Source organism: Grimontia hollisae CIP 101886, assembly GCF_000176515.1.
GTDB lineage: Bacteria > Pseudomonadota > Gammaproteobacteria > Enterobacterales > Vibrionaceae > Enterovibrio > Enterovibrio hollisae.
Genome location: NZ_ADAQ01000013.1, coordinates 115,344 through 173,014, shown reverse-complemented (window position 1 = coordinate 173,014; position 57,671 = coordinate 115,344). Strand labels below are relative to the sequence as shown.

At 48.7% G+C, this 57,671-nt stretch carries 46 protein-coding genes and 4 pseudogenes (2 of these 50 cut by a window edge); 23 read left to right on the top strand and 27 right to left on the bottom strand.

The window, feature by feature from the left end; genetic code table 11:
• From VHA_RS13795 to VHA_RS13770, 6 genes are all read left to right on the top strand, one after another.
• Window positions 1-593 carry the 3' portion of a DUF3581 family protein gene (locus VHA_RS13795; RefSeq protein WP_040529244.1) on the top strand. The gene continues 127 nt to the left of window position 1, outside the view, so the window shows 593 of its 720 coding nt (coding positions 128-720); the start codon falls outside the window, past its left edge; the stop codon is at window positions 591-593.
• Between the two features lie 168 nt (window positions 594-761).
• Window positions 762-1,586: an HDOD domain-containing protein gene (locus VHA_RS13790; RefSeq protein WP_005505311.1), complete on the top strand. Its 825-nt coding sequence runs from the start codon at window positions 762-764 to the stop codon at window positions 1,584-1,586.
• A 214-nt stretch (window positions 1,587-1,800) separates the two neighbouring features.
• Window positions 1,801-2,571: a (Fe-S)-binding protein gene (locus VHA_RS13785; protein WP_005505310.1), complete on the top strand. Its 771-nt coding sequence runs from the start codon at window positions 1,801-1,803 to the stop codon at window positions 2,569-2,571.
• The gene (locus VHA_RS13780; protein ID WP_005505309.1) at window positions 2,568-3,998 is read left to right on the top strand and encodes a LutB/LldF family L-lactate oxidation iron-sulfur protein; all 1,431 of its coding nucleotides are present in this window, start codon (window positions 2,568-2,570) and stop codon (window positions 3,996-3,998) included. Before VHA_RS13785 ends, VHA_RS13780 begins: the two co-directional genes overlap by 4 nt.
• Window positions 3,995-4,669 (top strand): LutC/YkgG family protein, encoded by a 675-nt coding sequence (locus VHA_RS13775; protein ID WP_005505308.1) that lies wholly within the window; start codon window positions 3,995-3,997, stop codon window positions 4,667-4,669. Before VHA_RS13780 ends, VHA_RS13775 begins: the two co-directional genes overlap by 4 nt.
• Window positions 4,670-4,671: 2 nt before the next feature.
• Window positions 4,672-7,506: an FAD-binding and (Fe-S)-binding domain-containing protein gene (locus tag VHA_RS13770; protein ID WP_005505307.1), complete on the top strand. Its 2,835-nt coding sequence runs from the start codon at window positions 4,672-4,674 to the stop codon at window positions 7,504-7,506.
• Window positions 7,507-7,611: 105 nt separating this feature from the next.
• Here the strand turns inward: VHA_RS13770 and VHA_RS13765 are convergent, their stop codons facing one another.
• Complete coding sequence (locus VHA_RS13765) at window positions 7,612-7,878, bottom strand: DUF1289 domain-containing protein (protein ID WP_040529020.1); 267 nt, start codon at window positions 7,876-7,878, stop codon at window positions 7,612-7,614.
• 325 nt (window positions 7,879-8,203) lie between these two features.
• Here VHA_RS13765 and VHA_RS13760 point away from each other — a divergent pair, with 325 nt between their 5' ends.
• Window positions 8,204-8,515, top strand: a complete 312-nt coding sequence (locus VHA_RS13760) for a hypothetical protein (protein ID WP_005505297.1) — start codon at window positions 8,204-8,206, stop codon at window positions 8,513-8,515.
• A 67-nt stretch (window positions 8,516-8,582) separates the two neighbouring features.
• Here VHA_RS13760 and VHA_RS13755 read toward each other — a convergent pair whose 3' ends face one another.
• Window positions 8,583-10,940 carry a DNA polymerase II gene (locus VHA_RS13755; protein WP_005505295.1) on the bottom strand — a complete coding sequence of 786 codons (2,358 nt, stop codon included), beginning with the start codon at window positions 10,938-10,940 and terminating at the stop codon, window positions 8,583-8,585.
• A gap of 80 nt (window positions 10,941-11,020) precedes the next feature.
• Window positions 11,021-11,926, bottom strand: a complete 906-nt coding sequence (locus VHA_RS13750; RefSeq protein ID WP_005505293.1) for a DMT family transporter — start codon at window positions 11,924-11,926, stop codon at window positions 11,021-11,023.
• Window positions 11,927-12,122: 196 nt separating this feature from the next.
• On the opposite strand from VHA_RS13750, the gene VHA_RS13745 reads away from it, so the two are divergent.
• Complete coding sequence (locus VHA_RS13745; RefSeq protein ID WP_005505291.1) at window positions 12,123-12,812, top strand: DUF2786 domain-containing protein; 690 nt, start codon at window positions 12,123-12,125, stop codon at window positions 12,810-12,812.
• Window positions 12,813-13,146: 334 nt separating this feature from the next.
• On the top strand, window positions 13,147-14,142 hold the full coding sequence (locus VHA_RS13740) for an OmpA family protein (protein WP_005505290.1): 996 nt from the start codon (window positions 13,147-13,149) through the stop codon (window positions 14,140-14,142).
• 83 nt (window positions 14,143-14,225) lie between these two features.
• Here VHA_RS13740 and VHA_RS13735 read toward each other — a convergent pair whose 3' ends face one another.
• Window positions 14,226-14,792, bottom strand: coding sequence for a gamma-glutamylcyclotransferase family protein (locus tag VHA_RS13735; protein ID WP_040529017.1), 567 nt, complete (start codon window positions 14,790-14,792; stop codon window positions 14,226-14,228).
• A 394-nt stretch (window positions 14,793-15,186) separates the two neighbouring features.
• Here VHA_RS13735 and VHA_RS13730 point away from each other — a divergent pair.
• A pseudogene (locus VHA_RS13730) lies at window positions 15,187-15,474 on the top strand (family 43 glycosylhydrolase); the annotation flags it as partial.
• A gap of 134 nt (window positions 15,475-15,608) precedes the next feature.
• On the opposite strand, the gene araC reads toward VHA_RS13730, so the two are convergent.
• From araC to VHA_RS13705, 5 genes are all read right to left on the bottom strand, one after another.
• Entirely contained in the window at window positions 15,609-16,445 is an 837-nt protein-coding gene (gene araC, locus VHA_RS13725; protein ID WP_005505286.1) for an arabinose operon transcriptional regulator AraC, read from the bottom strand.
• 61 nt (window positions 16,446-16,506) lie between these two features.
• Window positions 16,507-17,331: a Cof-type HAD-IIB family hydrolase gene (locus VHA_RS13720; RefSeq protein ID WP_005505285.1), complete on the bottom strand. Its 825-nt coding sequence runs from the start codon at window positions 17,329-17,331 to the stop codon at window positions 16,507-16,509.
• A gap of 205 nt (window positions 17,332-17,536) precedes the next feature.
• A complete protein-coding gene (gene araA, locus VHA_RS13715) occupies window positions 17,537-19,039 on the bottom strand; it encodes an L-arabinose isomerase (RefSeq protein ID WP_005505284.1) in 1,503 nt (500 codons plus the stop codon).
• Window positions 19,040-19,101: 62 nt separating this feature from the next.
• The gene (locus VHA_RS13710) at window positions 19,102-19,818 is read right to left on the bottom strand and encodes an L-ribulose-5-phosphate 4-epimerase (RefSeq protein ID WP_005505283.1); all 717 of its coding nucleotides are present in this window, start codon (window positions 19,816-19,818) and stop codon (window positions 19,102-19,104) included.
• A gap of 2 nt (window positions 19,819-19,820) precedes the next feature.
• Window positions 19,821-21,497, bottom strand: a complete 1,677-nt coding sequence (locus VHA_RS13705) for a ribulokinase (protein WP_005505282.1) — start codon at window positions 21,495-21,497, stop codon at window positions 19,821-19,823.
• A 404-nt stretch (window positions 21,498-21,901) separates the two neighbouring features.
• On the opposite strand from VHA_RS13705, the gene VHA_RS13700 reads away from it, so the two are divergent.
• A complete protein-coding gene (locus VHA_RS13700; RefSeq protein ID WP_040529015.1) occupies window positions 21,902-23,284 on the top strand; it encodes an MFS transporter in 1,383 nt (460 codons plus the stop codon).
• Between the two features lie 12 nt (window positions 23,285-23,296).
• Window positions 23,297-25,279, top strand: coding sequence for a glycoside hydrolase family 127 protein (locus VHA_RS13695; RefSeq protein WP_005505280.1), 1,983 nt, complete (start codon window positions 23,297-23,299; stop codon window positions 25,277-25,279).
• 154 nt (window positions 25,280-25,433) lie between these two features.
• Here the strand turns inward: VHA_RS13695 and VHA_RS13690 are convergent, their stop codons facing one another.
• On the bottom strand, window positions 25,434-26,642 hold the full coding sequence (locus VHA_RS13690; RefSeq protein WP_040529012.1) for an MFS transporter: 1,209 nt from the start codon (window positions 26,640-26,642) through the stop codon (window positions 25,434-25,436).
• 119 nt (window positions 26,643-26,761) lie between these two features.
• Between VHA_RS13690 and VHA_RS13685 the strand changes: the two genes are divergently transcribed.
• The 9 genes from VHA_RS13685 (at window position 26,762) to VHA_RS13645 (ending at window position 39,542) form a co-directional block, all read left to right on the top strand.
• Complete coding sequence (locus VHA_RS13685) at window positions 26,762-27,529, top strand: ABC transporter ATP-binding protein (RefSeq protein WP_005505278.1); 768 nt, start codon at window positions 26,762-26,764, stop codon at window positions 27,527-27,529.
• A gap of 25 nt (window positions 27,530-27,554) precedes the next feature.
• A complete protein-coding gene (locus tag VHA_RS13680) occupies window positions 27,555-28,454 on the top strand; it encodes an ABC transporter substrate-binding protein (protein ID WP_005505277.1) in 900 nt (299 codons plus the stop codon).
• Window positions 28,451-30,442 (top strand): Fe(3+)-hydroxamate ABC transporter permease FhuB, encoded by a 1,992-nt coding sequence (gene fhuB / locus VHA_RS13675; RefSeq protein WP_005505276.1) that lies wholly within the window; start codon window positions 28,451-28,453, stop codon window positions 30,440-30,442. The genes VHA_RS13680 and fhuB overlap by 4 nt, the downstream gene beginning before the upstream one ends.
• 136 nt (window positions 30,443-30,578) lie before the next feature.
• Window positions 30,579-32,414: an IucA/IucC family protein gene (locus tag VHA_RS13670; protein ID WP_005505275.1), complete on the top strand. Its 1,836-nt coding sequence runs from the start codon at window positions 30,579-30,581 to the stop codon at window positions 32,412-32,414.
• Window positions 32,407-33,345, top strand: coding sequence for a GNAT family N-acetyltransferase (locus VHA_RS13665; protein ID WP_005505267.1), 939 nt, complete (start codon window positions 32,407-32,409; stop codon window positions 33,343-33,345). The genes VHA_RS13670 and VHA_RS13665 overlap by 8 nt, the downstream gene beginning before the upstream one ends.
• A complete protein-coding gene (locus VHA_RS13660; protein WP_005505265.1) occupies window positions 33,345-35,105 on the top strand; it encodes an IucA/IucC family protein in 1,761 nt (586 codons plus the stop codon). Before VHA_RS13665 ends, VHA_RS13660 begins: the two co-directional genes overlap by 1 nt.
• 13 nt (window positions 35,106-35,118) lie before the next feature.
• A complete protein-coding gene (locus VHA_RS13655) occupies window positions 35,119-36,429 on the top strand; it encodes a lysine N(6)-hydroxylase/L-ornithine N(5)-oxygenase family protein (protein WP_040529008.1) in 1,311 nt (436 codons plus the stop codon).
• Window positions 36,426-37,193 (top strand): hypothetical protein, encoded by a 768-nt coding sequence (locus tag VHA_RS13650; RefSeq protein ID WP_005505260.1) that lies wholly within the window; start codon window positions 36,426-36,428, stop codon window positions 37,191-37,193. The genes VHA_RS13655 and VHA_RS13650 overlap by 4 nt, the downstream gene beginning before the upstream one ends.
• Window positions 37,194-37,307: 114 nt before the next feature.
• Complete coding sequence (locus VHA_RS13645) at window positions 37,308-39,542, top strand: TonB-dependent receptor (protein WP_005505256.1); 2,235 nt, start codon at window positions 37,308-37,310, stop codon at window positions 39,540-39,542.
• A gap of 344 nt (window positions 39,543-39,886) precedes the next feature.
• Here VHA_RS13645 and VHA_RS13640 read toward each other — a convergent pair whose 3' ends face one another.
• The 5 genes and pseudogenes from VHA_RS13640 to dsrO all read right to left on the bottom strand — a co-directional run bounded on the left by VHA_RS13640 (window position 39,887) and on the right by dsrO (window position 44,072).
• Entirely contained in the window at window positions 39,887-40,483 is a 597-nt protein-coding gene (locus VHA_RS13640; protein ID WP_040529007.1) for a heme exporter protein CcmD, read from the bottom strand.
• 327 nt (window positions 40,484-40,810) lie between these two features.
• Window positions 40,811-41,584 (bottom strand): phosphotransferase enzyme family protein, encoded by a 774-nt coding sequence (locus VHA_RS13635; RefSeq protein WP_005505255.1) that lies wholly within the window; start codon window positions 41,582-41,584, stop codon window positions 40,811-40,813.
• 202 nt (window positions 41,585-41,786) lie between these two features.
• Window positions 41,787-42,191, bottom strand: a pseudogene (locus tag VHA_RS13630) (tetrathionate reductase subunit TtrA); the annotation flags it as partial.
• A 17-nt stretch (window positions 42,192-42,208) separates the two neighbouring features.
• Window positions 42,209-43,308: pseudogene (nrfD, locus tag VHA_RS13625) on the bottom strand (NrfD/PsrC family molybdoenzyme membrane anchor subunit).
• Entirely contained in the window at window positions 43,305-44,072 is a 768-nt protein-coding gene (gene dsrO / locus VHA_RS13620; RefSeq protein ID WP_005505253.1) for a sulfate reduction electron transfer complex DsrMKJOP subunit DsrO, read from the bottom strand. Before dsrO ends, nrfD begins: the two are co-directional and overlap by 4 nt.
• A 268-nt stretch (window positions 44,073-44,340) precedes the next feature.
• Between dsrO and VHA_RS13615 the strand changes: the two are divergent.
• Window positions 44,341-45,255 (top strand): annotated as a pseudogene (locus VHA_RS13615) (phosphate/phosphite/phosphonate ABC transporter substrate-binding protein); the annotation flags it as partial.
• On the opposite strand, the gene VHA_RS18910 reads toward VHA_RS13615, so the two are convergent.
• The 7 genes from VHA_RS18910 to VHA_RS13580 all read right to left on the bottom strand — a co-directional run bounded on the left by VHA_RS18910 (window position 45,182) and on the right by VHA_RS13580 (window position 51,848).
• Window positions 45,182-45,484 carry a hypothetical protein gene (locus VHA_RS18910; RefSeq protein WP_123912589.1) on the bottom strand — a complete coding sequence of 101 codons (303 nt, stop codon included), beginning with the start codon at window positions 45,482-45,484 and terminating at the stop codon, window positions 45,182-45,184. The pseudogene VHA_RS13615 and the gene VHA_RS18910 overlap by 74 nt on opposite strands.
• A complete protein-coding gene (locus VHA_RS13605) occupies window positions 45,484-46,392 on the bottom strand; it encodes an NAD(P)-dependent oxidoreductase (protein WP_005505246.1) in 909 nt (302 codons plus the stop codon). The genes VHA_RS18910 and VHA_RS13605 overlap by 1 nt, the downstream gene beginning before the upstream one ends.
• Window positions 46,393-46,419: 27 nt before the next feature.
• Complete coding sequence (locus tag VHA_RS13600; protein WP_005505244.1) at window positions 46,420-47,946, bottom strand: sugar ABC transporter ATP-binding protein; 1,527 nt, start codon at window positions 47,944-47,946, stop codon at window positions 46,420-46,422.
• The gene (locus VHA_RS13595; protein ID WP_005505242.1) at window positions 47,943-48,893 is read right to left on the bottom strand and encodes an ABC transporter permease; all 951 of its coding nucleotides are present in this window, start codon (window positions 48,891-48,893) and stop codon (window positions 47,943-47,945) included. Before VHA_RS13595 ends, VHA_RS13600 begins: the two co-directional genes overlap by 4 nt.
• A 23-nt stretch (window positions 48,894-48,916) precedes the next feature.
• Window positions 48,917-49,924 carry an ABC transporter permease gene (locus VHA_RS13590; RefSeq protein WP_005505240.1) on the bottom strand — a complete coding sequence of 336 codons (1,008 nt, stop codon included), beginning with the start codon at window positions 49,922-49,924 and terminating at the stop codon, window positions 48,917-48,919.
• A 112-nt stretch (window positions 49,925-50,036) separates the two neighbouring features.
• Window positions 50,037-50,972, bottom strand: coding sequence for a sugar ABC transporter substrate-binding protein (locus tag VHA_RS13585; RefSeq protein WP_005505238.1), 936 nt, complete (start codon window positions 50,970-50,972; stop codon window positions 50,037-50,039).
• A gap of 72 nt (window positions 50,973-51,044) precedes the next feature.
• Window positions 51,045-51,848, bottom strand: coding sequence for an SDR family NAD(P)-dependent oxidoreductase (locus tag VHA_RS13580; RefSeq protein ID WP_005505236.1), 804 nt, complete (start codon window positions 51,846-51,848; stop codon window positions 51,045-51,047).
• A 432-nt stretch (window positions 51,849-52,280) separates the two neighbouring features.
• On the opposite strand from VHA_RS13580, the gene groL reads away from it, so the two are divergent.
• Entirely contained in the window at window positions 52,281-53,891 is a 1,611-nt protein-coding gene (groL, locus tag VHA_RS13575) for a chaperonin GroEL (RefSeq protein WP_050778567.1), read from the top strand.
• A gap of 67 nt (window positions 53,892-53,958) precedes the next feature.
• Here the strand turns inward: groL and ehuA are convergent, their stop codons facing one another.
• The 5 genes from ehuA to VHA_RS13550 all read right to left on the bottom strand — a co-directional run.
• Window positions 53,959-54,723, bottom strand: coding sequence for an ectoine/hydroxyectoine ABC transporter ATP-binding protein EhuA (gene ehuA, locus VHA_RS13570; RefSeq protein ID WP_172465034.1), 765 nt, complete (start codon window positions 54,721-54,723; stop codon window positions 53,959-53,961).
• A gap of 50 nt (window positions 54,724-54,773) precedes the next feature.
• Entirely contained in the window at window positions 54,774-55,442 is a 669-nt protein-coding gene (gene ehuD, locus VHA_RS13565) for an ectoine/hydroxyectoine ABC transporter permease subunit EhuD (RefSeq protein WP_005505232.1), read from the bottom strand.
• A 3-nt stretch (window positions 55,443-55,445) separates the two neighbouring features.
• Window positions 55,446-56,111, bottom strand: coding sequence for an ectoine/hydroxyectoine ABC transporter permease subunit EhuC (gene ehuC, locus VHA_RS13560; RefSeq protein WP_005505231.1), 666 nt, complete (start codon window positions 56,109-56,111; stop codon window positions 55,446-55,448).
• A gap of 69 nt (window positions 56,112-56,180) precedes the next feature.
• Window positions 56,181-57,014, bottom strand: a complete 834-nt coding sequence (locus VHA_RS13555; protein ID WP_005505230.1) for a transporter substrate-binding domain-containing protein — start codon at window positions 57,012-57,014, stop codon at window positions 56,181-56,183.
• 398 nt (window positions 57,015-57,412) lie between these two features.
• Window positions 57,413-57,671, bottom strand: partial view of a dihydrolipoamide acetyltransferase family protein gene (locus VHA_RS13550; RefSeq protein WP_005505229.1) — the final stretch only. It continues 1,151 nt past the right edge of the window; only the last 259 of its 1,410 coding nucleotides appear in the window; its start codon lies off the right edge, out of view; the stop codon is at window positions 57,413-57,415.

Sequence of the window (57,671 nt, the reverse complement as noted above, 5' to 3'; positions counted from 1 at the left end):
TTTGTGTGCCTGGCGATCTCCTGTTCTCAGTGTTACTAGCAAAAGCAGGCATCAGCCAAAAAATGCAGGTCTCATTTACCGGCATGATCTCAGACAATGTCCCTTTAACCATCCGAGAAAACGCAAAGGGTCACCTCGACGTGGTTGATGTCAATGACAAATGCTACTTAACCATGCACCGTGAAGGCGAAAATCGGATAGATGAAAGGCTATCAGCAGTTGTTGCAGAAAACTATGTAAAATTTTCAGGTATGAATTTCCCACACATCATGGTGCCGCTAATGGAAGAAAGCGGCATGATGATCAACCCAGAACGTCCCCTGGTGATGTATGAAAGTATGGCGCTTAATTTTGAGCACCTGAATTTCACCAATCCTACCGTTGAATTAACCAATTCTCAGATGGAAGTTTCTGGCAAACGTGGCTCTGTGATCCTGGCATTTGCTTTTAAGGAGAATGGCGAGATTATTGGGGAAGGGAAAAAGAAAATGGTATGCAGTGGCCTCAGAGAATATGAGAGCACGGACGTAAACACATTGGTTGAGAAATTCAATAACCGCAAAGCTGAATTTCTCTCTGCTCAAACAACCTAAACGTCATACCCGATAACCGATCTGTTCCTGTGATTGATTACCCTCTGAATAGAAACCCTGGCTACGCCCGGGTTTCTTTGTGCCGTCAATGTCTTATAGATAATATTTAATCCCATCTTTTATACTTTGTTCTATATTTAACTTATCAATAGCGCGCTGGAGTTAAATATGGCTACTGAAGCACTTCTCTCTCATATCGATAGGCTCCCCAAAATTCCCAAAGTTGTGAAAGAACTTTTGGATTTAGTCAACAGCGAAAATTCGGACATGAATAAAATCTCCGAAAAAATCGCATTAGATCAGGTGATCAGTGCCCGCGTACTTCGCCTGTCCAACTCTGCCCATTTCGGAAGAGGACGGAGTGTTGCTTCTGTTGATGAAGCAGTGATCCGGCTCGGACTCGGACCTATCCGCACGCTGGTGACAGCATCTGCGCTGATGAGTACCTTCCCAAAAATCGAGGGGTTAGATCTCACTGCGTTTTGGGGAACCACATTCGAAGTCGCGACATTATGCAAAACGGTCGCCAAAGAACTGAAAACGGATCAGAACGAAGCCTTCACAGCAGGTATGCTCCATAACATCGGTGATCTGCTTATCTATACGGTATACCCTGACAAAGCCCAGAAAGTGGAACTACACATGGATGCTGGCAAAACAAAGCAGGAAGCGCAGCAAATCGTTCTCAACACCGATAATGCAGAACTCGGCGGTGAGCTCGCGAGAAGCTGGAAGTTTGCAGACACTCTGGCGGATGCCATCGCTCATCAGTATGGCTCCGTCCGGGGTGACAATTTCTCACAACTGGCTGCCATCATTAATTTCTGTGCAAAAATTGATGAAAACTGGGATACCCTGGCAGACGGTGAAGCCAAAGTAACATGGTTAAATCACCAATTGGAATACAGCATGCTTGGCTTGAGTGAAACGATCATTGAATCGATTGATGAAATGCGCGATGTTGGCCGGAATATGGCTGATTCCCTGCTCTGATTTTCAACAATCATCACGAAAAAAACGCCTATGCCTATGCATGGCGTTTTTTGTTTCTGTCATACCATTATTTATATCGATTTTGGAAACAATCAATTCATTTAATGCTATTTATTGAAAGATAAGACAAGCATATTCTGAAAACCTAATAAAAAATAATCGGTGACAAATCGATTTACTACATTATCTGAAAGCAATGTTGCGAGGAAGGCACATGCAACAACCTCGAGTTTATCCTGCTAAACCGAAAAAGGTTTATCTCTACGCCACCTGTCTGGTCGATGCGTTTGATCCTGACACCGGCCTCGATGCCATTACTTTGCTTGAGCACCAGGGCATACAGGTTGAATTTGTTCCTAAACAAACCTGTTGTGGGCAACCTGCCTACACATCCGGTTATACCGAAGAAGCCCGGGAAGTCGCTCAACACCAAATGTCCCTGTTTCCGGAAAACATTCCTGTCGTGATCCTTTCCGGTTCCTGTGGCGGAATGATGGTCCACCACTACCCCCGTTTGTTTGAAGGGCATGCGCTCGAGCAAACCGCAAAAGCGTTTTCCAGCCGTGTCTTTGAACTGACCGAGTTCCTGACCAATGTCTGTCGCGCACAATTTAAAGACAGTGGCGAACCCACCACAGTGGCTGTTCATACCTCTTGTGCTGCGCGGCGTGAAATGAACGTCCATATCTATACCGATCATCTGCTTGGGCAACTGGAAAATGTAGACGTGAAACATCCCGCCTATACCGAAGAGTGTTGCGGGTTTGGTGGCACATTTTCCGTTCGTCACCCCAATATCAGTGAAGCCATGGTGGAAGACAAATCCAGTAACCTGAGAAATACCGGCGCAGTAGAGTTTGTCAGTGCGGATTGGGGCTGTATGTTAAACATCAATGGTGCGCTCGAGTATCAGGGGCAAACCTTTAAGGGCAAACACATTGCCCGTTTCCTGGCAGAACGTACCGTACAGGGAGGTGAACAATGAGCCATAACAACCCTGAGCAATTTCATCAGCAAGCCAAGCAAGCCCTTGGTGATATCGAGCTTCGCCAGAATTTTCGCGGTGCGATGGATTACCTTCGTGGCAAACGCCGCGATGCATTTCCAGACAGCGATGAGGAAAAAGCGGTTCGTGATCGTGCAGAAGCCATTCGCCAGCGCTGTCTGAGTAAGCTGCCCGAGCTGCTTGAAAAACTGGAAACTCAGTTAACCCGCAACGGTATCCATGTTCACTGGGCGCTGGATGCTGACGAAGCAAATGCCATTTTTTCTGAACTGGCACAAAAGCACCAGGCGTCATTGATGGTAAAAGGCAAATCCATGGTGAGTGAAGAGATTGGCCTCAACCACCACATGGAAAAGCAAGGCGTCCGCTGTCTGGAAAGTGACATGGGCGAGTATATTGTCCAGTTGGACGGTGATACCCCTTCCCATATCATCATGCCTGCCATCCACAAAAACAAACAGCAGGTTTCTGATACCTTTACCCACAACCTGAAAGATTTCCAACCCACCACAGATGTGGACCAACTGATCCTGACAGGGCGAAACGCATTGCGACAAGCCTATCAGGAAGCGGAAATTGGCGTTTCAGGGGTTAACTTTGCCGTGGCAGAAACCGGCACACTTTGCCTTGTCGAAAACGAAGGTAATGGCAGAATGTGCACCACTATTCCCAAGGTTCACATTGCGATTACCGGCATCGAAAAAGTGGTTGAGTTCCTTTCGGATGTGCCGCCGCTTTATAGCGCACTGACCCGTTCAGCAACAGGCCAGAATATCTCAACCTACTTCAATATGATCAGCAGTCCACGTAAAGACGGTGAGCTGGATGGTCCTGAAGAAGTGCACCTGATCCTGCTGGATAACGGCCGAACACAGGCTTACCACGATGAAGAACTTCGCAAAACGCTTCAGTGTATTCGCTGTGGAGCCTGCATGAACCACTGCCCTGTGTATACCCGTATTGGTGGCCATGCCTATGGTACTGTTTACCCAGGTCCAATTGGCAAAATCATCTCGCCCCACCTGATGGGCGTAGACAGCACCAAAGATCTGATTACCGCTTCCAGCCTGTGTGGTGCCTGTGAAGAGGTTTGCCCGGTCCGTATTCCTATTCCGTCGCTGCTCCAGCGTCTGCGTCAGGAATCAAAAAACGCGCCACAGCCAAACCAACCTGCTTTAAAAGGCCAGAATGCTGCCAGTACCACACTGGAGAAAGCGGCGATGAAAGGCTTTGCTTATGCGGCCACCCATCCTTCGCTTTATCACTCTGGGCTCAATGCTGCCAGAAAAATGAATGGCCTGATCCCGAAACACCTTGGTAACTGGACGCAGTGTCGCGTGAAACCCAAACTCGCCGAAACGTCCCTGAAAGCTAAGCTGGCAAAGCGTAATGGAGGTCAATCATGAAGTCACAAAGCCAACAGGCACGTGCCGCGATTTTCGCCAAATTGAACGCCGCACCAAGACAAGTAAAAACAGACGCACTGCCTGAATGGCAAGCCTGGCAATCCAGTGAGCTGAGTGAACGTGTGGAAAGGTTCGTGGATTGCATGAAAGCAAGCCACACGGAAATTCACCAGGTTAATGCTGCCGATCTGGATTCATCGCTGGCGCAGTGTCTGAAAGACAATGATCTTCAGCGCGTGATTTTCGCCAAACACTGCCCCTGGGCCGATTCAGTGTCAGCAAACTGCCCTGATACGACAGTCATACGCTATGAAAAGCCGATTGAAACATTTAAAACGACACTGTTTGAAGAGGTGGATGCCAGCATCAATGTGATTAAAGGTGCGATAGCAGACACCGGCACACTGGCTATCGTCACGGGTGAAAACGAACCACGCGCACTATCGCTGGTTCCGCCGGTGCACATCGCGATTCTAAAAGAATCTGACATTGTCTCGAATTTTAGCGAGTTAATGACATCGCCCTTCTGGACAGAAGCCAGTTGGAATACCCAGCCTCCCACGAATCTGGTACTGATTTCCGGGCCGTCTAAAACGGCGGATATTCAACAGACACTTGCTTATGGCGCACACGGACCCAAGCGCCTGATCCTGTTTTTGGTTGAGGAGTAACCATGAGCCAGACGTTGGCTGATTCAATTTATGACACGCTGTTTGAGACGCTAAACCAAACCATACCGGAAGAGCGCCTTATCCGCGATGAAACCCGCCTTCTTGCTTACGGCACGGATGCCAGTTTCTACCGTCTTATTCCGAAAATTGTGGTTCAGGCTGATGATTTGGATGATGTTGTTTACATCATCCAAGCCTGTGGCGAACTGAACGTGCCTTTCACATTCCGAGCAGCGGGAACCAGCCTTTCCGGTCAGGCATTATCCGACTCAGTCCTGATCACCCTGACCGACAATTGGCGACATCACGACATCCTTGATGAAGGGAAAAAAATCCGCCTTCAACCCGGTGTGATAGGTGCTGATGCCAACCGCTATCTTGCTCCTTTCAACCGCAAGATAGGCCCGGACCCGGCATCAATAAACAGTTGCAAAATCGGTGGCATCGCCGCGAATAATGCCAGCGGTATGTGTTGTGGCACTGCCCAGAACACTTACAAAACCGTGGCATCGATGAAAGTTGTTTTTCACGACGGTACTCAGCTCGATACTGCAGATGAAGCCTCCGTCGCTGCGTTCAAAAATACCCACCATGCGCTTATCGAAGGCATTCAGTCGCTTTGTGACGATGTGAAAGCCAATGAAGCTCTCCGGGCACGCATCGCCCACAAATACCGGTTGAAAAACACTACAGGCTACGCCCTGAATGCTTTGATTGACTTCGATGATCCAATTGATGTCCTGACCCACCTGATGGTGGGTTCAGAAGGCACGCTGGGTTTTATTGCAGAAATCACCTACAACACCGTGGTGGAACATCCAAATAAAGCCTCCGCATTGCTGGTGTTCAGCGATATTGAATCGGCCTCCAACGCGGTAACCGCGATTGCCAAAACACCGGTTTCTGCCGTCGAAATGATGGACGGGCGGGCACTCCGTTCTGTTGCGGATAAACCAGGCATGCCAGCGTTTCTCTCTGAGCTGACATTGGAGCACTGTGCATTGCTGGTGGAATCCCGCGCCAGTGATGAAGAGACACTGACCCGTCAATGCGATACCGTTCTTTCCGCTGTTGCCGAGTATGATATTCCCCATCAGGTGGCTTTCACCTCAGACGCCGCGACAATTGCCACGCTGTGGGGAATTCGTAAAGGCATGTTCCCTGCCGTCGGCGCAGTGCGTGAAGCGGGCACAACCGTGATCATTGAAGATGTCGCCTTTCCGGTCGAGCAACTGGCAGCAGGTGTCCGCGAATTGCAAACCCTGTTTACTGAATACCAGTATCAGGACGCGATCATTTTCGGCCACGCCCTTGAAGGAAACCTGCACTTCGTCTTTCCGCAGGGTTTTGACAATGACGCAGAGGTAGAGCGTTACGGCAAGTTTATGGATGCTGTCGCCCAGCTAGTCGCCGTTAAATACGGTGGCTCACTGAAAGCCGAGCATGGTACAGGCCGCAATATGGCCCCTTATGTTGAGCTTGAATGGGGATCCGATGCTTACGCGCTGATGCAACGTATCAAGGCCCTTTTTGACCCAAGAGGCCTGCTGAATCCCGGCGTCATCATTAATGACGACCCCGATGCGCACGTCACCAACCTCAAGCCTATGCCCAAGGCAGATGATCTGGTGGATCGCTGCATTGAATGTGGTTTTTGTGAGGCAGTATGCCCTTCACGAGCTCTGTCCCTGTCGCCACGCCAGCGCATTGTTATCTACCGCGAACTCAGCCGTCTGGAGCGCGAAGGAATTGATGACAGGTATCACGAACTGAAAAAGGCGTTTGATTACCTTGGTGTTGATACCTGCGCGGCAACTGGCCTATGCGCAGAGCGCTGTCCTGTTGGCATTAATACCGGCGATTTAATCAAACAGATCCGTATCGACAAATACCAACGGTTTGAGCCTATCGCCCGCTGGACTGCCGATCACTTCTCCACTGTCACGGCACTCACCCGCGCCAGCCTGACGACCAATAAGGTGATGCAAAAAACGCTGGGGGAAAACGTTCTCGGTAAGTCCATTAACGGATTGCGCACATTGACGAAAGGGAAAACCCCTGCCTGGCATGAAAGCTTTCCGACGGCTAACAAGAGTAAACTTGAAAGCTCTGCCGTAGCGAAAGAAAAGAAAGTGGTTTACTTCCCCTCTTGCGCCAGCAGGAACATGGGCAATGAAGTTGGCAGCGACGAGGAAAGAAGCCTGACAGAAGTGACAATGTCACTTCTTGATCGAGCCGGTTATCAAGTCATTATTCCAAATATGCTCAATGGGTTATGCTGTGGTATGCCTTTTGACAGTAAAGGCATGAAGAGCGTCGCCAAGAGCAAAAGTACAGAACTCGAAGCAGCACTCTGGCATGCCAGTGAACATGGCAAACTGCCTGTATTGATGGACACCAGCCCTTGCACCAAACTCAGTAAAGAGCAGTTTGAAAAATCGATGGTGATTCAGGAACCTGCCGGGTTTATCACTGAGCATTTGCTGTCAGAGCTCGACATCACGCCTATTGACGAGCCCGTCATGCTGCATATCACCTGTAGCTCAAAACGCATGGGGTTGTCCGATACGCTGCTGAAAGCAGCACAAGCTTGCGCAAAAGAAGTGATTATCCCAGAACACATCGAATGTTGTGGTTTTGCCGGTGACAAAGGGTTCTTCACTCCTGAGCTCAATGAGTCTGCCCTATCACCACTCAAAGCGCAGATCCCTCAAAACTGCACCCGGGGATTCAGTAACAGCAGAACCTGTGAAATCGGATTGACGCACCATAGCGGGATCCCTTACCGCAGTATTTTGTACCTGTTAGACGAAGCATCACAACCGCGGACGTCTTAGATATATACCAAGGTTTATACGTCTTAACTTGCCCTTTACTCGCCAAGCCGGTTAAAGGGCTATAGCTTCTGTTGAGTATAGAGTCCGTTGATCTTTTAGGAATGATTACTCTTCATCGTCACCGAAAAGCGACTGTTGTGGATTCACCGGCTCTGTTTGACTTTCTGCGTCTTTGACTAATTTGGCACGCAGCAACCGGGCATAACGCTGTTTACACAAACGGATCACATTCCGCCTTTGCGCACTGGTCAAATCATTCCAATGAAATCGCTCATCCCTGCTCCTGAAACAGCCTTTGCAATACCCTTTGTTATTTGCCTGACAGACACCAATACACGGGCTGGGCACGGTAAAGAAATCAAGCTGTTCCATAGGCCCTCCAATATCAGTCGTTGTCTGTGTTTTCATTCAAGCGAGTTTTTTCATGAAAAGCAAATTTCGCGCCTAACCCATTGATATTCTGTTCTCAAAAATCAAGATTAGTTAGGGTCTGTTCAACTCAGTGAGTAAAAATCACATTGCGTTTAGTTGCCAAAATTTGCTAAGTTGACCAGATAACCTTTTGGGTTATCGCCTTTTTGTAGTACAGAGCACTATGTTAAAACCGATTGCATGCTCAAAACGTTTTAAAAATTAGGGCTGGTAAATACCTGCAAAGATAAGGCGCAAGGAAGATTTGTTCAATTTGGAGGAAGTTATGTCGTTTTTTGTTCCGTCCGCAGAGTCCCAAGAGCAAGCCGAGTCAATCTATCAGGCCATCGCCAAACATATCGATGCTCCTGTTAACGATACACGCATTGAAACCCTGACGTGGGAGCACGAAGGTCAGGAAGTGGTTGCCAAAGTGGGTGACAAGCTGCCAGATTGCTTTGGTGCTGACGATGAAGTGATTCTGGCTATTTTTGACTGTGGTGATGTTTTTAAAGTCTGCACCCCCAACCGTGGTGCGGTTTGTTTCGATCCGGTTGTCGCATCACGTCCATTCATTTCCAGTGTGGACTTTTTCTAAGTCTGAAGCGCATACAACAATGAAAAGAAGCCGGGGTCCCGGCTTCTGATCCTCTGGTATCCCAAAGTTAGAACAATCCTAACTGAGGCATCGCCAAATCATCAAAATGTTTACCAATAAAAGGCAATATCCCATCGGCAATGGGTTTTAGTTGTTTGTCGACATAATGTTGGTAGTCATACGGGCTTTCCAGTGCCTCAAGCGGTTCAGGCCCATTTACCGTGATAACATATTCTATCCAACCCCCGTGTTGATATTGCAATGCACGCCCCAGCCGTTTATTGACTTCATCGGCTTTACGTGCAGCTTTCACATGTGGTGGTACATTTTTTTCGTAATCAGAGAGTTTGCGGCGCAGTCTTTTTCGGTAAACCAATTTAGCATTGTTGTTACCACGTAACGTATCTTCTACCGTATTGCGAACGTAATCGTCAACGTCTTCCCCATCAAACACTTTCTGGTACAAGGTTTGTTGGAACGACTGCGCCAGCGGTGTCCAGTCGGTACGGACCGTTTCCAATCCTTTGTAAACAATGCGGCGCTCACCGTCTTTATCAACCAAACCGGCATACCGTTTTTTACTGCCAGTGTCCTGCCCCCGGATTGTTGGCATCAGGAATTTCTGGTAATGGGTTTCATATTCAATTTCCAGCGCCGATTCAATATCGTACTGCGTTTTAAGATGGTTAATCCACCATGCGTTAATGTGTGCCACCAATGCATTGCCAACTTCATCCGCTTCTTCATTGGTGTATTGGCGGCCTAACGAAACAAAGGTCGAATCCGTGTCGCCATAAATCACCTCATGCCCTTTCGCTTCTATCAATTCACGGGTGGTTTTCATGATTTCATGGCCACGCATGGTAATGGATGACGCCAGCCTATGATCAAAAAACCGGCACCCCGATGAGCCCAGAACACCGTAAAACGAGTTCATGATGATTTTAATCGCCTGTGAAAACGCCTTTTCTCCTTGTTGTTTGGCTTCATCACGTGCTTTCCAGAGGTTTTCTATCAAAGCTGGCAGGAAATGCTTCTCACGATGGAACACGCCACCACGAAACCCTGGAACACTTTCCTCTTTATTCTGTAACCCTTCAATGAGTCCAAGCGGGTCAATCAGGAAGGTGCGGATGATCGATGGATACAGGGATTTGAAATCCAGCACCAATACCGAATTATAGAGCCCCGGTTTGCTGTCCATCACATAGCCACCGGGGCTGGCAATCCAGTTTTCGCTAGCCAGCGTTGGGGCAACATAACCCGCCCGGTGAAGCCGGGGCATATAGAGATTGGTAAACGCCGCCACTGATCCGCCAATACGGTCAAGTTCTATGCCAGTCAGGCGGCTTCGCTGGATCAAGAACTCCATCAAGTGGGTATGTTCAAAAATACGGTTAACCAGCACACAGTCCTGCAGGTTGTATTTCGCCAGCGCCAGTTTGTCTTCACGAAACATCCGGTTGATGGCGTCCATCCGATCATACGGGTTGTCGATGGCCTTCCCTTCACCAAACATCTCCCTGGAAACAGATTCCAATGACCACGATCGGAAACTGTATGTTGCGGTTTTCAGCGCATCAATGCCGTCTATGACTACTCGCCCGGGTAGCGTGATAAATCCTTGCCGACTGTTGGAGGAATCACGCCAGTGGACTTTTTCCGCGCCTCTGCCAAGCCTTAAATCCAGCTTGTGGAAGGCAGCACGTTTCACCAACAAGCGGAAGTCAAAATCCACAACACTCCAGCCAACTATCACATCCGGATCAAAACGCTTAAACCAGTCATTGAGCGCATTCAGCAAATTCAGCTCTGAATCAACCCACTGTATCCAGGGCATGTCATTTGCATTTTCAGGTGTTGGTCCCACCATAATGACGCGGCTGTCCATATTGCTATCCAGACCAATCGAGTACAGCACACCTTTTTCTGAGCACTCAATATCCAGCGACACCCGGGATAGTGATGTGGAATAATCTGATGCCTTGGTTTTTACATCCCGGTACTCTGTATACCCCCGTTTGGCTATTGCTCGCCCGGCAAACGTCAATCCACCACAAATAAACCGTTCCATTAGATAGCGATCAGCCAGACGCACATCGGATTCAAGCGGATCTATCTCTTGCATTTGCAACAGGCGACTGGCCCGGTTAGCAGACTGAATGGTGTTGAAATAAAAACCGGAGACAGAATGAAGAGAAAAATCTTTTAATGTGAGTTCACGACAGGTGAAACCAACCCCTGCGGCATTGAGTACCGCTTTCGCCTGATTGACCTGCGGGGCTGCCACAAAAAACACCGGCTTTTCACCGGTAATGATCAGTTTAGCGGGCCCTTGGTCAGTTAAAACCCAGAGTGTCAGCTCAGTCTGTTCGCCAAGGTCACGGCTGTGGCGACTGATTAAAAAACCATCTTGATACTGCAAGTTAGCCTCAGTAATAGCAATCTCACTGGCAGTATACCCCAACCCTCAACAGAAGCGCGTTACTATCAGGTTCTTTAAATTCAAACAGGAGATGACTGTTTGATTTGTTTGCCAAGAAATGTCACGACAATCCCTGACAAGATGACTGTTGCAGAGATCACCATTCGCAACGTCAATGTTTCATCCATCAGCATATATCCCCCTAGCGCAGCGATAATAGGCACTGACAACTGCATCACCCCCGCTTGCGTCGCTTTAAAGCGTTGAACCACGCCATACCAGATTGCGTAACCAATGGCTGATGCCCCTGCACCAGATGCTACCGCCAACCAAATACCCTCCGACGTAATGCTGTTCATTGGGATGTTCAACAGAAAAAACGGCACAACAAAGAAAATACTCAACCGGAAATTGATACAGTTTGCAGGCAGTTGAGGAACCTTCATCTCTTTACCTAATACGCTGTAAATCCCCCAGGCTATGCCTGAAATTGCCATCAATCCTGCTCCCCATACATCCGGGGCATTCATGCCTGGAGACACCATGTAGCCCAAACCAGCAATAGCCACTAACGCACCGATATATTCCACGCCACTGGCTCCCCCTTCTTTGTAGTGGCTGTAGGCAAACATCGTCAACTGTACGAAAGCAAAGAGGATGAGAGCGCCCATACCAGTATCCAGATAGAGATAGGCAAAAGAAAACGTTGCGGCATACAGAAACAACATTGCGGCAGCCAACCAATGCTCTGTAGGCTGACGAAGGAGTGAACATGCATTGTGTTCACCCTCACGTTTATGAGCCAACCCCGCTAACACAAACAACACCACAGCCCCCGACACCAGCCTGATTGACGTAAATGAGGCGGGATCGATATCTCCTTCAGCCAACGCCATCCGACAAAGGATTGAATTAGCAGCAAAAAAAACCATTGCAATCACTGCCATCAATACATTTTTGGGGTTTACCTTTGTCAAGCGTGCCATTATCATCTTCCTTGTTTTTTTACATGCCTAATCTGACCGCTTCTTTGCTAAAGTGCTTTCATAACATTGAAAAAATCTGTTTTCGTTTGCGTTTTATCGAACTTTTTCCGTTTACGTAACCAGACAATTTTTTAAATTTGGTAAAACGTGGCATAGAGGGTAAAATACCGCTCCAGTTTTTTCAGTGGTGACGTGAATGTCTGAAGCAAAACGCAAAGCCCTCAAAAAAATTGCCAAGTGTCTCGAGTTGAGCAACTCCGCTAACATCAATGAAGCTGCACAAGCCATTAAAATGGCCCAGCGGTTAATGAAAAAATATGGACTTGACCAAGACGACATTGATTTCATTAGCATGGGTAAAACCACGTCTGACACCTTGCTACCCTCTTCCATCAGTGATGCTATTCTAAAAATCATTCGTGGTATTAATACGCGGTTTGGTGTTGAATGCGTACTGACAAATTATAAAGGCTTGAAAAAGGCCGAATTTATTGGCGATGCCGATCGTGCTATTTTCGCAGCTTTTGCATTTGATATTGTATACCGAGAAATGAATGAACACATTGGTCAATTCCGTAATAGCTTTCAGGGGACTGGCACGCCTCAAGCAGAGCTGGGACGCAGGGTTCAGTCTTTCACGATGGGATGGCTTGAAGGTGCCTTAGCCAAATTGCCAAATATTGCACCTGATGGCGATGTCGATAAGAAAATTAAAGATTATATTGACAAGCAATTTGAAAACATCGACCGCGAAACCTTCAAACAACAATTAAAAGAAGCAATGAAACATATTACCGACGACTATGAAAAAGGAATGCGAAAGGGGAAACAAATTTCCGTCAGTCGCCCGGTATCCGGAGCTCAAGAAGTAAAGCGCCTTTGTTAGGCGCTTTTTTTACGCTTTTTTATTTTTGAGAATACCTGTTCTATATTTAGAAATGTTGCGCATATTTATAATCGCCATCATATAACGTATTGACTTTATTAAACCCTACCTTAAAAGCACATTTTTTCGAACACTGTTGTATTAAAAAAGCCTGATTTTTCCGTTTCTCTATTGTATTGCAAGGCATCAATACCTAGCCTAGCTTATTAAATCATCACTTTTGTTGGTGATTGAGAAGATTTGCGAAAAGCAAACTCAAGGATGGTGACTCATTGAGAAATACCTAAGTCTACCTTCCAAACCCTCTCTATCTAGAAGGAATGGAGAAAGCAAAATGAAAAAAGCAGTGACAAGCCTTGGACTCATGGTGGCCTTAAGTCCAACGGCAAATGTATTCGCCCAAAATGATGCTAATTTCTACTTGGGTGGTCGTCTCGGTGTTTCAACGCTGAATGATGCCTGTACGACTGGTAATTGTGGCGACAATGACGACGTTGCCGGTGGTTTGATTCTTGGTTACGATCTCGGTAATAAATTTTCTATCGAATCTACCTATGATTATTTGGGACGCTTTAATACCGCATTCCAAGGTGCCAACGCGGGTGCTGGCGATCTGACCGCCCTGACACTGGCACCTAAGTTCAATGTCAGTGTAACAGAGCTTACCGATATCTACGGTAAGCTCGGTGTTGCATGGTGGGACTGGAGCAGCAAAGCCGGAACGGGTGATGTAGATGATTATTCCGTTATGGCAGCACTGGGGGTTGACCACCGTGCAAATGATCTGGTCAATGTTCGCCTTGAATACCAATACATCCCGGACATGAACAAAGAGTACTTTAATGCTGACAATCACTTGATCACCGCGGGTGTTACCTTCCACTTGGGTCGTCAAGCTAAGCCAAAGCCAAGACCAAGAGTCGTTGAAAAAGTGGTGATGGTTGAAGAAGTCATTGAAGAGCAGAAGAAGTACGTATTCTCTGAAGCGGACAACGTTGAACTGTTCGCATTTGGCAAGGCAGAACTGTCTCCAAACGCATCGCAACAGCTGGGACCAATGCTCAAACGTCTGCAAAACTTTGATGAGGCAACAGCAACTATTATTGGTCACACCGATAGCGTAGGCTCAGAAGCGTTCAACCAAAAACTGTCTGAACAGCGTGCTCAATCTGTGGCTAACTACTTCATCTCAAATGGCATTAGTGCTGAGCGACTGACTATTATTGGTAAAGGCGAAACCAGCCCAATTGCATCTAACAAGACCAAAGAAGGTCGTGCAAAAAATCGCCGCGTTGAAATTGAATCTCCAGAGTTTGTTTACGAAGAGTAATCAGCCCTGAATTCATGAACAAAGCCACGCGGTTGCGTGGCTTTTTGTTTCAGGCAAGAAAACCTGCTGATCTGAGAGCACTATTATCGTTTGAAGGGTCTGGGACAGCACTGCAGCATATTGTCAATCAGAACACGATCACTGTCCTCAATACCCGCTACACGCTGGTAAACCGGCTGGCGTCTGTCGTCAATACGCGGAAAGTGCCAACCTAATGTCGATGAAATAAAGCACTCTGCAAAATCAGCAGAATATCTCAGGCACCCAGCCAAAACCGTGTCGACATAGCTTTGGGCTATCGGATGCGTGTAGCAAGGCGCGACCACCTCATCGGTTACATAGACGTAAACCGGCCCTTCAACCACAAACCCATCTTCAAGCACCTGAATGCGTTTTGAATCCAGCGGCACACGCTGATAACCAGCTTCGCGGATATCAAAAACCTCCAACGCATCATCTTCAATGTGGATCAATACTCCATTGCACTGTCCTTCCCCTTCCCTGACAACCAAGTGGGACATCACCGGTGAGCCTGTGTGCCCCCAATGCCTTTGCAAACCGGAAACCACAGCAGGTACAGCCCTCCCCGTTTCACCAGTTAAACGCCGTGATGCGTCATTAATCAAACTTCCGTATCCGAATATATACATAGTAAATTAACTGAAATCTCTGGCTTCATACCCTTGCGATTAATCCAAACAAAACGTGCTACTGTCAACCTTGCTCCATTGAAAGTTGTGATCGTTCAGGGCCGGATGTCATGTTCATCGCGGTCACTTCCAAGACCCGTTGTATCTTCTTTACCCTTGTTGGATTTCTTTGTGTCACTCTGGGATTTTTATTTATATATCCTGAACAAAAATCAACCACCCATATAAACAAATTGGCTGAAGGTATGCACAGAATGGCTATCTCCATTTATCTATGAGAGTGATAACAGTCAAGCCCACTAATCCCTAAGTAGTATCTGCGCCATCGTGAGAACAAAGGATTAGTCCCTATGTACAAATATAAATTACCTGTCCTTGAGAAGCGACCGACGAAAACTACTGTATGGGACTGCTGTACGCGGATGAAAACAGTAATTTACTCGACCCGAAAAGCTGGGTGAAAGCCAAAGAGCCCGTGTTTAAAACCAACTGGGAGAAAAAAGTGTACGGGCCTGGTCACAACAGTTTTACCGTCGATGAAGAAGGCAATGACCTGCTGGTGTATCACGCGCGTGATTACACTGACATTGAGGGCGACCCGCTTTGGGACCCTAACCGTCATACTCGTATCAAACGTCTTACATGGAAAGACGGTTTTCCTATCTTCGGCGAAGCGATTTAACCCTGTGATCTCAGTACCTGCGATTTGCAGGTACTGAGTTTTTGAAAGGTGTCTCTATGCCTAACAGCATCACCCTACCCGATTAAAGCCGCTATCAAGCCCGATCTTTTTACGTAATCGTGTCCAGCGAGTGCTTACATCACTTTCTCACGAAAGAGCTTCGGACTTAAACCCGCTTTATTCTTGAACACACGCGAAAAGTAGAGAGGGTCTGAATACCCAATCAAACGAGATATTTGGTTAATGGAGTAGTTCGACGTTACCAGTAACTGCTTAGCACGGCTGATTCGTTGATCATCACGCCATTGGGTAATCGTCATGCCAACTTCATCCCGGAACAAATGCCCTAAACGAGATGGCGACAGACAGACCAGCTCCGCCAATTTTTCATTGCTGAAATCTTCGTTGAGGTGCTTGGCCATGTAGTTCAAAACATCAGTGATTCGCGGATCAACGCGCTTTTTAATCAGGTTGGGCTGGTTCATTTTGCATCGAAGCAACAACTGCTCTAACAAATTGAGCGTCAGCTCATCGCTGTAAGGTTCATCTTGTTTGCTCAGTACCTCTATCTGCTTAAACAACAGCTCGAGCTTTTCCTGATCGTCAATGTGCACACCTTTTGTGATGAAAACGCCGTTGATGCAGTTTTCCCACTTAAGACGATTGATCCAGTAAGCACGGGGGCGGAAATAGATCCAACGATGGTACCAATCTTCCGCCTCTTCTGAGCGGTGGTAATAGTGCGAAACGCCGGTAGGAAAGAGCAATAAATCGCCTTCATTGACTGTAAAGGAATCCTCACCGTGGAACACAGTGCCCTGCCCTTTAACCGTCAGGTTGATAATAAAACCCTTCATCCCATTCGGGCGGTCTATCACAAAGTCTAGATCGTTGCCTTTTGAGATCGGCGTTAAGCCCGCAACCAAATGAGCATTGAAGTCATATCCAGGTTTCAATGGATCGTTTTGCATTCTCTCTTCTGTATGACAGCATTAACAAGCGCCGCTAAAACCGGGCGGCGCAAAAAATAAATCAAAGTGGGAAGAGTTGTCTGAGTAATTGTGATAACCCTTCGCCGTGGTTGTCAGTCGTGGTGATTCTATCGGCATGACGCTTAACATCATCATCAGCGTGCAACATCGCCACTCCACAGCCTGCCATGCTCAGCATGGATATATCATTATAGTTGTCACCGACCGCAACCGCTTGTTCGATATCAAGTTGGCGTGTAGCGAGATAGTCTTTCAATGCCTGACCTTTACTGTGGCCTTTCATCGCCAAATCCACCCGATTTTCGCCGGATATTGAACCAGAAAAGTGCTCTAAAATCATAGGTTCCTGCATAAATGAGTGAAAGTTATCGTCGTTTCCCTGAACCACAAACTTCCAAACCTCAGTCGCTAACTCCAGTTCGTGGCGGAAATCTTCGATTTGGTAAATATTTGGCCGCTTTTCAATTGGGTAACGCATTGCCCATCGTTGTAGCGGGATCATATAAGGCATAGGATTCTGCTGTAAGTACGCCATGCCAGATTCGGTATACATCACCATCCTCAATGCGTGCTGATTGGCTACGTTCAAGAACTCTTTCGCCAGAGATTTAGGGATCGGCATGCTGGTTTCAACCGTATCCGATGCATAGTTGTAGCGATAAACGCCATTACAACAAATGATTGGTGTATCAATACCAAGTTCTTCGTAATAAGGTTTAGCCGCTGTATGATGACGCCCAGTCACCACCAGCACATGATACTTTTTCGATATTTGCTGCACACACTCGATGACCCAAGGGTTAAGTGTGTGGTCATCCTTGAGCGTGGTTCCGTCAAGGTCTAGTGCAAGCACTTGGTATGACATAATTACTCCTTTTGGCATCCGCATGAAGACCCAATTTTACTCGATTATTCTACACAAGAACGAAACAGGTAACGAAAGCGAGAGGGGAAGGGAATCGTTCAATTCATTGGGAAAGACAGAATGAAACACGGGAATTGGTTGTTCTACGATAGGAAAAAACGCCTATTTAACTGACCCTGTCAACCAAATAGGCGTTTGCGTGTTGTTAGATACCAGTATTAAAACGGTAGAACAGACTGTTGTGTTTCAGCTCCGTTTTGAAGTCACGAATGGTGGTATTCTTGTCAATCACAACCAGTTCGATACCTGCAAATTCAGCAAAGTCTTCCAACATATCTAAGGTCACGTTTTGCGTGTATACGCTGTGGTGCGCACCACCCGCATGAATCCATGCTGCCGCAGACACTTCAAGGTTTGGTTGCGGTTCCCAAAGCGCGTGAGCCACTGGCAAATTCGGTAGCTCTGATGGCGGTGTCACGGTATTAATTTCATTCACCAACAAGCGGTAGCGGTTACCCAAGTCAATCAAGGTCGCCACCAATGCAGGTCCCGCTTTAGCACTGAAGATCGCACGTGCCACGTCGTCAGTTTTACCAATAGTGTGACGATGAATCTCAATCGATGGCTTGCCCGCGGCAATCGTCGGACAGACTTCCAGCATGTGCGCGCCCAGCACTTGCCCTTCTCCAGTAAGGTTATAAGTGTAATCTTCCATAAAAGACGTGCCACCCGGTAAGCCTTGACCCATGGTTTTGATAATGCGTGTCAGCGCCGCTGTTTTCCAGTCGCCTTCACCACCGTAGCCGTAGCCTTTTTCCATTAAGCGTTGCGTCGCCAAACCGGGCAGATTAGTCAACCCCGTCAGGTTTTCAAACGTGTTCACAAACGCCATGCAGCCGCGTTCTTGCAGGAAAGTTTCCATACCGAGTTCAAGACGCGCTTCGTTCTTAAGAATGTCCAACTGTTCTGGCGTTTCAAAAATCTCAGGCGCGATGCGATACGTGGCGCGGTACTCTTCCAGCAGAGCGTTGATCGCACTGTCTTCCACTTGGTTAACGACTTCAGCCAGTTCACCTAAGCCATAAGCATGCACTTCAAAGCCGAATTCAATTTGTGCACTGACTTTGTTACCTTCGGTGACCGCGACTTGACGCATGTTGTCGCCAAAGCGTGCAACACGCAAAGTATGACTTTCATGCCAACCAATCGCCGCACGGCACCAGTGATCAAGCTGCTTGCGTACTGAAGGTTTCTGCCAATGCCCAACAATAACGCGGCGACCCAAACCAAGACGCGTACCAATAAAGCCAAATTCGCGGTCACCGTGCGCACTTTGGTTGAGGTTCATGTAGTTCATGTCGATGCTTTCCCAAGGCAGCGCTTCGCTAAACTGGGTATGCAAATGAACAAACGGTTTATTCAGTTGCTTAAGACCTGAAATCCACATTTTTGCTGGTGAGAAGGTGTGCATCCATAACACCACACCCAGACAGTTTTCGTCATTGTTCGCTTGTTGGCAAACATTAAGAATTTCCTCTGGCGATGTTACGGTCTTTTTACACACAATGGGCACACATACATCGTTACTCAGGTTAAAACCTGCAACGATTTCTTCGCTATTCTTTGCTACTTGCTCCAGTACTTTAGGACCGTAAAGATGCTGTGAACCCGTGATAAACCATACAGATTTGTTTGTTAAATCTTTCATAAGTGCCTCTGTTATTCTGTGTCGCATAGTGCCTTGCCAATTAGCCAAGCGACAATTGTTCGTTATTTTTGCCCGTAGTACGCGTCTTTACCGTGCTTGCGCAGGTAGTGTTTATCCAACAAGGTCTGTGGGATCGGTAAGGTACTCGGGTTGATGCTGATCGTGTGGAGCGCCATTTTGGCAACCTCTTCCACCACTACCGCGTTATGTACGGCGTTGTGCGGGTCGGTCCCCCAAGTAAATGGCGCGTGCTCGCGAACCAAGATTCCGGGAATCGCCATCGGGTCAGCGTCTCCGATTGTCTCGACGATCACTTTGCCAGTATTGAGTTCGTAGTTGCTTTCAATCTCTTGTTTAGTCAAAGCGCGGGTACACGGAATATGTCCGTAGAAATAGTCCGCATGCGTGGTGCCAAAGGCTGGAATAGCCGCGCCTGCTTGCGCCCATGAGGTTGCATAAGACGAATGGGTATGCACCACACCACTTAATTGAGGAAACGCACGGTACAACGCCAGATGCGTGGCAGTATCCGAAGACGGCTTTAGAGCGCCTTGAATCACGGTGCCATCCAGATCGACAACCACCATGTTTTCTGGGCAAAGATCTTCATACGCAACGCCGCTTGGCTTAATCACCACTAAGCCAGATTTGCGGTCGATACCAGAGACATTCCCCCAGGTAAACGTCACCAACTTATGAACCTGCAGGTCCATATTGGCGCGCCAAACTTGCTCTCTGAGTTCAGGAAGTAGCTGTGGATTTGAGATCACGTCTTGCATGCTTAATCTTCCTTCTGTTGGTCAGTGAAGGTTTCAATATGCTGACCTAGTTGTGAATACGCCTGATGGCGACCTTGATAAAAATCGGCACGGCATTGAACTGGGGTATACACATGGCGGATAGGGCTCGCCATCGCGGCCTGCGCTTCACTGACACTGACATGTGCACCCGCGGCAACAGCCGCGAAGATAGCCGCGCCCAACGCACAACACTGATCTGATTCAACCACTGCGATATCACGCCCCATCACGTCAGCACACGTCTGCATCACCAGAGGCGATTTCTGTGCGATGCCGCCAATCGCCAACACTCGGTTAACGTCAACGCCTTGGGTTGTCATGCAATCCATGATCGCTTTTGCACCGTGCGCGGTAGATTCAACCAAGCTGTAGAAAATATCCGGCGCTGAACTACCGAGGTTCAGTCCGCTCACCACGCCTTTTAAACGCTGGTTGGCATTCGGTGTTCTGCGACCGTTGTGCCAATCCAAGCTCAGTGGTGAATACTCGGTTTGTGGATGTTCGGTCGCTGCATCAGTCAACATTGGAATCAAAATATTATCGAGGTTGTCGAGCAGATGCTGATCTTCAGGGTGACTCGTCACCCATTGCTGAATTGGCCACATCAACAGGCGTTTGTACCAGGCGTAAACGTCACCAAACGCCGATTGACCCGCTTCGAGTGCCACCAGTTGAGGAAGCGCGCTGCCTTTCACTTGGCCGCAAATCCCTTCGATGGTTTTGTCGCCCAGTTGCTCTGGGTCAACCATCAAAATGTCACAAGTAGAAGTGCCGATCACTTTCACCAAATCGTGTTCGCCCGCCCCTGCGCCAACCGCGCCCATGTGACAGTCAAATTCACCGATGGCAACCGCGATGCCTTCGGGTAAGCCCAAACGCTCAGCCCATTCGGTAGATAACACGCCCGCCTGTTGGTCAGAGGTATACACTTGGTCGAACATACGTTCGCGGATACCATCTAGTGTTGGAGAGATCGCCGATAGGAATGCTTGGGATGGCAGGCCGTTCCATTCGTCATGCCATAGCGCTTTATGCCCTGCCGCGCAAATACCGCGGCGCAGTTTATTCGGTGCTTGGTTGCCCGAAAGTAATGCGGGAATCCAATCACATAGTTCAACCCAAGTGTAAGCGTGCTCAGCAACTTTCGCGTCTTGCTCACCGATCCACGCGGCTTTCGCCCAAAACCATTCAGAGGAGTAAATACCGCCAACATAACGGGTGTAGTCAGGGAAATCGCCGCTATGCGCGAGCTGGTTGATGCGTTCTGCTTTTTGAATTGAAGTATGATCTTTCCACAGAATAAACATTGCGTTTGGGTTGTGCTCAAATTCTGGCAACAGCGCTAAAACATTCCCGTCTTTATCCACTGGCGCAGGTGTTGAACCTGTAGTATCGACGCCGATCCCGACAACGTTTTGTCGTACTTGTTCTGATACTTGTGCCAGCGTTTCTTTGACTACGGCCGTCATCGCTTCAATGTAATCGCGAGGGTGTTGGCGGAACTGAGACATCGCTGCGTGGCAATATCGTCCTTCCATCCAACGCGGATAGTATTGAACCCCGCACGCCACTTCCTGACCTGTCGCCGTATTTACCAATAACGCACGAACAGAATCAGAGCCGAAATCCAGACCAATCGTATATTTCTCAACACTCATAACTGCTTACCAATCATTTAAAGTGAATGTTTGTTTTCACATATTTAATCGGAGCAGCGTGGGGAGCACCATTCAGGTATTGGCTATATATATAGACAATATCGCTATCCACTGATGGGCGACATTTCGATCGATTCAGCCAATGTTCGTCACTGATACAAAAATATAAAAAACAGATGGCATATAACCGGTTGCCAAACCAAACAAGTATGAAAATCAACAAGTATTTTTATAAAACAATGAATTAAGAGAAACGCTTTGCCAAATTCATTGTTCGGAAAAAATCGCTAAATAAATGGATAAAATCGCTACAGTTTTATCGCGTGATCAAGTTCTCTTTATTTCAGGATCGCATTCCTAAACTAACGCCATTCCGACGTGAAAAATTCAAGAGGTAAATAATTATGGAAAATGTGCAGGTGATATCTCCACCAGTACAAAGAGATGGATTAAAGATCCGCGAAAGGATGGGGTACGGGTTTGGTGATGCTGGCGGTACGGTCATCACCGGCTTGATTTCTAATTTCCTCACATTCTTCTATACCGACATTTTTGGTTTAACACCGGCAATCGTCGGAACAATTTTCGTCGTCTTGCGCATTTTTGACGCCATCACCGATCCTATCGTCGGCGTAATTGCAGATAAAACAGAAACCAAACAGGGCAAGTTTCGCCCATTTATCTTATGGACCGCGGTACCACTCGCACTTATCTGTATTATGACTTTTACCGTCCCTGACCTTTCTTACGGATGGAAAGTGTTCTACGCCATTGTCACTTACTTTGGCTTATCGCTGCTTTACACACTCAACAACGTGCCTTATTGCGCACTGATCACCCGCATCACAGATAACCCAGCGGAAGTAATTTCTTGCCAGTCTTACCGTTTTGCGATCTCAGGCGTGGCGGGTTTTGCTGTCTCTGCTGGCCTCCCCTTCCTGGTCACTTATTTTGGCGAAGGTGACCAGGCATTGGGCTATCAAATCGGTGTCGGTATCCTCGCATTTGCGGCAATGCTGATGATCCTTTTCTGCTTTTTCAACACCAAAGAATATATCAAAACAAAAACAACCAAGTTTGATCTGAAGAAGAACCTGAAAAACATCCGTCAAAACGACCAGTTAATCCTCACATTCATCATGTCGCTACTGCTGATCACCATCTTCAACACCAAAGGCGGTGCAGCGATGTACTTCATTACCTACGTACTGAATGAAGGCGGATCTTACGTATCTTGGTTCTTTGGTCTGGCAACACTAGGCGGCATTATCGGCGCGTTGATTCTTCCTTACTTCACCCAGCGTTTTAAAGTGCGAGACATCTACTTTGCTATTAACGCGATCCTCGCTGTGGCTCACTTTGTGGTGTACTTTGTACCGGGTGACAATCCAACCCTATGGCTTGGCCTGGTCTTCATCTGTTGTGTGGTGTTTGGTTTTGCCCTTCCACTACACTTCACCATGGTTGCGTTTGCCGACGAATACGGCGTATTAAAGACTGGGGTCAGGACATCCGGCATGAACTTCGCGTTTAACCTCTTCTTTATAAAACTCGCCTGGGCGCTATCTGGACTTATCATCAGCGGCGTATTGGTTGCAGTGTCTTACTCTGCAGGAGCAGAAAACCAAACTCCGCTTTCGCTGCAAGGCATCTCATTACTTTCAACTGTTATTCCAGGCGTACTGCATTTACTCCTTGCTCTGACAGTGAAACGTTTCTTTGTCGATAAAGAACTGCTTTCCCGCTTAGCAATGAAAAAATTAGAAACGGGTCAAGCACCTATTTAATTGGGTTTAATCATGAAAATGACTTCTATCAAACCACTTGAAATATCATTACAAGATATTGATATAAAAGATGATTTTTGGCTCAACTATCAAAAGCTGGTGAAAGATGTTGTGATCCCATATCAATGGGATGCGCTGAATGACAATATTGAAGGTGCAGAGCCAAGCCATGCTATTGACAACTACGCGATTGCGGCAGGTCTGCAAGATGGTGAATTCCACGGCATGGTTTTCCAAGACAGTGATGTAACCAAATGGTTAGAGTCCGCAGCGTACATTCTGGCTAAGCATCCAGACCCAGTGTTGGAAAAAACCATCGATGACATCGTCGACTTACTCGCTATCGTGCAAGACGACAACGGCTACCTCAATACGTATTTCACCATCAAAGAGCCAGAGAATCGCTGGAAAGACCTGTGTGAATGCCACGAGTTGTATTGCGCGGGGCATTTGTTTGAGGCGGCAGTGGCTTACTATCAAGCGACAGGCAAAGATAAGCTACTTAACATCTCTTGCAAGTTTGCCGACCATATAGCCGACACTTTTGGTCCTGAAGAAGACCAAATACAAGGCTATCCAGGTCACCCAGAAATAGAACTGGCGTTGATGCGTCTATACGAAGTGACAGGCAACCAACGTTACTCTGATCTGGCAAACTTCTTTATTGAGCAGCGCGGCAAAGAACAAAACCCGCATTTCTATGATCAAGAACAAGCCAAACGTGATGGTAGTTATCATTACAACGACCACGGTCCGTCATGGATGATCAAAGACAAAACCTACAGCCAAGCGCATAAGCATTTAAGCGAACAAAAAGAGGCGATTGGCCACGCAGTTCGCTTCGTTTACTTACTGGCGGGGGTGGCGCATCTGGCGCGATTGTCGAAAGACCAAGAGAAGTTCAGTTGGTGTAAGGACCTGTGGCGTAACGTCATCGACAAACAGATGTACATTACTGGCGCGATTGGTTCTCAAAGCCGCGGAGAAGCGTTCACTACCGACTATGACTTACCAAACGACACCGCATATACCGAGACCTGTGCATCGGTAGGTTTGCTGATGTTTGCCAACCGTATGCTGCAAATCGAGAGCGACGGCGAGTACGGCGACATCATGGAACGCGCGCTGTACAACACCATCCTTGCGGGTATGGCGTTAGACGGAAAGCACTTCTTCTACGTCAATCCACTGGAAGTCACGCCGAAAGTGATTCATGCAAACCATAAGTATGATCACGTCAAACCGGTACGTCAGGCATGGTTTGGCTGTTCATGCTGCCCAACCAACGTCGCTCGTACACTGGCGTCTTTGGGTCAGTACATTTTCACCGTCAAAGAAGATGTGGCGCTGTTGAACCTGTTTATCTCCAATGAAGCCAAACTGGAGCTAAACCAGCAACCCATCACGCTGAGTATTGATGCCAATATCCCACAAAGCGATAAAGTGTCGATAAACGTGAAAGACGCCAATCAGGTCAACGGTACGATTGCGGTGCGCATTCCAAGCTGGTGCGCCAATATGAGCGCGACGTTAAATGGCAAAGCCATCGACGTCAACGCCGACAGTAAACGTGGGTATCTATACATCACCAACACTTGGAATACCGGTGATAAGATTGAAGTGACGCTACCCATGGAAGCGTTCTTTATCCAAGCGAACCCTCTGCTAAGCGCCAACTTTGGTAAAGTCGCCGTGCAGCGTGGGCCTTTCGTTTACTGTATCGAACAAGCAGACAACGGCGAAGCGTTACACACTATTAAGGTTGACGCCAAATCTGGTCTAAAAGAAGTTGATGGCGAAGGGTTGTTTGCCGGCAGCGTATTGCTAAAAGCAAGTGGATCTAAAGTGGTCATTCAAGACGCGCCTCATCAAGCGTTATATCACCAATATCCATACACGCCGCAAGAGAAAACCTGCGATATCACCTTGATACCGTACTACGCGTGGGCAAATCGAGGGGAAGGTGAAATGCGAGTTTGGATAAACGAAAAATAACTGGCTAACATCAACGCCAAAAGACACTCTGGAGTAATGCCTATCAGTAAAGCCGCCAGCGCAGACGGAAAGTTGCGCTGGTGGCTTTAAATTCACTTAGTATGAGGATAAGCACCGGAGATATCACCCAATATACGCGGCATTTAAACAAACATTATTGTCTTGGCTTTAAGTACAACACTACAGAAACGAAGAGAATTATTCCGCTCAGGGTAATATTTATTCCTATAGGGATAACAACCCCAAAAGCCAGGCTCATGACCAGCAACGCGCTCAGCCCATACCCCAGGGTATGGGACATTGCAATATACCCCGCCATTGTGCCTTGTTGGGCGACCGTGCGGGATGTTGCTTCAGAGACATAAGCGGGTACGAATAACGCTCCACCAGCAGCAACCAGACCCACTGCCAGAACCAGCACTGGCCAATGCAGGCTAAGAAACAAGGTGTAGCCAGACAGCATCAACACGGCACCAGCCACTAGCATCCGGCGGGCTGAAAGGCGTTGGCGTTTTATCACCAGTATCTGTGTCGTCAACGTTATCGCTGCACTTACTGTCAACAGCATCCCGACTGCGTTTGAAATATCAGAAACTGACCACTCGGTTGCCACTTGCAACATGGGGGTAAGCGTATATTGCATCAGCGCAAGGGCTGCGCTTCCAAGCATCGCGATAAACAAAAACGGAACGGCTCGCCAAGGCGGTAAAACTGGCGCAGACGGTTTTGTCTGTGTGTGGGTTTGTCTTCCCGGATCTGGCAGGCTTTTTACAATCAACAACCCAATAAAAGGCAACATCGTCAGCGTGATAAGTGGCGCTAAGGGATGGATGTTTAATAATGCAATCGCAAGCAGCGGCCCAAGCAGCCGTCCGGTGCTCATCCCGGCACTGATGGTGGTGATCGCTTCCAGACGTTTTTCTTCCCCTTTTAACAACACCGCCCAATGCTGCGCCGCGGGCACCATTCCCGCCACAGTCAGCCCATACACAATCCGGGCCGTAACTAATCCTGCTATCACCCAGGCATCTGGAAGGTTTGATGTGTTTGTGAAACGGATAAAGACATACAGCAAGCCGAAGCTCATGCCAAACCCCACCAACGCCTGTAACACAATCGGTTTGGGGCCATTGAGGTCACTTTGTCGCCCCCAATAAGGGGAGGCGGGTAGGAAAAACACACTCCCTGTGGCTATCACAATGCTCCAGACAGTCAGGCTCAGTTGCGTTTCTGACACTAAAACGGGCAAAGAGACCAATAATCCGCCCTGCCCTAATCCCATCAGCGCAGCAATACTGGCGATCACCGTGGCTGAGGCTTTAACCCCCTTCCTCTCTTGGTTTTTCGATAACGGTGTACGCATAACATCGCTCAAACAATCTTTTACATTGGGTGACATATGATTTAAATACAAATACAATACACATGCAAATCATTATCATTTAGATTGGAAATCGTATTATTCCAGATGGACGCACTTCTATGTTTTCACTTAACGCGGTCAGTTATTCGGTGCCAGAGAAAACCATTCTTCACCCGGTGTCACTCACCATCCCGGCGGGAAGGATTACCACACTGCTTGGCCACAACGGCAGCGGGAAATCGACACTGATTAAGCTATTAAGCCGCAACATATTGCCCTCCAGTGGCGACATTCAGCTGGCAGGTATGCCATTGAGTGCGTTTTCTTCCCGGGACTACTCACGCCGCGTCGCGTATTTACCCCAAGATCCCCCTATCACAGACAGCATTACCGTGTATGAGTTGGTCAGGCTTGGTCGCTATCCGTGGAAAGGAGCACTCGGCAGGTACGACGAACATGACGACGACATTATTGCTCAAGCGATGAATGCGGTGGGTGTCAGCACCTTGGCTGATCGGTTTGTCAGCACGCTCTCAGGCGGTGAACGCCAGCGCGTCTGGGTTGCCATGCTTCTCGCCCAGCAAAGCGAATGCCTCTTACTCGACGAGCCAACCTCAGCGCTGGATGTCGCCCACCAATATGAATTGCTGTCACTGATAAGAAAGCTCAACCGGGAACGTAACCTAACCGTCGTTATGGTCTTACACGACATCAACCTCGCCGCCCGCTACAGCGACACACTTGTTGCCTTGCATAGCGGAAAAATCATGGCGCAAGGCGATGCCCAATCCCTGATGAGCCAACCCATACTCGAAGCAATCTATGACATCCCCCTCGGCTTTTTTCCCCATCCTGAAAATGGCCAACCGATTGCTTATGTCCGGTAACCCCCACTGTCAATGGAGCGACATTGTGAGACGCGTTGTTTGCCTATCTTTATTCTTTTTTTCCCATGCTTTTGCGCTCACCGTTAAACATGACCTTGGTGAGACAGAAATACCCAACATACCGCAACGGGTCGTCGCCCTTGACTGGGTAAGTACAGAAACCCTGCTGTCGCTCGGCATCACACCCTTTGCTATCGCAGATACAGACGGTTACCGGCATTGGGTCGCGTTTCCTGCCTTGCCGGATACAGTGAAAGATGTCGGTTCACGCCGCGAGCCGAATCTGGAGTCCATTACGGCGTTGAAACCCGATCTCATTGTGATTAACGAAGCTCATGCCGCCGTCTATCCGGCACTGGCAAAGATAGCCCCAACAGTGGCATTCAACGTCTTTAACGGAGAAAAGAAACCCTTAAAAGCACTGAGAACCATGACAGTAACGGTGGGAAGTATTTTTGGCAAAGAAGACGTTTCCCACGACGTCATCAATGCAGCACAGCACATTTTTCAGCAAAATAACGCCAAACTCCACGAAGCCGGTATGGCAAACCTGCCCCTGGTTGTTATCCGCTTTATCGGCAACACTCATGTGCGGATCCACGGCGAAGGTTCGCTCGCCAATGACATTGTTGTTGAGCTCGGGCTAAGGAACAGTTGGCAGGAAAAGACCAACAACTGGGGCTTTTCATCATCAGGGATTGAGGCACTGGCAAAGCACCAACAAGCAACAGTGGTGTATCTGGAGTCCTTGGATGACGCGCAGAGAAAGGCCATTTTCTCAACACCGCTCTGGAAAGCCATGCGTTTTAGCCGGGAAAACAACGTCATTGCCCTTCCCCCAATCTGGACGTTTGGCGGCTTGATCTCAGCCCAGCGGATGAGCAATGAGATCACAGCAAACCTGATTGGGAATGCTGAGAAATGAATACCCTTCCCTATCCAAACCCTGCCAATCATCCATATCGCGTGACAGGAATGGTAGTGACGATCCTTTCACTGATTCTTCTGCTTATTTACACCAGCGCGCCCTATCCCCTTACCGCAACAGACTGGCTGGGCGCCATTCTGTCACCCGACGAAGAAGATTACCGGCAAATCATCATCCACTACAGTTACCTGCCACGTCTGGCAATGGCGATACTATGTGGTGCAGCGTTGGCGATAGCCGGTTGCGTCATGCGCTTTGTGCTCAATAACCCTCTGGCTTCCCCCACCACACTGGGCGTCGCCGCTGGCGCGGAGCTTGGGCTGGTCACGGGAACACTTTTTTTCTCTGCCACGGCGGGGTTAAGCCTTTATCTCTCTGCGTTCACTGGTGGGTTGCTCGCCACCTTGCTGGTATTTGCAATCACTCCCCGACAATCCTATTCACCGCTGTCCCTTATTCTGTCCGGCATGGTGACAACCTTGTTTATTGGTGCTGTGACCATGATGCTGGTGTTGGTCAACGAGCAGACATTAACCCACCTTTTCCTATGGGGCGCGGGAGCACTGGAACAAAATGACTGGCAAGGCGTAACACGCCTGTTGCCGTTTTTGATTGTCCCAGTGCTCTTACTCACCGGAATAAGCCGCGCGCTCTCTTTGCTGCAATTGGGCGATACTGTTGCGGGTTCGCTGGGCGCAAAAGTGGTGCGCGTGCGGTTGGCTGCATTAACGCTGTCCGTCGTGATGACCGCTTCTGTTGTCAGCGAAGTGGGCATCATCGGCTTCGTCGGTCTGGTATCACCGGCAATAGCACGAATACTTGGCGCACGGCGTTTGCCGGGCCAGATAGCACTGTCGGCATGCATCGGCGCACTGCTGTTGCTTGGCGCAGATCTGTTAGTGCAAAATCTCTCGCACTGGGTGGCAGATGTGATCCCTACCGGTGCGGTCACCGCGCTTTTGGGCGCACCATTTATGCTGTATCTACTTCAGCGCCGGTTGTTGGGAAGTGCCCTTTCCTCTGCAAACACAATGCATCAGCCAGGTAAACGACTCCCTTTCAAACCTCTGGCGCTTTTGTTGGTTCTGTTTTTTGTTTTCACGGTGTCAGTGAGCATGACATGGGGACAATCAGACGCTGGGTGGGTGTTCGGCATCGATCCGGCTTTGCTTTCCCTGCGTGGGTTTCGCATCGCCGTTGCTGCATTGGCTGGCGCCAGCCTTGCCATGGCCGGTTGTGTGATACAGCGCCTTACCGGTAACCCCATGGCGAGCCCGGAGGTTTTAGGGATCAGTGCAGGATGTGCCCTGGCGATTGTTCTGGCTGCCGCATTCGGCCTCGCACTGTCACGGCTGGAACAACTGTTGTTTGGCGCACTTGGCGCTGTTGCCGTCATGGCATTGATTCTCTGGTTTAGCCGAAAGAAAACCGCCTCCCCTACCCACTTTATCCTGATTGGCATTGCGATAAGCGCAATGGCGGATGCCATCATCCGGCTGACGATGGCATCGGGTCAGGAAGGCGTAAAATCGCTGCTGAGTTGGCTGTCTGGGTCACTGTATCTGGCTGATACGATGGCGGTGGGTCTATTGATTATCACCCTTATCCTGTTTGGCAGTTTCACCGTAGCTTTCTCGCGCTGGCTGGATGTAATCAACCTTGGCGACACAGTGTCAGAAAGCCTTGGGTTGTCCGTCAAGGCCACAAGAAAAGTGCTTATTGTGATCGCCGCCATCATGACATCAGCCGCAACCATTGCCATTGGGCCGCTCAGTTTTATTGGTTTACTCGCGCCACATATGGCGACATCGCTCGGTCAGCACAGCGCCAGACAACAGCTTATGATTGCCCCGATACTGGGAGCGATACTGTTGGTGATGGCTGATTGGGTAGGCAGAAACCTTTGGTTTCCCTGGCAATTTCCGGCTGGATTGCTGGCCTCCATCATTGGTGCAGCCTACTTTCTGAATTTACTCCGGCGTTGACATCAAACCAGCCCGGCCTGAGTCGGGCTGCGTCCTCCGCGTTAAACCTCGCATAAAAAATGTGCGACAAAGCCATTGCATGATCAAATAATAATCATTATCATTCTCAAAAGAATCGATAGATGAGAATGTGAAGATGGAAGATCAACAACATTGCTATGGATTGAAAGGCTCAGATGTCGCGATTGCCTGCTTTCTAAATGCCTTCTTGCGCGAATGCCCTAAGGTTGGGGCGAAAAAAACTGGCGAAGATCATTACCAGCTTCAGATTCCGGTTAACGACCATTACCATATCGCCTATCAGATCAGCAAATACTCAACATTAGGCCTCCACGAATACAAAATGCCTGCCTATCTGGTCACCAAGGATAGGGCTACACCTCTCTCCTTTTCGGATGTTCTGTTCAAGGTGGTATCTGAACCGGCACTGGTTGGCAACCTGACGGAACAACAAAAAAATGCCTTTGTTGCACGGGTATTGGAGAGCCAGAGAAATACACACAATGCCATCACCCATCAGCCAAATCTGGAGGCTCTGTTCAGCACTACTTTACGATTCGAACAAGCCGAGCAGGGGTTACTTGCCGGCCACTCAGTGCATCCCGCGCCCAAAAGCCGCGAGCAATTTTCACAGCATGACGCCAAACGCTACTCGCCAGAGTTTGGTGGGAAATTCCCCTTGCGCTGGTTTGCGGTCGCGAAATGGCTGACCCTGAGCCACTATACTGGGGAAGATCTCGGGAAAGAGGCCAGAGAAAGCAACGGACAAAACGCTCCCCATCACCCTGTCAATGCGCTGGCCGATGCCGACATGGCACTCAGCGAAGCCGCCCGCGCTATCCCCGACGGTTTCGCGCTTTTCCCCGCGCACCCCTGGCAAGCCGAAGTGTTGTTGAAGCATCCGGATATCAAAAATTACCAATCCCGCGGCTTACTCCTTGATTTGGGTGAAATGGGCCAGTACTGGTACCCCACTACTTCCACCCGTTCCGTTTACAGCCCCGGTCTGCCTTTCCAGCTGAAATTCTCCTTGAGTGTAAAGCTGACCAACTCGATTCGTACGCTGTCTTTGAAAGAAGTGATGCGCGGTACCCGCCTCAACCAGATTTTCCAGTCAGCCGGATTCGCACAGGTTGACGCCGCCCTTCCTGACGGTTTTGAGGTGATGCAGGAACCCGGTTTTCTGGCCTTGTTGGATACACATGGGAACGTCATTGATGAATCTCTGGTTGCCCTGAGAGACAACCTGCTGGCAAAAACGCCGGATGAAGAAGCCGTGGTACTGGCGACCCTCTGCCAGCAACACCCCTTTGGTAGGGACAGCCTCTTGGCGGCACGGGTTAAACAGCTTGCAGCCCACTTGGCAACGACACCCGAAAATGCGGCTATCAAGTGGTTTGACAACTATTGTCATCAGGTAGTGGGCTCGCTTTTCTCTTTACAGGGAAACGGCGGCATTGTCTGTCTGGCCCACCAGCAAAACATTGTCATGCGCCTGCAAGATGGCATGCCGGTGGGGATGTATTACCGGGATTGTCAGGGCACCGGTTATACCGACCTTGCCTACACCCTTTTCCCGGACATATTGATTGACGACACCCAAGATTTGGAAAACCACTGGGAGCAGGAAAAGGTACTGCGCTATTTCCCTTATTACTTGATTATCAACTCCACATTTAGCGTCATTGCATCACTGTCCCTTCATTGCGGTGTGTCTGAAGGCGCGTTACTGGAAAGGCTGCGTGCCTATCTGAAATCCTTAAAAGGAAAGCTGGTAGATACCCATTGTCTTAACTATGTGCTGGAGAGCCCAGCCCTATGCTGCAAAGGTAATTTCTACTGTTATCTGCAAGATCTGAATGAAAACGCCATTCCCGATCCGAAAGTGATCTATTTCGACCTGCCGAATCCACTGGTATGCCATGCAACCGACAACCGTCCATCAAGTGAAAAGGAAGCCCACTATGTCTGATTGCCAGCTGTCCCTCTCCCCGACTACCGACAAGCATCACTTAGACGATATTTTTCCTTTGCTGGAGCCAGAAATGCTGATTGCAGCCGGAGAAAAAAACAGTGGAGATAGCCTTGCCAGCGCCTTAGATCACTACTTTTGCGTGAACCCTAAATCACCGGCAGTGCAATTACCGCGTGAGCGCTGGAATTCTCACATTGCCCCTTCACACTGGCTTTACATGTTTCTTGATGATGTCCTGACCCGCTCTCAGTTTTATCAATTACCCGCGACAGGTCTTTGTCATATGCCGACGGATCGCTACCCCGCGTTGCCGGTTCAAAGCACGAAGCAATCGGGTTTTCATCCCAAACGTCCGGCTTCTCCAAAAGGTTACGTGTACCAGCGGACTGACCCTCTGAACGGCATAACAGTCAGCTATCGTCTTTTTGAACCTGAAAAGGATATGCCCCGTTTCACCCGCTGGATGAACTGCCCACGGGTGGCCGATTTCTGGGAGCAGGCATGGTCAGAAGAAGCACTTCTCGACTATATCAATGGGCGGTTGTCAGACCCGCACACTTTGCCGCTAATCGGTGAGTTTGACGGCCAACCCTTTGGGTACATCGAAGCGTATTGGGTCAGCGAAGACAGGTTGGCCCCTTACTATGACAGCCAGCCTTTTGATCGTGGCATCCACGTGCTGGTCGGTGAAGAGGCGTTCCGTGGCGAACGGTATTTCAATATGTGGATGCGCGCCATCACCCATTACCTGTTCCTTGACGACTGCAGAACAATGCGTGTCGTGCTTGAGCCGCGTTATGACAACACAAGGCTGTTCAACCGCATTAAAAGCGTCGGCTACAAACAGAAGTTCCTGTTCGATTTCCCCCACAAACGCGCGGCATTAATGATGACTTCCCGTTATGCTTTTTTCCGGGAGCAATGGTAATGGAACAGAATGCCCTTCACCGTTTCTGGCCCGCAGCAAACCGGGCGTTGGTTGCCAAGCTCATCAGCGAGCTGGAATACGAACAGGCGTTCAAACTCGAACCTGTCGGTCAAGAACACTGCCTTACTCTGCCCGCTGGCGTGCGTTACCGGGTGAAAGGCAAACGCAACATCTGGGGACAGCTCAATATCCTGCCCGGGAGTATTCGCCGGGAGGATAACGGGGAACATAACCTGCCAGTTGAAGCAAGCCGCTTTATGCTGGATTGCAAAACCGTACTGGGATTGGATGACGATACGCTGGCAGAGCACCTGGAAGATCTTTACGCCACCCTGCTGGGCGATTGCAAGTTAATGCAGCTCAGGGAGCATCTCGACGCTGATGCCTTTGCCCGGTTATCACTCGAAAAGCAACAATGCCTGTTTGACGGCCACCCCAAGTTTGTCTTTAACAAAGGGCGGCGTGCCTGGGGAAGTGAGGATTTACGCCATTTTGCGCCAGAAAGCGAAGAGCCGTTTCAGCTGTGCTGGATAGCGGTAAACCACACCTTAGTCACTGGCGCTATCTCAGAATACCTTAACTGGAACCATCTCTATCAAAACGCGCTCTCTGACGACGATTTGGCCTCTGTCCGTTGTGATCTGGAGATGCTTGGTCTTAACCCGGCAAACTTCCTGTTGCTTCCGGTGCATCCATGGCAGTGGGACAACAAGCTGTCTTTGTTGTTTGTGGCTGAACTTGCCAGAAAAGAAATGGTTTACCTTGGCACGTTCGGGGATGCATTTCTGCCACAGCTGAGTCTGCGCACACTGACCAATGTGTCACGCCCAGCGCGCTACGACATCAAGTTGCCGCTCACCATCATGAATACTTCCTGCTACCGGGGAATGCCATCACGCTACATTCAAGCCGGACCGCAGGCGTCTGCATGGCTGGAGAACACCGTGAAAAGCGATCCCCTTTTTATCTCGCTGGGCACAGACGTATTGCAAGAACCTGCGGGTTTGACCGTTTCACACACAGTGTATGACTCGCTCGAAAAGGCACCTTACCGATACCACGAACTGTGCGGTGCCATCTGGCGGGAATCTGCCAGCACAAAAACCCGGCCCGGCGAGCAGGCTATCCTGATGGCAGCGCTGATGGAGTCTGACAGTGCTGGCAACCCTCTGATTGGCGCTTACATCCGCGCATCGGGCTTATCTGCCAAAGACTGGCTTTCACAGCTGTTCCGGGCCGTGGTGATCCCTTATTACCATCTGTTGGCGAAATACGGTGTATCACTCATCGCCCATGGGCAGAACGTGACGCTGGTACTGGAAAACAGCACCCCGAAACGGATTCTGTTAAAAGATTTCCAAGGTGACATGCGCCTGATGCAGGGTGATATTCCCGAGCAAGACAGCCTTCCACAGGCGGTTAAAGATGTCACCGTCACCTTGCCTCCAGATCTGATCATTCACGATTTGCAAACCGGTCATTTCGTTACTGTGCTGCGTTTTATCTCGCCCCTTGCAGAAAAAACCGGCGTCAGCGAACACCGCTTTTACAAACTGCTTGCCCAGGAATTGCAAGCTTACATGCAATCACACCCCGAGTTGGAAGCGCGTTTCCAGTTGCTCGATTTGTTCCGCCCTAAAATCCGTCGATTGGGGCTGAACCTCGCCAAGTTCCGTCATGCGACAGAAAACAGTGCAGATCGCATGCTGCCGCAGATGGAGCATTTCATCGACAATCCGTTGTATCTGGTCACCCATTGAAAAGGACAGAAAAATGACAACGACGATATCTTCTCAGGTTTTAGATTTAGCAGGCATTGGAGCCGGGCCCTTTAACCTCAGTGTTGCGGCGCTTTTACAACAAGTACCGGAAACGAGTAGCTGCTTTTTTGAAAGTCGGGATAGCGTGAGTTGGCACCCGGGAATGCTGCTTGATGATACCCACATGCAAACCACTTTCCTGAAAGATCTGGTGACGCCGGTTTTCCCCCAAAGCCCGTATTCATTCCTCGCCTATCTGGTGGAAAAGAAACGCATCTATCGCTTCCTGACGGCTGAGTTGGGTTGTATTTCACGAACAGAGTTTTCCGATTATCTCTACTGGGCCTCAGAAAAATTACCCAATATTGCATTCTCAACCTGCGTTGAAAAAATCGAGTTTGCCGACGGGGTGTTCCACATCCACACCGACAAAGGCACAACGCTTGCCCGCAACCTGTGCCTTGGCACCGGAAAATCCCCGCATGTGCCAGAGTGCATGAAGCCCTACATTGGCGAACACATTTTCCATGCCGCGGAAATCGCCCTCAGCCCACGGGATTTCACCGGAAAACGGGTCGCTATCATTGGTGGCGGCCAAAGTGGTGCGGATGTTTTCATTAATGCATTGCGTGGCACCTGGGGCAAGCCCGCAAAGCTCGATTGGGTATCCCGCAGGCCGAATTATCAGCCTCTGGATGAAGCCGCTTTTACCAACGAGTATTTCACACCGGACTATGTAGAAGCGTTTCTTACCCTTTCGCCAGACGTAAAAGCCCGCGAAGTCAGCATGCAAAAGCTGACCTCAGATGGCGTTACCCAGAAAGCGTTATTGGAAATCTATCGCGAGCTTTACCAGCGGTTTGATGTCAACAACGAAGAGAAGTGGGTTCGCCTCCTTCCCCACCGCACGGTGACACAGCTTCTCTCTCACAAAGGAGGGTATGAACTGTTTCTTGAGAATGGGCTGGCTAACCAACTAGAACGGCTTGATGCCGACATCATCATACTCGCCACAGGGTATGAAAGCCGCACGCCACGTTGCCTTGATGGACTGAGGCCGCTTATCAATGCCGACAGTGAAGGCAGGTTCCAGCTAAACCAATATTTCGAGGTGGAGTGGGCACACAGCGACACGAACAGGATATTTGCCGTGAATGTCGGTATGCACAGCCACGGCATTGCCGAGCCTCAGCTCAGCCTGATGGCATGGCGATCAGCACAAATCATTAACCGGTTGTGCCAAAAACCTGTATTCAACACAGAAGCAGGACCCGCGCTTATCGAGTGGATAAGCCCAACATCCCTTGTTGAGGCTTTCGCATGAACCACGCTTTTTGCGCCCTGCTGCCCGAACTGCAAGAAGGCACGCTGAATACGCGGTTGGCGCTGCTTAACCCAGCGTGGCGTTGGCAAGTCGCCCCGGAGAAGGCCGTGCCTTTGGGGAGTTTGTTGAAAGACGACCTCGTTGCCAGACGCACCGTTGTTGCTTTTCAGGATACGCATCAGGCCCCCACTACCAAAGTGGCCGCCTCATTGGTCCATAAGCAATGGATAGCTAACCTGCTCTCTCCTTTAGTGGCCGTGTACCTGCTGTCAGGAAGGCAGCCTGAACAGTGGCAAAAGCTGGGATATGACGTAGAAAAAGGTTGTCTGGGATGGACAACACAACCTTTTGGGGAACACACCAATCCGGCGTTGTTTATTGAAACCACGACGGCTGTCGCCAATGCCTGCTACACACTGTTTCGACGGCACTTTTCTGTCCCTCCCCGTGTTCTTTGGAGTAACACCGCATTGGCGCTGGCAGCCCCCTGGCATCGCTTACAGAATCTCGGCGCGGGTGGAGAAGCCATCAATAATCAATTGACCGCATTCTTTGCCCACTTTCCCTCGCCACTGTCGCAAAGTGTCAAGTGGCTGGTTATCAGAGAGAACGGGAAAAGCCTCTGTGTACCACGCAGGCTGGGTTGCTGCCTCAAATATGCCCTGCCCGGCAACAGGAACACACTTTGTGGCACCTGCCACCGACGCAGTGAACAAGAACAAATAGCGCTTGTTCACCAACGTTTTTTTACAGAAATAAAGTAATACGAATCACTATTAAATGCATTCATTTATGCATCTAGTGTCTGCGCGATACGTCTTTTAAACAAGGGCACAGGTATCGCAATGATTGAAACGATAAATATAAGGTAATTAGAAGTGAAATTATCAAGGACGTTTATAACCAACCCCTTCACCCTGGCCATTTGTGCTGCTATCACTACCCAGTCACCAGTGGTATCAGCATCAACAGATACTGAAGGACGCGCCCCACTGGATACAGTAGTTATTACCGGTCGAAGCGAAAAAGTGATTTCGGATATCGCCGGAACAGTATGGGTCGTTGACAGCGAACAAATCGAACAGCAATACCGGGGCGGTAAAAACCTCAGTGAAATACTGGCGAGCGCCGTGCCTGCACTGGATGTAAGCAGTCAGGGACGGACAAACTTTGGCCAGAATATGCGTGGCCGCCCGATGTTGGTCATGATTGATGGTGTTTCCCTCAACTCCTCCCGCTCTGTCAGTCGACAGTTGGATGCGATTGATCCTTTCAATATCGCGTCCATTGAAGTGTTGTCGGGGGCATCATCTATCTACGGCGCAGGGGCAACGGGCGGGATCATTAACATTGTCACCAAGCGTGCAGACGCCAGCGAACTGGCCTTTGAAAGCTATGCTGGCGCCACCAGCGGCTTCAACGGCGGAGAGGATTTTGACTACAAAATCGCACAGTCAGTCAGCGGCGGAAACGACAAGGTAAAAGGCCGTGTGTCTGTGGTCTATGGTGAAAACAAAGGTGCCTTTGATGCCGACGGAAACATCAATGTGCCAGACATCACCCAGGGGTCCCTGCAGTTTAATGAGGTTGTAGACGTGCTCGGCACACTCAACATCACACCAGACAGTGCCCAGAGCATCCAACTGCTGGCCCAGTATTACTCCAGCAAGCAGGATAGCCCTTATGGCATTTACTTTGGTGAAAACCTTGCCGGTGCGCCGAACAACATTACCGGTAATCCTGCCGATACCAGCCTGATAGAAACCCGTAAAGGCTTCAGCTCAGACAGGCAAGGTGGCACAGAGCGCTTGATGTTGAATGCCAATTACCATCACAACAATGTACTGGGGCAGGATCTGTTTCTCCAGGCTTCTTTCCGCCGCGAAGAGTTTTCATTTATTCCGTTTATTTATGGCTCTTACCTTGCGGCATCCGAACAAAACACGGATGTGCTCACTCTTCGTGCCGCCATGGTCAAATCAATGGATAACCTCACGCTCACGTACGGTATTGACAGCTATCTTGACAAACTCACGTCCAATCAGGCGTTGTTCGACCGCAACCTGAGCTATCAGAGCGGCGGGTTGATTAACCGGACTGAGGCCAAGATCGGGCGTTATCCCGGTACAGAAGTCGCATCAGTCGCAGGCTTCGTACAAGCTGACTATCAATTGACGGACGACTGGTCGCTGTCTGGGGGATATCGTTACCAGTGGATGCAAAATACCATCGATGACTTCGTTGCCGCATCCGTCCAACAGCAAATTGCGCAGGGTAATGGCACCTCAGCAGACGCCGTTCCGGGAGGATCGACCGACTATACTATTGGCCTGTTCAACCTTGGAACCGTATATAAACTCTCGAAAAACGCCCAGATCTGGGCCAACTTCTCACAGGGTTTTGATCTCGCAGACCCTGCAAAATACTATGGCCAGGGCAATTACAGCGCCCCGGATGCCAATGGTCACCACACACTGACCGACAGCATCAATGTCTCCAGTTCTAAGATGCAGGGCATTAAAACCAACAGCGTCGAGATCGGCGCACGACAATACTTGGATGCACTGAGCTGGCAAGCGGCAGCTTATATCTCTGAATCAGACAAAACACTGAAATATAACAGACAAACCCTGAATATCGATGTAAACGACGCCAAAAAACGCATCTACGGAATTGAAGCTGAAGTTGCATACTGGCTCACGGACAACCTGCAAACCGGCTTAACCGGACACTGGGTTGATTCAGAAGAGCAGGACAGTGAAGGAAAATGGTCGAAGATGTCGGTCAACTACGCCAGCGCCTCAAAGGCCGGAGCATGGTTAGGCTGGTACGAAGACAATTATTCAGTCCGGCTCCAGAATCAAACCCTGTTTGATCTGAGCGATGAGAATAACGGTAAAATTGACGGTTACAGCCTGTTTGATCTTATCGGTACGGTTGAGCTGCCAAAAGGACGCCTCGGCTTTGGCATCCAAAACCTGCTGAACGAAGACTACACCACGGTATGGGGACAACGTGCAAAAGGCTGGTACAGTTATTATGGCCCTGAAGAGATGTTTGATTACAGAGGTCGTGGGCGTACTTATACGCTGAACTATAGCCTTTCTTATTAACCATCGATCAAATCTGTTGAATATCCATCAAGGGGACAGCGTCGCTGTCCCCTTTTTTATGGTCCTCTAAGAGTATTCAAGTATCGCAGAAAGACGCTGACAACCATCGGGATAAATATCTTTATCATCTTCCCTGATCAATAGTAATGAATGTAGTCGCGTATCAGTCTCAATAAAGGGGAAGTGAACAACACTGCTTTACTGATATTCGCTATCGCTTTTGCGCCATTTGCAGTGAGCAATACCGGGAAAAGGGACAAAAATCGTTTAGTGATATAATTCAAAACGACTACTGAAGTGAAAGCGAAAAGCGTTGTGAATCACTCTTAAATTTCTTGATGTAATTATTCTCTAGGCATTTTTCTAAGCTGAATTGCAATATCAGCTGCTGTCGGGGCAGTTATAGCGTAATACAAGCTGACGGTACCAATAATAAAACTAATAATTGTAATCAAATACGCAATGCTCGCCTGCTTCTTAGTCTTTCTTTGCTCTTCTACAAGATCTTGATATTTGGTCAAGATGTTTGTGATAGGCGTTAAAAGGTGCTTATCTGTTTCAGAGGTTGTGTTTGATGTTAGCTCCAAAATACGAGACAACGATGGTTTAACTTCATCAGGCATAGTGTCAAAAGGCTCTTCCTTATGGATTTCGCTGACTAATTCCTTTAGCTTATCGAAGCTATCACTATCTGAGATGTCTTTGTAAAGACGATAAAGAGCCAACCTCGAATTAGACGGTGACAAATCATGTGCTCTTCCGAGTAAAACAATATCCTGAGAAGTTAAGTTAAAACCGCTTTCTAGTTTAGACTTCAAATCAGCTTGCAACCGCTTTCTATTTTCTTCTCGCTTTCTTAGGCTCCAAACTATAAGCCCAAGAAACACAATTATTATAATTGCATAAAGGCCAAATACACCATATTTTAAAATATTACTCATTTATTAACATTTTCTCCAAATCACCTAACAATAAATTAGACATTAAATTAGTGCACTTAAACACACCGTTAAGTCCTAAAATAGCAACTCACTGTATTTTATAAATAAATTACCTTTTATTTCACTTTCTTTCTCCACCATTCCCTAAATAGATTGGCGGAAATACCCTAAATGGTTATGCTTCGACATTATGCGACGCTGTTACCTGATTTTTATGTGTCAACAATGCATAAGTAAAACTTGAATTACAAAAACCATGATTAATAAAGGTATACTTTATTTGAATTAGATATATATAAAAGTTACTTACGGCACTCATTAATTATTTCAACGACATAATCCATGTCGAATTTTTTCTTTGTAGTTTTGGATATACGCAATGTCTTTTAAATATGACAAATGATGACCTTGAATTATATTCTCCGCGAATTTCCCATTTCCTTGTTTGGCTTCGTATTGCATTAAATCTACCAAAGCAGTCAGGCGTTCAATCATCACATCGGGTAATTTCTCGCGTTGGCGACTGTCTGCGCCGTAGCTGTCACAAAATACTTTAGCTCTCAATATTTGATCTGAAATAGAACCCAGATTGTCAATTTTATCGGTTTTAAAAGGAGCCCAGCAGTATATCGAGTACGCCAAATCCCATACTCTTGGTGCTGGGTGAACCGTATCGAAGTCAAAGGCACCAACCACAACATTTCCTGATAACGCGACATTGTAGGGTGCGAAATCGCCATGACATATTACTTCTTGAGGTTGCCGTGCCTTTAACATCCATGTGTGTGAAACATCCATATTTTCGGATAAAAATGATGCTGTTGCATCGTGAATGTTCCGAAGAAACGTAGCAGCAGATTTTAATGCTTCCTGCGTGGCAATTTCGCCAACCAGTGGATAATCATAGATGTCACCTTCAACATAACTCAGATGTTCTTGCTGTCCCTTAACTCTGATTAATTCGGGAACACCCTGGACGCCTGATTGAACCAAATGACGTAACACCCGATGCACAGTTGCTGACCATGGATTCAAAGGACGGATGACAACTTCGCCATTTTTATAAATTGCAGACTCCCTATCGCCCGTTAATTTTTCCATGTCACTTCCCTGCCCTTAATGCTATTGAATACCTAAGCTGGGAAACCACTACTCTTACAGTCTATGATCACAAGCTTGCGTAGATATTCTGCTATTTAACCAGTTGTTATTTATAAAGTATCTCCAGTTAAAAGAAAAATGCGGCGAAGTGCGTTATTTCTGTCAAAATCCCAAATTTATTGACACAGCAATTAACGATAAATAGACCTGACTCTCCCGCCAAACCGAGATATGCCTCTTTGACTGGCGTTTCAAACGGAATGTGCTCTTGGTGCGAGAGTGGATGATAAGGGTTCCCGACAATGCGTAGAATTTCATCGTTGCGATTGTCGATGCGAACACGCAAGCCACACAAGCTCCAGCAACTAAAGCACATAGATGGTGCAACACGCTGGTTAGGGTTCGGGATCAGATTGCCATGTGTATCGACGCTGTACTCGGGTTCGAGCGAATTGCCATGGTGCTTGTCCCGGGTCTGTGCGCCGGCACTGCCGTCCACTACTCCTTCGACCATGTGTTTTGTGGTGGTTGCGTAGCCAGCAGCAAAAGCCCCTACCCCGCCCACTGCCAAGCCAGATTTCAAAAACTGACGGCGTTTGTTATCCATAATGAAATCCTCTTCAATCAGTGTTTAGTCAAGGGAGATGAAGGTGATGGTTCGCGTTTGGAGTGAACCAGTTCCGAGCACGCTAAGGCCAACGCCAACCATAAGCCAAACATGCCAATAATGCCGATCAACCCGTTGCTGTCAGTCGGTAACTCGTAGGGATAAAGACCCGCATCGAACTTAGGAATGGTTTGCACTTCCATCATGGTTATCCAGCGCACTGCCCACGCAGTGGCCAGAGTCACGGCAGCCATGAACATCCAATAAATGGATGCAGCGCGCGGTCTTCGCAACGTGAATGCAGACAAGATTGCGCTACCGAGTAACAAGGCTGTCAGTAACGAGAGGTGATTAACCCAAACAGGCGTCTCGTAGAGTGAAAACGCGGTGTTATTCGACGCCCAAATGGGAAGCAATACCAACGCCAATACACTGCTCAAGGCAGTGGTTTTCTTCAGTAAGCAGGCGTCACCGGACGTGAGTGTTTCTTTTTTTGATGGGATTAAAAGCCACACCAACAAGGTAAAGCCAACAGCGCCTAAAAATGCCGTTACAAACCAAATCATCGGTGCGGCGGGTTGGTGCCATAAAGGACGGGATTTGAGTACGGCAATTTCTGCGCCGGTGTAAACAGCAATCGTCAAGCCTGAAAGCACTGTCAGTGCCGCGACAGCTATCATCCCCTGCGATGAATTTGCCAACTACCTAGCGACAACCTTGAGAGCAATTGAAGCACCTTCCCCGGTTGCTGTTTCAGCTTCATCAGGTCATTACGCAGGTACAGCCAAGCGGTCAAGACTGCTAATCCTGAGAACAATGGCAATAACAGTGAACCCAGAGACATCCAGGACCACGGCGTAAAATGGGCATAGAAATGCCATGCACGCCCAGGTTGGTGCAAGTCGCCGGTTAACGCCAGTGGCCCAACAATCGCACCGATAGCGAGCGTCAATACCAATGCCGCCCGAAGCCGGTGACTGGTGTGCTGTTCAAAAAGCAATGCAATGAAAAACAGTATGGCCGCTGCATAGGCTGAACCAATATAAAAAAAATATTGCACCGCCCACGGGAGCCATGCCATAGCCTGGGGCTGGATGAGCACTTCAGTGATAGTCATGCTTTTTCTCCTTGCGGATCGTAAATCGCAGCGTGTCCGTCTATTTTGGTCGTGAAGCGTTCATTCATGCCGATGTAAAACACGTGCGGACGCGTACCTTCGTCGGGTTTCAACACATTGATGTCTGACTGGTGCTCGCGCAGAAGCCGGCTTACTTCACTGGTGGGATCGTTCATATCCCCGATAGTCCGGGCGCCACCAACACAGGTTTCAACGCAGGCTGGCAACAATCCTTCTTCAAGGCGGTGGGCGCAAAAGGTGCATTTGTCCGCCGTTAGCGTCTCTTCATTGATAAACCGCGCATCATAAGGACATGCCTGCACGCAATAGGCACACGCCACACACCGGCTGTTATCGACCATAACAATGCCATCTTCGCGCTGGTAAGTGGCCTGCACCGGACAAACAGCAACACAAGGTGGGTTGTCACAGTGGTTACACAGGCGCGGCAGCATGAAGGATTTCACCTCTTCAACGGCGGTGGAGCCGTCATTGAGTGTGACCTCATATTGCTTAACGGTGGTGCGAAACTGACCAATGGGTGCTTGGTTTTCAATGCTGCAAGCGACAGTGCACGCCTGGCAGCCCACACATTTGCGAAGATCGACAACCATGGCGTAACGCTTGCCGACATAGCCTTTACGGTCGGGTTGATGGTTATTTCTGATCACAGTGCCTGCGGTCGCTGTGCTGATACCGACAACCGGAATCAGCGCAGCACCCGCGGTGATGGCTGTAAAAAAACGACGTTTGGTGGAATCCATTACTCACCTGCTAAAACGGGTTAGGGCTTGATTTCATTGTCAGAACCAGCGCCGCTCTCCGATATAGTGGATTTCCACATACCGTGACCAAGGTTGATCTAAAACAAATGTGGGTTTGATACTGTTGCTGGTATTCTTACGGCCACAATCGCAAGGACGAAGCAACCTGTCAGGATGAAAAAAAGACTGAACATCATTTACTTATGGATTGTATTTTTCAGTCTGGTTGCCAGTTTTTCTTATGCTGAACAGCATGTTCAGGCAGCAGACGCTACCAAGCCGGACGCCTGAGCGCGCCAACGCCGGCATTGGTTCAGCCCTGTTCGTGCGGTCAGACTCGCCTTATACCACCTTGCAAGAATTGGTGGGCTTACCGATTGCGGCTGTTTCTGAGCATGCCTTCGGGGGCTACCTCACGATGAGGCATGAAGTAATGGCTCAAGGCCTTGACCCCAATGACTTCTTCGCGGATGTACGTTTCCTTGGCTTTCCTATTGATGTGAACCTTTATCAGCTTCGTGAACATAACGTTGAAGCCGCGGTTGTCCCTGTGTGCCTGATGGAAGAAATGGTGCAGGAAGGCTTGTTAGAATCGGGGCAATTTCGCGTAATTAACCAACTGGACGCCCCTCAAATCAACTGCGCTGTCTCTACCCCGCTTTACCCGAACTGGTCTTTCGCCAAAACCGAGCGGGGAAAGGATGAGCTTGCAAAAAAATCAGCCGCGCCTTGCTTGCCATGCCCGCCGACAGCCCGGCAGCTATTGCTGCCAAGGCATCGGGATGGACATCTCCTGCCAGTTTGCTCGCTATAGATAAACTTTACCAGGCCATGGATTTACACCCGCTACAACAGCCTTGGTGGAAAGAGGCCATACGATGGTTACGTGCTCACCAAGCCCTGGGCATGGACACTGTTTGTGTTTGTGATCGTACTGAATGGCTATCATTTCTGATTGGAGTACCGATTCAGTAAGAGCAAGTCGGCACTGCAAAATACCCTGCTGCTGTTAAAAGAAAAGAGTGAGATGCTTGAGCATTCGCAACGCATCGCGATTGTGGGGGAGCTGGGCAGTAGTTTGGCACATGAAATCAATCAACCACTGGCCGCTATTCGCAATTACAGTGAAGGCGGGTTATTGCGGCTATCGAAAAACCGTTCTTCCGACGATATTGTGCTTGTTCGCGGGTAATATTGCCAAATTCATCCTGGTGACTGCTCCGTGCGCTCGACCAAATGGGCACTATCAAATCCAGACTGGCGGTAATGTCTACGTCCAGCAAAGGCTCGAACGTGTCATAGGCAATAACGTCGAAGCCTTCTTCTTCAAGCAACGCCGTTGCCCAGTTACAAAACACCGTTGGTGTGTGCCCTTCCCATCCCCCGACAAATAAAGCGGCTCTCTTTGCCATCACTGCTCCTCATTTTTCCCAGTGTTGATGCCATTGTTCGCCGCGATATAAGTTGCTATCGCGGCCATGTCCATCTCCCCAAACCCAGCATTATCTGCCGCTTTTAACTGCTGGAAGTTGGTATGGATTTGCGCCAGTGACCACCCAAGATGGCACGCCATGTCTTGTGTCAGCGCCATGTCTTTTCGCGCCAGTGCTAACGCAAAAGTGACATCATCGGATTGGTTGAGATAAAGCGGCGTACGAAAACGGATCATTGGCGACCCTGCCGCACTCTCACCCAACAGGGTGAGCAGTGCCGCACGGTCTATGTTGCAAGATGCAGCCAAAGCCAGAATTTCACCCACAATCTGATTCTGGCTGTGAATCACACTGTTGATGAGCAGCTTGGCTGCATGACCTCTTCCTGCCTCTCCCATGTGAAATTGGGCTTTCCCCATCAGAGAAAAGCAGTGATGGACATCCGATGTGACCTCTCCCGATGTTCCAAACATAAAAACCAGCTCACCGGCTTCTGCCGCATTCAAGCTGCCGGACACTGGTGCATCGACGTACACCACACCGTAAGAACTGGCGACTGACGCAATATCTTCCGACAATGCCGGACTGATAGTGCTCATTTCTACCCAATGCGTGGCCCGGCGGTTGAGCGGCGCAATCAGGCCATTATCCGGATTAAAGTAAACCTCTCTCGCCGCTTCATCATCCGCGATCATGGTAAATACCAGGTCGCAATCACGGGCCATTTGCGCTGGGTTTTCAGCGACATTTACGTCAGGATAGGTATCAACCAAGGTTGAAGATTTATCCTGACTGCGGTTCCAGACCGTCAGCGTAATGCCTGCTTTTGCCAGATTCGCGGCCATCAGCCACCCCATCCGGCCAAGTCCAATAAAGCCGATGTGCATAGTGTGCCCTTTCCAGTGTTTGGGGGATCAGTCGGCTGTACTTTTTTGTCCCGTGATGGCGGTGACCAGCCGGTTTTCAGTCACAGTTTCCGCCGTAAATTCTTCCATGATCTTCCCTTCATAGAGCGCGAGAATACGATCACTGACGCTGAGAATTTCCGGCATTTCAGACGAGATAACTAACACTGCCAGTCCTGAACGTGCCAGTTCGCGGATCAGACTGTGTATTTCAGATTTTGATCCGACATCAATGCCACGGGTTGGCTCATCCAGAATGAGGATTTTCGGATGGGTCGATAACCATTTGCCGATAACGACTTTCTGTTGGTTTCCTCCGCTGAGGTTGCCGACTGGATAACTGCCGTCTGGCGCTTTGATTGACAACTGATCGGCGTATTTTTTGTAGACTTGACTTTCTTTGCCTTCAAGCAACCAGCCAATCACAGATACCCGGTCAAGCTGTGCCATAGTGATGTTATCCTGGCATGACATCGCCAGCACCAACCCCTGCTCTTTACGGTTCTCTGGTACCAACGCAATCCCCAGCTCGACAGCGTGCTGGCTGTCACCGATCACGGTTTCTTTACCGTCAAACTTTACGACGCCAGAGTCGGGTTGTCTCAGCCCAAACAGGGTTTCTGCAATTTCTGTTCGCCCAGCCCCTACCAGACCGTACATACCAAGCACTTCCCCTTCTTTAATAGAAAAGGAAATGTCTTCATAGTGCCTGGCCAGTGTCAGCCCTTTGACTTCCAGCCGCGTCTCGCCACCTTTGGCCATTTCCACTACGTTTTGCTCAAGTTCTCGCCCGATCATCAAGGCAGTCACTTCCGGTTCATTGGTATCTTTGGTTATCAGGGTGCCACGGTATTCACCATCACGAAGCACTGACAGGCGATCGGAAATCGCAAAGATTTCTTCCATCCGGTGTGAAATATAGGCAATACCAACACCCTGGCTTTGAAGTTCTTTAATCACTTCAAACAACACCACTTTTTCATAGTCGGTCAATGAGGCGGTCGGCTCATCGAAAATCACGATTTTCGGGGTGAATACCAAGGCACGGGCAATTTCGACCATGTATTTTTTGGCAATCGTCAAGGAAGATACCGGGTCATCGGGACCAAAATCGCAGTTAAGACGCTTGAGAATCGATACCGCTTTTTCACGCAAAGCGCCATGGTCAACCACACCAAACAGCTTGGTTGGCATCATGCCAAGGAAGATGTTCTCAGCAACGGTCATGTCCTCTACCAGTGACAACTCCTGGTGAATCATCAATATGCCCTGGTGTTTGGCATCCATCGGGGTTTTGAGCTTGACGACCTTGCCATCAACCCGAATCTCACCGCCATCAGGCTGATAGATACCTGACATCACCTTCATCAGGGTCGATTTTCCTGCCCCATTCTCCCCAAGCAAGGCATGTACCTCACCGGCACGGATATCAAAGCTGACCCCATTCAGTGCCACCACGCCGGGAAACACTTTGCGGATATTTTTTAACGCGAGCGTTGGTGCAACATTGGCTTCTAAATTCATTGCCATACTCATGCGGAAACACCTCCCTGCTCGGTCTGGTTAACTTTCTTGTCGATAAAGAGTACAAGGATCAGGATAGAGCCCATGATCACCAGCACATAGAAGGCTGGCACTTGCATCAGGTTGAGACCGTTTCTCAGAATACCAATAGCCAGTACGCCACCCAGCGTACCAAGAATGCTGCCTGCGCCACCGGTCAGGCGGGTGCCGCCGAGCACTACAGCGGTAATGGTCCAAAGCTCAAAATCACGGCCAAGATTAGGTGTAGACGCGCCCATTTGTGTAGAAAGCGTCACGCCCGCCAGGGCGGCAAAGAACCCTACCAACATGAAATTAATCATCATGTGCGGGCCAACCCGAATCCCGGCATCAATAGACGATTTTCGGTTTCCTCCCACAGCGTAACAATTACGGCCATGCACGGTATATTTCATCATCAGGTGCATCAACAACGTGGCGATAAGAAACAGGATCGCCAGTGTCGGAAATCCAAGGACTGAACTCGAACCAAAATCGGAATACGCAAAATCCGAGGCATAGAAAGATTGCTCACCAGTGTAAACAAATACCAGACCGCGAATGCCGATCATCGCTCCCAAGGTGACAATAAAGGCGTCTACGCCGGTTTTCCAGACAATGGCACCGTTCAACATTCCCAGCAAAATACCGGAAGCAAGCGCAATGATAACTGCCGCAGGAATGCCGATAGAACCTTGCAAATCAATGGCAAGGCTTGCTGACAATGCAACTACTGCCCCCACAGAGAGGTCTATGTTGCCGTTGATCATCACTACCGTCATGCCCAGCGCGATAAAACCGATGGTTGACGTTTGGATCAGGATGTTTTTGAAGTTCGCGATATCGAAAAAGTACTCTGATGAAAAGCTGAACAACACAATACAAAACGCAACAAATATCCATATAGGTTGTGTTTTAAGAAAGCGCAAAATCTTATCCATGTCTTAATCTCCCTGGCTTTCCGTCAGAATTTGGTGAAGAAGCTGCCACGTTTGGTGCCAACATCCAGCCATACTGCCAGGATGATCACCGCCCATGTCACAAGCCATTGCGCGTAATAAGGAAAGCCCAAGAGCAGCAAACCGTTTTGGATAAAGCCAAGGATCAATACCCCGACTACAGTTTTCGTAATGCTGCCGGAACCCCCAAGCAAACTGGTTCCGCCAAGTATCACCCCGGCAAGTACCAGCAATTCATAACCCTGGCCAACGTTGTTCTGCGAACCCATCACGCGGGAGCCCAATATCAACGCCGCACACCCTGTAGAGAATGCAGAAAGTAAATAGGTGCTGAAAACCAGCTTGTTACGGCGGATTCCGGAGTAGGCTGTTGCAATAGGGTTCCCCCCAACCGCAAAGATTTTCCGTCCATAGGCGGTGCGTTTAAGCAATAATTCATAAATGACCGCCAACACGGCAAAGATAATGATCGGTACCGCAATCGGACCTATAAACCCACGGCCAAAGATCGCAAACCAGGTCTCTTCCTGATTGGCAATATCAACGTTCTGGCCACCGGTGTATATCAGGGTCAGTCCCTGTATTGCCGAGAGCATGCCTAATGTCACTATCAGTGAGTTCAGCCTCAGGTAACCCACTAAAAAGCCATTGACCACACCCACCAACAAGGTGAACAGAAACATCAGCAAAATGGCCTGACCGGGACCGACTTTGTCATGCAAGTCCACCACCAGCACCGTTGAAAAAGAGAGCAGCGACCCGACAGACAAATCGAGGTTCCCCCCAATTACGACAATCGTGACGCCAAGCGCAATCGTACCGATAATCGATACCTGACGGACAACCGTCATAAAGTTATCAGTACTTAAAAAACGGTCAGAAGAAAGAGAAAACACAATAAGAAACACGAAAAACGCGACAAGAATACCGTGGCGAGCCATCAGGGTTTTCAGCGAAAAAGACGCATCCCCGCCACCTTTTTTTTCTGTGTTTGTCTGCGCGTTTGAGGTCATAAAAACATCCCATTTGTTGTGAAGAATTGATCGCAATCCCTGCGAGTCACCTTCCCGAAAAGCGAAGCCCAGAAGAAAGAAAGTCCCCCTGCAAAACAGGGGGACTCAAGGTTTAGAACACAGGTTTAGTGAACTGGGACATATTGTCCTGAGTGATTTTTGGGGTATCAAAGTAGTTCAGCTTTGGCACATCTTCACCGTTTGCAATGGCGATTGCCGTTGCCAGCGCATTTTTCGCGTCATCGACAGGAGATTGGTAAACCGAACCCCAGTATTCGCCGCGCCCCATGGCTTCATATCCCACAGCAAAATTGGTCGCCCCAATAAAGGCAATCCCTTTACGCCCCGCGGCTTTTGCTGCGTTCAGCGCACCCACACCCATGTTGTCATCACCGGAATACACACCGTCAATCTTGTCGTATTTGGTCAGGAAATTTTCCATTACACGTTGGGATTTTTCACGGTTCCAGTCACCCGGCTGGGTTTCCAGAATTTTCACATCTGGACAAACTTCTGCCAGACGAACTTCGAAACCCTGTTGACGCTCGATAGCAGTGGTATAACCGGGCTGGCCGGAAACCTGAACGATTTGGCCTTTGTTATCCAACGCGTCACACATCATTTCAGCAGAGTACGCACCTTGCTTGACATTGTTTGGGCCAGAGAAAGAGGCGATGAACTGTTGGCCTTCATCGGCAACATTGGAGTTGGTGACAACGACTGGGATACCAGCTTGCTTCGCTTTACGGATAACAGGAACGACGGCTTTACCGTTTGTAGGCCAGATGATGATGACATCGACTTTCTGTTGGATAAGATCCTGCATCTGCGCAATCTGGCGGGCAACATCACCGCCGGCATCAAGCACAACAGTATCCACACCCTCAGTGTTTGCTGCTGCTTCTTTAAACGCTTTTTCATAAGTGGTTTGGTATGAATCGACACCGACATTGTTTTGTGTGATACCGATTACCAGATCCTTGGCATAAACTGTTGTCGCGCTTGCTGCAACCATCAGGCCTAACAAGGTTTTGCTGACTGTTTTCATCCTTACCGCTCCATTGCTTGTGCACCCATCAATCTGAGTGCTTTTGATTCGTCTGGATTCACGTCCAAACGGTTACTGCATAACCATGCCACCATCAATCATAATGAGCTGACCGGTCATATAATCTGAGTCTTTACTGGCGAGGAAACTGGCTGTGCCTGTGACATCTTCAGGATAGGAGTAACGGCCCAACAGAATCATTTCACGGGCCAGTGTGTCCATAGACTCACCCGCTTTTTCAAACTTACCAATTTCAACCAGATCCTTGTCGAGTTGTTCCCAAAGCTCTGTACGTACTACGCCAGGGCCATAACCATTAACCGTGATGTTGTGTTGAGCCAACGCTTTCGCTCCACCATTGATCATGGCAAGCACCGCATGCTTACTGCACGCATAAGGCACAACATCATCAAACGCCATACGGGAAACAATCGAACCGACATTGATGATTTTGTAAGGCTCATCCTGTGGGCCCTGTTTGATCATCTGCTTAGCCGCCTCCTGCATCCCCATCAAACACCCAAGTCCATTGACATCCATGATTTTCTGCCAATTTTCTTCAGTGATATCGAGAAACATCAGCGGTTTGTTAATACCCGCATTGTTCAACATAACGTTAATCGAGCCGAAAGCATCCACAGTTGCCTGAACGCCCGCCGCAATGTCCGCACGTTTAGTGACGTCCATTTGCACTGCGATTGCTTCACCGCCTTTGGCCTTGATGCGTGCAACAACCTCTTCACAGCCGTCAAGATTCACATCCGCCACACACACTTTTGCGCCCTGCTCAGCAAAGTTTTCAGCAATCGCTGCACCCATACCGCGAGCTGCGCCAGTGATCAATACATGTTTCGTTGCCAGTCTTGATGTATCCAAGGTGTCCTCCTTACTTGGCTTTTCTTATTTTGCTCCACTCAATCGGGCAGCAAACGTTTGCAATAAATTTGCATTAACTTAACTTTTACATTTACCCAAAGAGCATAGAACAAGAAATTAGCAACAAAAACCTCCCAATATGTATTAATTTTGATAATCGGTTGATGGCACCTTTAACATTATTAACTTATCTTTTTGTTATTTAACAGTAAAAACATAAATACTCATCGATGACCCATACTTGGTTCACTGTTAAAAATCACAAGTCCGATCACAATAAGCAAAAAAAATCGAATGCAAAAAATGCCCATCCATTGCAAAAATATCCGCAATTTATTTGCAAACGTTTGCAAAAGAGTTAACGTTATAGTTACATAAGTGTGAAGCAAACGTGCTTCCAGGTATGACTTCTCACAGGAACGAGGGATTGCAATGCAACAGGACCATTTAGAGTTTGGTGAAGACGCACGAAAGCGTTTATTGGTGGGTGCCAACCTGCTTGCCGATGCAGTAAAGGTAACGCTGGGCCCTAAAGGACGAAATGTCGTGATGCGTAATTTCGATCAGCCGCCCATCATTACCAAAGATGGTGTGTCGGTCGCCAGAAAAGTTGAAATCAAGGGACAACTTGAAGAAATGGGCGCTTCCCTGATTCGTGCTGTTGCCTCCAAAGCCAACGATGAAGCCGGCGATGGTACGACGACATCCACGGTTATTGCCCAAGCTATTCTCAATCAGGGATTTAAAGCGCAGGCCGCCAATTACAACATTATTGATATCAAGCACGGCATTGAAAAAACCATTGATGCAGCGGTTGAAGCCCTGAAAGCACAAGCCCTGCCCTGCAATCAGGAAGCAGATATCGAGCATGTTGCCTCCATTTCCGCCAATAACGATGCCAGCATAGGCAAGATCGTTGCCGAGGCAATTCGCGCGGTTGGTGAGCATGGAGTCGTCACGATTGAAGAAGGCAAAGGCTTTCACACTGAGCTTCACGTGGTGAAAGGCATGCAGTTCGATCGCGGTTACCTGTCGCCCCATTTCGTGAACATTCGCGGCAAGATGCGTGTAGAACACAACATGCCATTGATTTTACTGGTTGACGGGAAACTGAGCCAGTTCGATCAGGTTGTGCCTGCCATGGAAATTGCAGCAAAACAAAAACGCCCTCTTTTTGTCATGGCGGAAGAAGTCGAAGGTGAAGCCCTGTCTACACTCGTTGTTAACCACATGCGCAAAACCCTTGATGTGGTGGCAACCAGAACACCCGGATTTGGTCCGCGCCGACAAGCCATTTTGCATGACATTGCTGCCTTGACCGGTGCAACTGTCATGTCGCCGGAAACCGGTAACGACGTCAGTCAGATGACAGAACAGGACTTCGGACAAGCTGAACGGGTAGAGCTCACCAAAGATCAGTTCACCCTGATAAAAGGCTTAGGCGGTGAAGCACGTATTGCCGACCGTATTGACCAAATCAATGCCGAAATTGACGCGTCAGACTCTGAATATGATATCCAGAAAATGACTGAACGCCGCGCACGCCTCTCCGGTGGTATCGCCTTGATTGAAGTTGGTGCAGCAACAGAAACCGAAGTCAAAGAGAAAAAAGCACGAGTAGAAGATGCCTTACACGCAACACGTGCTGCTATTGAGGAAGGGATTGTTCCGGGCGGCGGTATTGCACTCATCCGTGTGTGTGAAACCCTTTCCCTGCCGGATGTCAGCAATGATGACGAAAAAGCCGGGGTTCATATTGCGCTCGATGCCATGCAAGCGCCGTTTAAGCAGATCGTCCGTAATGCAGGTTTGGATGCTGGTGTATACCTTGAGAAGGTCAAAGCGCAACCTGCCGAGTTCGGCTACAACGCGGCAATTGGTGAATTCGGCTCCATGATTGAAATGGGGGTAATTGATCCGGCGAAAGTCACCCGCCTTTCACTGCAAACGGCAAGTTCTATTGCTGCGCTGATGTTAACCACAGAAGCGCTGGTAGGCGACACCGATCCGGATTACGTACCATCTCACCACCACGAGCATTAACCCTAACTCACTGAACACAAAAGGCACACCCTCAGTAGGTGTGCCTTTTTGTCAGCCTCAAGGGCAATTAAATGGCTTCGTTAACCGCACTCAGAAATTGCTGGGTACGCGGCTGCTTTGGATTGCCAAATAATTCTTCCGGCGTGCCCTGCTCTTCAATCTTACCGCCATAAAAAAAGCAGACTCTATCGGAAATCTCCCGTGCAAAGCCCATCTGGTGTGTCACCATCAACATCGTCAGGTTGTGCTCAGATACCAGATCTTTAATCACTGAGGTCACCTCACCAATCACTTCAGGATCAAGGGCGGAAGTTACCTCGTCAAACAACATCACACTCGGACGCATAGCCAATGCCCTTGCAATGGCAACACGCTGCTTCTGGCCACCAGAAAGACGCGATGGGTGCTGCTGGCATTTATCTTTCATCCCCACCAGCTCCAGCAATTCTTCTGCACGCTCCCGGGCTTCCGTTTTTGAAATCCCGAGCACCTGTACAGGGCCTTCCATGCAATTTTCCAGCGCTGTCATATGGGGAAACAGATTGAAGTGCTGGAAACACATGCCGATTTGGCTACGCATGCCACGCAGGTGACGCTCATTGGCCCAGGTTAACTGACCCTTCTTTTCCATATGGGTTAGAGGGTTGCCATCGACATAAATCACACCATCATTGATGGTCTCTAACGTCATTAACATGCGAAGGACCGTCGTTTTGCCAGAGCCGGATGGCCCGATAATGCTGACCATCTCGCCTTTGTTAATGTCCAAATCAAGGTTGTCCAGTACCGTCAATGAACCGTATTTCTTCGTCACTTTCTTAAAGCTGACCATCGGTGTGTCTTCACCGGTTAGTGAAAGAGGAAGTGATTGATATCCTTTCATTACAACAATCCCATTTTTTGTCTTACTTTTCTTTCCGTTACCCGCATGAGAAGGCTTGTTGGCAACGAAATAACAAGGAAAATCACACCGACCAAAGTGAAAGGCTCCAGAAAGCGGTAACTTTCTGAACCAATCGCGTTCGCCGTGTGCATCAACTCAGCCACACCAATCACCGATAACATAGGCGTATCTTTAAAAATACCGACCAGATAGTTCCCCATACCCGCCAGAGAAGGCGGCAGTGCCTGTGGTAAGACAATGCGGGAATAGGTTTTAAACGTGGACATATTGAGGGCTTTTGCCGCTTCCCACTGCCCTTTGTCAACACTTTCAAGCCCACCGCGGTAAACCTCTGACAGGTAGGCGGCATAATGCAGACCAATTGCAATAAGACCCGCTGCCCAAGGATCCAGAAAAAGGCCGATTTGCGGCCCGACGTAGAAGACAAAGAAGATCTGCAAAATCAGGGGCGTTGAGCGTATAAACTCAACAAGCTCCCGGACAAACCGGTTTAAAAATGCACTTGGCGTACGCTGAAGCAGCATAAACACTAAGCCGAGTACCATTGCAACAGCGTAACCTGCGCCAGCAGCAATCAAGGTGTTCCCAGTGGCGGCAATAAGCCGGGGCAATACCTCCCAGACAACTGTCCATTGCCAATCAAACATGGATTATTCCATCCCCATTTTTTTCGTCATATAGGATTCAAGCAAGCGCATGCCCGGCGTGATAATAAACCGCGCCAGAATGTAATAAATGATCAGTGCAGTGCCGAAAGCCTGAGCTGAAAGAAAGGTCGTACCGTTGATTTGCTTCGCCTCAAACATCAGATCAGAGACAGAAATCAATGCCACAAGCGCGGTACCTTTTAGCAGTTCAATCAGAAGGTTACCCCACGCAGGCAGCATGGTAAGTAACGCTTGTGGAAGGATGATTCGGATCATACGCTTGTGATTGGGCATGTTGAGCGCTTTGGCCGCTTCCCATTGTCCACGGGGCACAGCCTGTATCCCGCCCCGAACCAGTTCAGCACCGTAACTCCCAAGATTAAGCCCCACGGTGACAAAACCTGCTGTAAACGCATCCAGTGTTAAACCAAACAGAGGTAGGACATAAAACACCCAGAAAAGCTGAACCAGCAGCGATGTGCCTCGGAATAACTCGATATAACAAATGGCAAAACCCCGTACCAGACGGTTTGGAGAAAGCTTCATTAAACCAAAAGAAAATGCGAGGAATACGGTCAATACCGTCGCGAGGGCCGTTTGCATTAACGTGACGAGGGTACCGTCAATGAAACGCCCACTGTACATCGAAATAAATTCAGTGAAGGTCATTACTACACCCATAGCAGTGAGAACTGAAAAGAAGAAAACAGGGCTATTGCCCTGTTCTTAAACTCACAATTAGCGGTTCTCACAAGCCCATGCAGTGGTCACATCACCGGGAAGTTGTGATTGGGTATAGCCATACTCTTTCACGCTTTCCAGCATTTTTTCACTGCCAATATACGCCGCCTGCGCTTTGTTAAACGCTTTCAGAAAATCGCTATCCTCGGGACGGAAACCAATACCGACATAATTGAGCGTCCATTCTGGCAGTGCAGAAGGGTCGGTCACTTCTACTGCCCCGTTTGATTGCTTTGCAAGGTTCAGTGCGGTGAAATAGGTAACAGCCCCCGCATCCGCCCTGCCGACACGGACAGCAGCCAGTATTTCAGTAGGCCCAGGTACCTGCATCACTTGTGAATCTGGCACCCCTTCCTTTTTTGCGGCTTCAACAGAGTTATACCCTGCACCTGTCACCAAACGTGCATTTTTGTTTTTCAGGTCCTGATAGTTTTGGATACCTTTCGGGTTTCCTTTTTGAACAATGAATGCATCGCCAAATTGTCCCATCGGTTCTGAGAATTCAATATTGTTGCAGCGGCTGTTCAAGATATACATCCCACCCGTAATAAGATCGAAGCGCCCAGCTTTCAGACCCGGGATCAAGCCACCCCATTCAGTAACAACCGGCTCAATATTGGTGTAGCCCATTGCGTTTAACACGCCGATAGTGTGCGCATTCGCAAAGCCCAAAGGCGCGTTATTGTCGCCAGGATAGGCCCAAGGCACTTCGTTGGCAAAACCGATCCGGATAGTTTTTCCGTCGTCAATACGCGCTTGAAGAGGCCCTGCTGCTGCAGTACCCGCGATCATTGCCAGTACAGATAGCGCTGTGGAAATTCGCTTAAGCATGGTTTGAATTCTCCTTTTCAGTGTCACATCACTTAAATGTATTGCGACCAATAATGCCACCACAATAATTACAGGTCTAAACATTAAACTCAAAGATCAATACCTTTTTACGCAGTTAAAACCCTATCAATGCAATCAAGATCACAACTACCCCAACTAAAGCACAGAAAATGTGACACACCATTGATTTGTTATCTAATGAATACATCGTGCAAAACTTGGTATGAATTGACGCTAAACTGCACTGGCTTTTGCTTTGATGCGGATAGAGAAAATGGGGAGGAAACGGCACTTCACGTACTTATTGAAACCGACAAATTACGCTGCTTCAATACATCAAAAAAAGACCCGACAGACCGGGTGCCGGGCCAAAAAGACAAGTTTGCTAAAGCATTATCTTATAGCTCTGCTTGCCATCCGTGGGACTCCAGGAGAGATTTGACTCTCTGCAAAAACGCACCTGAATAGGCGCCATCGACGGCACGGTGGTCAAAGGATTGAACCACCATACCAACGCTGCCAATCCCCAGGCTTTCCCTTCCATTCACATTGACGACAACAGGCTTGCGACTGATGCCATCAATAGAAAGAATGGCGATTTCCGGGTGATTGATAATCGGTGTCGTGAACACGGTTCCCGCCCCCCCATTATTGGAC

What these genes read in the sequence shown, in the direction of transcription:
- VHA_RS13775 (WP_005505308.1), top strand. Translation starts at nt 3,995, where the DNA reads ATGAAGTCACAAAGCCAACAGGCACGTGCCGCGATTTTCGCCAAATTG.
- VHA_RS13640 (WP_040529007.1), bottom strand. Translation starts at nt 40,483, where the DNA reads ATGAGTAATATTTTAAAATATGGTGTATTTGGCCTTTATGCAATTATA.
- VHA_RS13740 (WP_005505290.1), top strand. Translation starts at nt 13,147, where the DNA reads ATGAAAAAAGCAGTGACAAGCCTTGGACTCATGGTGGCCTTAAGTCCA.
- VHA_RS13710 (WP_005505283.1), bottom strand. Translation starts at nt 19,818, where the DNA reads ATGCAAGACGTGATCTCAAATCCACAGCTACTTCCTGAACTCAGAGAG.
- VHA_RS13770 (WP_005505307.1), top strand. Translation starts at nt 4,672, where the DNA reads ATGAGCCAGACGTTGGCTGATTCAATTTATGACACGCTGTTTGAGACG.
- VHA_RS13670 (WP_005505275.1), top strand. Translation starts at nt 30,579, where the DNA reads ATGGAAGATCAACAACATTGCTATGGATTGAAAGGCTCAGATGTCGCG.
- groL (WP_050778567.1), top strand. Translation starts at nt 52,281, where the DNA reads ATGCAACAGGACCATTTAGAGTTTGGTGAAGACGCACGAAAGCGTTTA.
- VHA_RS13665 (WP_005505267.1), top strand. Translation starts at nt 32,407, where the DNA reads ATGTCTGATTGCCAGCTGTCCCTCTCCCCGACTACCGACAAGCATCAC.
- VHA_RS13650 (WP_005505260.1), top strand. Translation starts at nt 36,426, where the DNA reads ATGAACCACGCTTTTTGCGCCCTGCTGCCCGAACTGCAAGAAGGCACG.
- VHA_RS13720 (WP_005505285.1), bottom strand. Translation starts at nt 17,331, where the DNA reads ATGTCATACCAAGTGCTTGCACTAGACCTTGACGGAACCACGCTCAAG.
- VHA_RS13750 (WP_005505293.1), bottom strand. Translation starts at nt 11,926, where the DNA reads ATGGCACGCTTGACAAAGGTAAACCCCAAAAATGTATTGATGGCAGTG.
- VHA_RS13590 (WP_005505240.1), bottom strand. Translation starts at nt 49,924, where the DNA reads ATGACCTCAAACGCGCAGACAAACACAGAAAAAAAAGGTGGCGGGGAT.
- VHA_RS13695 (WP_005505280.1), top strand. Translation starts at nt 23,297, where the DNA reads ATGAAAATGACTTCTATCAAACCACTTGAAATATCATTACAAGATATT.
- VHA_RS13735 (WP_040529017.1), bottom strand. Translation starts at nt 14,792, where the DNA reads ATGTATATATTCGGATACGGAAGTTTGATTAATGACGCATCACGGCGT.
- dsrO (WP_005505253.1), bottom strand. Translation starts at nt 44,072, where the DNA reads ATGGATTCCACCAAACGTCGTTTTTTTACAGCCATCACCGCGGGTGCT.
- VHA_RS13605 (WP_005505246.1), bottom strand. Translation starts at nt 46,392, where the DNA reads ATGCACATCGGCTTTATTGGACTTGGCCGGATGGGGTGGCTGATGGCC.
- VHA_RS13685 (WP_005505278.1), top strand. Translation starts at nt 26,762, where the DNA reads ATGTTTTCACTTAACGCGGTCAGTTATTCGGTGCCAGAGAAAACCATT.
- VHA_RS13595 (WP_005505242.1), bottom strand. Translation starts at nt 48,893, where the DNA reads ATGGATAAGATTTTGCGCTTTCTTAAAACACAACCTATATGGATATTT.
- VHA_RS13705 (WP_005505282.1), bottom strand. Translation starts at nt 21,497, where the DNA reads ATGAGTGTTGAGAAATATACGATTGGTCTGGATTTCGGCTCTGATTCT.
- VHA_RS13635 (WP_005505255.1), bottom strand. Translation starts at nt 41,584, where the DNA reads ATGGAAAAATTAACGGGCGATAGGGAGTCTGCAATTTATAAAAATGGC.
- VHA_RS13780 (WP_005505309.1), top strand. Translation starts at nt 2,568, where the DNA reads ATGAGCCATAACAACCCTGAGCAATTTCATCAGCAAGCCAAGCAAGCC.
- araA (WP_005505284.1), bottom strand. Translation starts at nt 19,039, where the DNA reads ATGAAAGATTTAACAAACAAATCTGTATGGTTTATCACGGGTTCACAG.
- VHA_RS13660 (WP_005505265.1), top strand. Translation starts at nt 33,345, where the DNA reads ATGGAACAGAATGCCCTTCACCGTTTCTGGCCCGCAGCAAACCGGGCG.
- VHA_RS13585 (WP_005505238.1), bottom strand. Translation starts at nt 50,972, where the DNA reads ATGAAAACAGTCAGCAAAACCTTGTTAGGCCTGATGGTTGCAGCAAGC.
- VHA_RS13790 (WP_005505311.1), top strand. Translation starts at nt 762, where the DNA reads ATGGCTACTGAAGCACTTCTCTCTCATATCGATAGGCTCCCCAAAATT.
- VHA_RS13760 (WP_005505297.1), top strand. Translation starts at nt 8,204, where the DNA reads ATGTCGTTTTTTGTTCCGTCCGCAGAGTCCCAAGAGCAAGCCGAGTCA.
- VHA_RS13555 (WP_005505230.1), bottom strand. Translation starts at nt 57,014, where the DNA reads ATGCTTAAGCGAATTTCCACAGCGCTATCTGTACTGGCAATGATCGCG.
- araC (WP_005505286.1), bottom strand. Translation starts at nt 16,445, where the DNA reads ATGCAAAACGATCCATTGAAACCTGGATATGACTTCAATGCTCATTTG.
- VHA_RS13765 (WP_040529020.1), bottom strand. Translation starts at nt 7,878, where the DNA reads ATGGAACAGCTTGATTTCTTTACCGTGCCCAGCCCGTGTATTGGTGTC.
- VHA_RS13745 (WP_005505291.1), top strand. Translation starts at nt 12,123, where the DNA reads ATGTCTGAAGCAAAACGCAAAGCCCTCAAAAAAATTGCCAAGTGTCTC.
- ehuA (WP_172465034.1), bottom strand. Translation starts at nt 54,723, where the DNA reads ATGGTCAGCTTTAAGAAAGTGACGAAGAAATACGGTTCATTGACGGTA.
- VHA_RS13655 (WP_040529008.1), top strand. Translation starts at nt 35,119, where the DNA reads ATGACAACGACGATATCTTCTCAGGTTTTAGATTTAGCAGGCATTGGA.
- fhuB (WP_005505276.1), top strand. Translation starts at nt 28,451, where the DNA reads ATGAATACCCTTCCCTATCCAAACCCTGCCAATCATCCATATCGCGTG.
- VHA_RS18910 (WP_123912589.1), bottom strand. Translation starts at nt 45,484, where the DNA reads ATGGCAAAGAGAGCCGCTTTATTTGTCGGGGGATGGGAAGGGCACACA.
- ehuD (WP_005505232.1), bottom strand. Translation starts at nt 55,442, where the DNA reads ATGTTTGATTGGCAATGGACAGTTGTCTGGGAGGTATTGCCCCGGCTT.
- VHA_RS13690 (WP_040529012.1), bottom strand. Translation starts at nt 26,642, where the DNA reads ATGCGTACACCGTTATCGAAAAACCAAGAGAGGAAGGGGGTTAAAGCC.
- VHA_RS13785 (WP_005505310.1), top strand. Translation starts at nt 1,801, where the DNA reads ATGCAACAACCTCGAGTTTATCCTGCTAAACCGAAAAAGGTTTATCTC.
- VHA_RS13700 (WP_040529015.1), top strand. Translation starts at nt 21,902, where the DNA reads ATGGAAAATGTGCAGGTGATATCTCCACCAGTACAAAGAGATGGATTA.
- VHA_RS13600 (WP_005505244.1), bottom strand. Translation starts at nt 47,946, where the DNA reads ATGAGTATGGCAATGAATTTAGAAGCCAATGTTGCACCAACGCTCGCG.
- ehuC (WP_005505231.1), bottom strand. Translation starts at nt 56,111, where the DNA reads ATGACCTTCACTGAATTTATTTCGATGTACAGTGGGCGTTTCATTGAC.